Source organism: Rhizobiaceae bacterium (assembly GCA_023953845.1).
Lineage (GTDB): Bacteria > Pseudomonadota > Alphaproteobacteria > Rhizobiales > Rhizobiaceae > Arvimicrobium.
On record JAMLJC010000002.1, the window covers coordinates 803,350 to 857,103 of the forward strand.

68 protein-coding genes and 2 tRNA genes (2 of these 70 cut by a window edge) are annotated in these 53,754 nt (G+C 63.6%); 40 read left to right on the forward strand and 30 right to left on the reverse strand.

All coding sequences use genetic code 11. The features are described from left to right. Nucleotides 1-743: the 5' portion of an alpha/beta hydrolase gene (locus tag M9955_25880; protein MCO5085078.1), read on the reverse strand. It extends 421 nt beyond the left edge of the window; 743 of the gene's 1,164 nt are visible here — the first part of the coding sequence; its start codon is at nt 741-743; its stop codon lies beyond the left edge, outside the window. Nucleotides 744-829: 86 nt separating this feature from the next. Further along, nucleotides 830-2,287 carry a TrkH family potassium uptake protein gene (locus M9955_25885; protein MCO5085079.1) on the reverse strand — a complete coding sequence of 486 codons (1,458 nt, stop codon included), beginning with the start codon at nt 2,285-2,287 and terminating at the stop codon, nt 830-832. A gap of 114 nt (nt 2,288-2,401) precedes the next feature. Between M9955_25885 and ilvA the strand changes: the two genes are divergently transcribed. From ilvA to M9955_25915, 6 genes are all read left to right on the forward strand, one after another. Continuing rightward, the gene (gene ilvA / locus M9955_25890) at nt 2,402-3,658 is read left to right on the forward strand and encodes a threonine ammonia-lyase IlvA (GenBank protein MCO5085080.1); all 1,257 of its coding nucleotides are present in this window, start codon (nt 2,402-2,404) and stop codon (nt 3,656-3,658) included. Beyond that, nucleotides 3,655-4,197 (forward strand): DUF1697 domain-containing protein, encoded by a 543-nt coding sequence (locus tag M9955_25895; GenBank protein MCO5085081.1) that lies wholly within the window; start codon nt 3,655-3,657, stop codon nt 4,195-4,197. The genes ilvA and M9955_25895 overlap by 4 nt, the downstream gene beginning before the upstream one ends. Before the next feature lie 49 nt (nt 4,198-4,246). Continuing rightward, complete coding sequence (locus M9955_25900; protein ID MCO5085082.1) at nt 4,247-4,492, forward strand: type II toxin-antitoxin system ParD family antitoxin; 246 nt, start codon at nt 4,247-4,249, stop codon at nt 4,490-4,492. A gap of 2 nt (nt 4,493-4,494) precedes the next feature. Beyond that, nucleotides 4,495-4,797: a type II toxin-antitoxin system RelE/ParE family toxin gene (locus M9955_25905; GenBank protein MCO5085083.1), complete on the forward strand. Its 303-nt coding sequence runs from the start codon at nt 4,495-4,497 to the stop codon at nt 4,795-4,797. Between the two features lie 239 nt (nt 4,798-5,036). Further along, entirely contained in the window at nt 5,037-6,566 is a 1,530-nt protein-coding gene (locus M9955_25910) for a DEAD/DEAH box helicase (protein MCO5085084.1), read from the forward strand. A 113-nt stretch (nt 6,567-6,679) separates the two neighbouring features. Next, on the forward strand, nt 6,680-7,876 hold the full coding sequence (locus M9955_25915) for an MFS transporter (protein ID MCO5085085.1): 1,197 nt from the start codon (nt 6,680-6,682) through the stop codon (nt 7,874-7,876). On the opposite strand, the gene M9955_25920 is transcribed toward M9955_25915, so the two are convergent. Further along, the gene (locus tag M9955_25920) at nt 7,834-8,832 is read right to left on the reverse strand and encodes a lysophospholipase (protein ID MCO5085086.1); all 999 of its coding nucleotides are present in this window, start codon (nt 8,830-8,832) and stop codon (nt 7,834-7,836) included. The genes M9955_25915 and M9955_25920 overlap by 43 nt on opposite strands. A gap of 194 nt (nt 8,833-9,026) precedes the next feature. On the opposite strand from M9955_25920, the gene M9955_25925 reads away from it, so the two are divergent. From M9955_25925 to M9955_25940, 4 genes are read left to right on the forward strand one after another with little or no spacing between them, the layout of a single operon-like run. Then, nucleotides 9,027-10,061 carry a cysteine synthase A gene (locus M9955_25925; GenBank protein ID MCO5085087.1) on the forward strand — a complete coding sequence of 345 codons (1,035 nt, stop codon included), beginning with the start codon at nt 9,027-9,029 and terminating at the stop codon, nt 10,059-10,061. Next, complete coding sequence (locus tag M9955_25930) at nt 10,058-10,801, forward strand: alanyl-tRNA editing protein (GenBank protein MCO5085088.1); 744 nt, start codon at nt 10,058-10,060, stop codon at nt 10,799-10,801. The genes M9955_25925 and M9955_25930 overlap by 4 nt, the downstream gene beginning before the upstream one ends. 9 nt (nt 10,802-10,810) lie before the next feature. Further along, a complete protein-coding gene (gene sseA, locus M9955_25935; protein MCO5085089.1) occupies nt 10,811-11,662 on the forward strand; it encodes a 3-mercaptopyruvate sulfurtransferase in 852 nt (283 codons plus the stop codon). Between the two features lie 2 nt (nt 11,663-11,664). After that, nucleotides 11,665-12,228 carry a GNAT family N-acetyltransferase gene (locus M9955_25940; GenBank protein ID MCO5085090.1) on the forward strand — a complete coding sequence of 188 codons (564 nt, stop codon included), beginning with the start codon at nt 11,665-11,667 and terminating at the stop codon, nt 12,226-12,228. 9 nt (nt 12,229-12,237) lie between these two features. Here M9955_25940 and M9955_25945 read toward each other — a convergent pair whose 3' ends face one another. Both M9955_25945 and M9955_25950 read right to left on the reverse strand, forming a co-directional pair. Next, the gene (locus M9955_25945; protein MCO5085091.1) at nt 12,238-12,855 is read right to left on the reverse strand and encodes a PilZ domain-containing protein; all 618 of its coding nucleotides are present in this window, start codon (nt 12,853-12,855) and stop codon (nt 12,238-12,240) included. A gap of 109 nt (nt 12,856-12,964) precedes the next feature. Next, nucleotides 12,965-13,600 carry a PAS domain-containing protein gene (locus M9955_25950; GenBank protein MCO5085092.1) on the reverse strand — a complete coding sequence of 212 codons (636 nt, stop codon included), beginning with the start codon at nt 13,598-13,600 and terminating at the stop codon, nt 12,965-12,967. A gap of 355 nt (nt 13,601-13,955) precedes the next feature. Here M9955_25950 and M9955_25955 point away from each other — a divergent pair, with 355 nt between their 5' ends. From M9955_25955 to M9955_25965, 3 genes are all read left to right on the forward strand, one after another. Next, nucleotides 13,956-14,741, forward strand: a complete 786-nt coding sequence (locus M9955_25955; GenBank protein ID MCO5085093.1) for a rhomboid family intramembrane serine protease — start codon at nt 13,956-13,958, stop codon at nt 14,739-14,741. A gap of 86 nt (nt 14,742-14,827) precedes the next feature. After that, a complete protein-coding gene (locus M9955_25960) occupies nt 14,828-15,259 on the forward strand; it encodes a CBS domain-containing protein (protein ID MCO5085094.1) in 432 nt (143 codons plus the stop codon). 209 nt (nt 15,260-15,468) lie between these two features. Further along, entirely contained in the window at nt 15,469-16,434 is a 966-nt protein-coding gene (locus M9955_25965) for a Gfo/Idh/MocA family oxidoreductase (GenBank protein ID MCO5085095.1), read from the forward strand. A 59-nt stretch (nt 16,435-16,493) separates the two neighbouring features. Here the strand turns inward: M9955_25965 and mnmA are convergent, their stop codons facing one another. After that, nucleotides 16,494-17,684, reverse strand: a complete 1,191-nt coding sequence (gene mnmA / locus M9955_25970; GenBank protein ID MCO5085096.1) for a tRNA 2-thiouridine(34) synthase MnmA — start codon at nt 17,682-17,684, stop codon at nt 16,494-16,496. A 185-nt stretch (nt 17,685-17,869) separates the two neighbouring features. Here mnmA and M9955_25975 point away from each other — a divergent pair, with 185 nt between their 5' ends. Then, nucleotides 17,870-18,145: a DUF1153 domain-containing protein gene (locus M9955_25975; GenBank protein MCO5085097.1), complete on the forward strand. Its 276-nt coding sequence runs from the start codon at nt 17,870-17,872 to the stop codon at nt 18,143-18,145. Here M9955_25975 and M9955_25980 read toward each other — a convergent pair. Beyond that, the gene (locus M9955_25980) at nt 18,142-18,600 is read right to left on the reverse strand and encodes a paraquat-inducible protein A (GenBank protein MCO5085098.1); all 459 of its coding nucleotides are present in this window, start codon (nt 18,598-18,600) and stop codon (nt 18,142-18,144) included. The genes M9955_25975 and M9955_25980 overlap by 4 nt on opposite strands. A 32-nt stretch (nt 18,601-18,632) precedes the next feature. Then, nucleotides 18,633-19,487, reverse strand: a complete 855-nt coding sequence (locus M9955_25985; GenBank protein MCO5085099.1) for an RNA methyltransferase — start codon at nt 19,485-19,487, stop codon at nt 18,633-18,635. Between the two features lie 268 nt (nt 19,488-19,755). Between M9955_25985 and M9955_25990 the strand changes: the two genes are divergently transcribed. Both M9955_25990 and M9955_25995 read left to right on the forward strand, forming a co-directional pair. Beyond that, nucleotides 19,756-19,840 (forward strand) — tRNA-Tyr (locus M9955_25990). A gap of 75 nt (nt 19,841-19,915) precedes the next feature. Beyond that, nucleotides 19,916-19,989, forward strand: a tRNA-Gly gene (locus M9955_25995). 74 nt (nt 19,990-20,063) lie between these two features. Here the strand turns inward: M9955_25995 and M9955_26000 are convergent. From M9955_26000 to M9955_26090, 19 genes are all read right to left on the reverse strand, one after another. After that, nucleotides 20,064-21,275, reverse strand: a complete 1,212-nt coding sequence (locus M9955_26000; protein ID MCO5085100.1) for a hypothetical protein — start codon at nt 21,273-21,275, stop codon at nt 20,064-20,066. After that, entirely contained in the window at nt 21,235-21,453 is a 219-nt protein-coding gene (locus tag M9955_26005; protein MCO5085101.1) for a hypothetical protein, read from the reverse strand. The genes M9955_26000 and M9955_26005 overlap by 41 nt, the downstream gene beginning before the upstream one ends. Nucleotides 21,454-21,505: 52 nt before the next feature. Then, nucleotides 21,506-22,021: a hypothetical protein gene (locus M9955_26010; GenBank protein ID MCO5085102.1), complete on the reverse strand. Its 516-nt coding sequence runs from the start codon at nt 22,019-22,021 to the stop codon at nt 21,506-21,508. Nucleotides 22,022-22,226: 205 nt separating this feature from the next. Continuing rightward, a complete protein-coding gene (locus M9955_26015; protein ID MCO5085103.1) occupies nt 22,227-22,556 on the reverse strand; it encodes a hypothetical protein in 330 nt (109 codons plus the stop codon). Next, nucleotides 22,549-22,929, reverse strand: a complete 381-nt coding sequence (locus M9955_26020) for a hypothetical protein (GenBank protein ID MCO5085104.1) — start codon at nt 22,927-22,929, stop codon at nt 22,549-22,551. Before M9955_26020 ends, M9955_26015 begins: the two co-directional genes overlap by 8 nt. Further along, nucleotides 22,929-23,471 carry a J domain-containing protein gene (locus M9955_26025; protein ID MCO5085105.1) on the reverse strand — a complete coding sequence of 181 codons (543 nt, stop codon included), beginning with the start codon at nt 23,469-23,471 and terminating at the stop codon, nt 22,929-22,931. Before M9955_26025 ends, M9955_26020 begins: the two co-directional genes overlap by 1 nt. 38 nt (nt 23,472-23,509) lie before the next feature. Further along, a complete protein-coding gene (locus M9955_26030; GenBank protein ID MCO5085106.1) occupies nt 23,510-24,109 on the reverse strand; it encodes a hypothetical protein in 600 nt (199 codons plus the stop codon). Beyond that, nucleotides 24,099-24,296, reverse strand: coding sequence for a helix-turn-helix domain-containing protein (locus M9955_26035; protein ID MCO5085107.1), 198 nt, complete (start codon nt 24,294-24,296; stop codon nt 24,099-24,101). The genes M9955_26030 and M9955_26035 overlap by 11 nt, the downstream gene beginning before the upstream one ends. A 23-nt stretch (nt 24,297-24,319) precedes the next feature. Continuing rightward, complete coding sequence (locus M9955_26040) at nt 24,320-25,024, reverse strand: hypothetical protein (GenBank protein MCO5085108.1); 705 nt, start codon at nt 25,022-25,024, stop codon at nt 24,320-24,322. Then, nucleotides 25,024-25,389 carry a hypothetical protein gene (locus M9955_26045; GenBank protein MCO5085109.1) on the reverse strand — a complete coding sequence of 122 codons (366 nt, stop codon included), beginning with the start codon at nt 25,387-25,389 and terminating at the stop codon, nt 25,024-25,026. The genes M9955_26040 and M9955_26045 overlap by 1 nt, the downstream gene beginning before the upstream one ends. Then, the gene (locus M9955_26050; GenBank protein ID MCO5085110.1) at nt 25,389-26,066 is read right to left on the reverse strand and encodes a 3'-5' exonuclease; all 678 of its coding nucleotides are present in this window, start codon (nt 26,064-26,066) and stop codon (nt 25,389-25,391) included. The genes M9955_26045 and M9955_26050 overlap by 1 nt, the downstream gene beginning before the upstream one ends. 1 nt (nt 26,067) lies before the next feature. Beyond that, on the reverse strand, nt 26,068-26,208 hold the full coding sequence (locus M9955_26055) for a hypothetical protein (GenBank protein MCO5085111.1): 141 nt from the start codon (nt 26,206-26,208) through the stop codon (nt 26,068-26,070). Next, entirely contained in the window at nt 26,205-26,534 is a 330-nt protein-coding gene (locus M9955_26060; GenBank protein MCO5085112.1) for a hypothetical protein, read from the reverse strand. Before M9955_26060 ends, M9955_26055 begins: the two co-directional genes overlap by 4 nt. 3 nt (nt 26,535-26,537) lie before the next feature. Continuing rightward, the gene (locus tag M9955_26065; protein ID MCO5085113.1) at nt 26,538-27,641 is read right to left on the reverse strand and encodes a recombinase RecT; all 1,104 of its coding nucleotides are present in this window, start codon (nt 27,639-27,641) and stop codon (nt 26,538-26,540) included. A gap of 25 nt (nt 27,642-27,666) precedes the next feature. After that, nucleotides 27,667-28,476 carry a hypothetical protein gene (locus M9955_26070; protein ID MCO5085114.1) on the reverse strand — a complete coding sequence of 270 codons (810 nt, stop codon included), beginning with the start codon at nt 28,474-28,476 and terminating at the stop codon, nt 27,667-27,669. Then, nucleotides 28,463-29,416 carry a YqaJ viral recombinase family protein gene (locus tag M9955_26075; GenBank protein MCO5085115.1) on the reverse strand — a complete coding sequence of 318 codons (954 nt, stop codon included), beginning with the start codon at nt 29,414-29,416 and terminating at the stop codon, nt 28,463-28,465. Before M9955_26075 ends, M9955_26070 begins: the two co-directional genes overlap by 14 nt. Continuing rightward, complete coding sequence (locus tag M9955_26080) at nt 29,413-30,750, reverse strand: hypothetical protein (GenBank protein MCO5085116.1); 1,338 nt, start codon at nt 30,748-30,750, stop codon at nt 29,413-29,415. Before M9955_26080 ends, M9955_26075 begins: the two co-directional genes overlap by 4 nt. Before the next feature lie 35 nt (nt 30,751-30,785). Further along, a complete protein-coding gene (locus M9955_26085; GenBank protein ID MCO5085117.1) occupies nt 30,786-31,124 on the reverse strand; it encodes a hypothetical protein in 339 nt (112 codons plus the stop codon). A 367-nt stretch (nt 31,125-31,491) separates the two neighbouring features. Further along, on the reverse strand, nt 31,492-32,217 hold the full coding sequence (locus M9955_26090) for a helix-turn-helix domain-containing protein (protein MCO5085118.1): 726 nt from the start codon (nt 32,215-32,217) through the stop codon (nt 31,492-31,494). 146 nt (nt 32,218-32,363) lie between these two features. Here M9955_26090 and M9955_26095 point away from each other — a divergent pair, with 146 nt between their 5' ends. Further along, complete coding sequence (locus tag M9955_26095) at nt 32,364-32,486, forward strand: helix-turn-helix domain-containing protein (protein ID MCO5085119.1); 123 nt, start codon at nt 32,364-32,366, stop codon at nt 32,484-32,486. 5 nt (nt 32,487-32,491) lie between these two features. Here M9955_26095 and M9955_26100 read toward each other — a convergent pair whose 3' ends face one another. Continuing rightward, the gene (locus M9955_26100; GenBank protein MCO5085120.1) at nt 32,492-32,860 is read right to left on the reverse strand and encodes a hypothetical protein; all 369 of its coding nucleotides are present in this window, start codon (nt 32,858-32,860) and stop codon (nt 32,492-32,494) included. A 195-nt stretch (nt 32,861-33,055) separates the two neighbouring features. On the opposite strand from M9955_26100, the gene M9955_26105 reads away from it, so the two are divergent. From M9955_26105 to M9955_26185, 17 genes are all read left to right on the forward strand, one after another. After that, a complete protein-coding gene (locus tag M9955_26105; protein ID MCO5085121.1) occupies nt 33,056-33,526 on the forward strand; it encodes a hypothetical protein in 471 nt (156 codons plus the stop codon). Between the two features lie 293 nt (nt 33,527-33,819). Beyond that, the gene (locus M9955_26110) at nt 33,820-34,140 is read left to right on the forward strand and encodes a hypothetical protein (GenBank protein ID MCO5085122.1); all 321 of its coding nucleotides are present in this window, start codon (nt 33,820-33,822) and stop codon (nt 34,138-34,140) included. Next, nucleotides 34,124-34,627, forward strand: a complete 504-nt coding sequence (locus tag M9955_26115; protein MCO5085123.1) for a hypothetical protein — start codon at nt 34,124-34,126, stop codon at nt 34,625-34,627. Before M9955_26110 ends, M9955_26115 begins: the two co-directional genes overlap by 17 nt. Before the next feature lie 181 nt (nt 34,628-34,808). Continuing rightward, nucleotides 34,809-35,414 (forward strand): hypothetical protein, encoded by a 606-nt coding sequence (locus tag M9955_26120; GenBank protein ID MCO5085124.1) that lies wholly within the window; start codon nt 34,809-34,811, stop codon nt 35,412-35,414. 121 nt (nt 35,415-35,535) lie between these two features. After that, the gene (locus M9955_26125; GenBank protein ID MCO5085125.1) at nt 35,536-36,237 is read left to right on the forward strand and encodes a response regulator transcription factor; all 702 of its coding nucleotides are present in this window, start codon (nt 35,536-35,538) and stop codon (nt 36,235-36,237) included. After that, a complete protein-coding gene (locus tag M9955_26130) occupies nt 36,234-36,710 on the forward strand; it encodes a hypothetical protein (protein MCO5085126.1) in 477 nt (158 codons plus the stop codon). Before M9955_26125 ends, M9955_26130 begins: the two co-directional genes overlap by 4 nt. After that, the gene (locus tag M9955_26135) at nt 36,707-36,898 is read left to right on the forward strand and encodes a hypothetical protein (GenBank protein ID MCO5085127.1); all 192 of its coding nucleotides are present in this window, start codon (nt 36,707-36,709) and stop codon (nt 36,896-36,898) included. Before M9955_26130 ends, M9955_26135 begins: the two co-directional genes overlap by 4 nt. Continuing rightward, nucleotides 36,885-38,987 carry a DNA cytosine methyltransferase gene (locus M9955_26140; protein MCO5085128.1) on the forward strand — a complete coding sequence of 701 codons (2,103 nt, stop codon included), beginning with the start codon at nt 36,885-36,887 and terminating at the stop codon, nt 38,985-38,987. Before M9955_26135 ends, M9955_26140 begins: the two co-directional genes overlap by 14 nt. Further along, a complete protein-coding gene (locus tag M9955_26145) occupies nt 38,984-39,184 on the forward strand; it encodes a hypothetical protein (protein ID MCO5085129.1) in 201 nt (66 codons plus the stop codon). Before M9955_26140 ends, M9955_26145 begins: the two co-directional genes overlap by 4 nt. Continuing rightward, the gene (locus M9955_26150) at nt 39,181-41,748 is read left to right on the forward strand and encodes a DNA methylase N-4 (protein MCO5085130.1); all 2,568 of its coding nucleotides are present in this window, start codon (nt 39,181-39,183) and stop codon (nt 41,746-41,748) included. Before M9955_26145 ends, M9955_26150 begins: the two co-directional genes overlap by 4 nt. Beyond that, on the forward strand, nt 41,745-42,230 hold the full coding sequence (locus M9955_26155; GenBank protein ID MCO5085131.1) for a hypothetical protein: 486 nt from the start codon (nt 41,745-41,747) through the stop codon (nt 42,228-42,230). The genes M9955_26150 and M9955_26155 overlap by 4 nt, the downstream gene beginning before the upstream one ends. 8 nt (nt 42,231-42,238) lie before the next feature. After that, nucleotides 42,239-42,427 (forward strand): hypothetical protein, encoded by a 189-nt coding sequence (locus tag M9955_26160; GenBank protein MCO5085132.1) that lies wholly within the window; start codon nt 42,239-42,241, stop codon nt 42,425-42,427. Continuing rightward, nucleotides 42,424-42,714: a hypothetical protein gene (locus M9955_26165; GenBank protein ID MCO5085133.1), complete on the forward strand. Its 291-nt coding sequence runs from the start codon at nt 42,424-42,426 to the stop codon at nt 42,712-42,714. The genes M9955_26160 and M9955_26165 overlap by 4 nt, the downstream gene beginning before the upstream one ends. 5 nt (nt 42,715-42,719) lie before the next feature. Further along, nucleotides 42,720-43,235 (forward strand): hypothetical protein, encoded by a 516-nt coding sequence (locus tag M9955_26170; GenBank protein ID MCO5085134.1) that lies wholly within the window; start codon nt 42,720-42,722, stop codon nt 43,233-43,235. Then, a complete protein-coding gene (locus M9955_26175; protein MCO5085135.1) occupies nt 43,232-45,463 on the forward strand; it encodes an AAA family ATPase in 2,232 nt (743 codons plus the stop codon). Before M9955_26170 ends, M9955_26175 begins: the two co-directional genes overlap by 4 nt. Beyond that, nucleotides 45,460-45,909 (forward strand): hypothetical protein, encoded by a 450-nt coding sequence (locus tag M9955_26180; protein ID MCO5085136.1) that lies wholly within the window; start codon nt 45,460-45,462, stop codon nt 45,907-45,909. The genes M9955_26175 and M9955_26180 overlap by 4 nt, the downstream gene beginning before the upstream one ends. Beyond that, nucleotides 45,906-46,715, forward strand: coding sequence for a hypothetical protein (locus M9955_26185; protein MCO5085137.1), 810 nt, complete (start codon nt 45,906-45,908; stop codon nt 46,713-46,715). Before M9955_26180 ends, M9955_26185 begins: the two co-directional genes overlap by 4 nt. A gap of 122 nt (nt 46,716-46,837) precedes the next feature. Here M9955_26185 and M9955_26190 read toward each other — a convergent pair whose 3' ends face one another. After that, the gene (locus tag M9955_26190; GenBank protein MCO5085138.1) at nt 46,838-47,311 is read right to left on the reverse strand and encodes a thermonuclease family protein; all 474 of its coding nucleotides are present in this window, start codon (nt 47,309-47,311) and stop codon (nt 46,838-46,840) included. Between the two features lie 147 nt (nt 47,312-47,458). On the opposite strand from M9955_26190, the gene M9955_26195 reads away from it, so the two are divergent. From M9955_26195 to M9955_26210, 4 genes are all read left to right on the forward strand, one after another. Then, on the forward strand, nt 47,459-47,893 hold the full coding sequence (locus tag M9955_26195; GenBank protein ID MCO5085139.1) for a hypothetical protein: 435 nt from the start codon (nt 47,459-47,461) through the stop codon (nt 47,891-47,893). Further along, the gene (locus M9955_26200) at nt 47,826-49,178 is read left to right on the forward strand and encodes a terminase family protein (GenBank protein ID MCO5085140.1); all 1,353 of its coding nucleotides are present in this window, start codon (nt 47,826-47,828) and stop codon (nt 49,176-49,178) included. The genes M9955_26195 and M9955_26200 overlap by 68 nt, the downstream gene beginning before the upstream one ends. A 131-nt stretch (nt 49,179-49,309) precedes the next feature. Further along, complete coding sequence (locus tag M9955_26205; protein MCO5085141.1) at nt 49,310-50,584, forward strand: DUF1073 domain-containing protein; 1,275 nt, start codon at nt 49,310-49,312, stop codon at nt 50,582-50,584. Beyond that, entirely contained in the window at nt 50,581-51,378 is a 798-nt protein-coding gene (locus M9955_26210; GenBank protein MCO5085142.1) for a minor capsid protein, read from the forward strand. Before M9955_26205 ends, M9955_26210 begins: the two co-directional genes overlap by 4 nt. Here the strand turns inward: M9955_26210 and M9955_26215 are convergent. Continuing rightward, complete coding sequence (locus M9955_26215; GenBank protein ID MCO5085143.1) at nt 51,369-51,590, reverse strand: hypothetical protein; 222 nt, start codon at nt 51,588-51,590, stop codon at nt 51,369-51,371. The two genes, M9955_26210 and M9955_26215, sit on opposite strands and share 10 nt — an antisense overlap. On the opposite strand from M9955_26215, the gene M9955_26220 reads away from it, so the two are divergent. Together M9955_26220 and M9955_26225 are read left to right on the forward strand one after the other, a co-directional pair. Beyond that, entirely contained in the window at nt 51,589-52,752 is a 1,164-nt protein-coding gene (locus M9955_26220) for a class I SAM-dependent methyltransferase (GenBank protein ID MCO5085144.1), read from the forward strand. The genes M9955_26215 and M9955_26220 overlap by 2 nt on opposite strands. Nucleotides 52,753-52,760: 8 nt before the next feature. Next, nucleotides 52,761-53,754: the 5' portion of a DUF2213 domain-containing protein gene (locus M9955_26225; protein MCO5085145.1), read on the forward strand. The gene runs 143 nt beyond the window's last position; 994 of the gene's 1,137 nt are visible here — the first part of the coding sequence; it begins with the start codon at nt 52,761-52,763; the stop codon falls past the right edge of the window.

Consider the following 53,754-nt stretch of genomic DNA (forward strand, 5'->3'; position numbering starts at 1 on the left):
ATGTCAGGCGAGGCCAGCAGCACGTCGCCCAGCCTTCCGTCGAGATCACGGTCGTCGGTGATGGCAAGCTGGCGCAAAGCCTCCATCGTCACCCAGTTGCCCATGGAATGGGCGATGATGTCGACGCGCTTCGCGCCCGCGCGGACCAGCATCCGCAGCGTGGCCTCAAGCCGGTCGCGCGCGGCATGCGCGCTGTTGTTGTCGTAGACGTAGTCGGTCACGCGGCCGGCGGAGGCCCAGCTGAAAAGCACCGGAGTGCCGGGATACTGCGCATCCTGCACGAGCTGCGTCATGCGGTAGACGGCGTCGTCGAAACGCGTGTTGAAGCCATGGATGAACACCAGCGCACGGCCGCCGTGCCGCGCCATGTCGGCCCGCAATGCCTGCTCGAAATTCTTCTCATCATAGGCCGTGACGGCGGTCGCGGTGAAATATCGCGACGGATCGTATTTGCCGCGACGCGGCCGTTCGAGCGCGCCGATCTTGTGGGCGCGGGGCACGGTGACGTCCACCTTGACGAGGCTGAGATCGGGCGAACGGTCGCCATCGAACACTTCCGCCTTGTTGGCGGCTGCGGCGCGGGTCGTCGCGACGAAGATGGAGTGGCGGCCGGAAACCTGCGAATCCGCGATCGGCCCGGCGGCTTCGTTGAGCAGGATGTGCGCCTTCTGTCCGCCGCCGCACGCGGTCAGCGCAAGCGGCATCAGGGCGAACAGAATCCAGACAAGAACGCGACCTGCCACCCGACGACCTGTTGTTTCGCCCCTACGCCTGCCGTTTCTAGCCTGCAACGGGCCGCTGCGTCCACAACGGGCAGACAAAATGGCTTTCAGCGTCCCCAGAAACCCGGCGTGAAGATCACCAGCACGGCCAGGATTTCCAGGCGGCCGAGCAGCATGGCGGCCGTGCAGATCCATTTGGCTGCGTCCGGCAGGCTGGAAAAATTGCCGACCGGGCCGATGACCGGGCCGAGGCCGGGACCGACATTGGTGAGCGACGTCAGCGCGCCGGTGAGCGCGGTGACGAAATCGAGACCGGTGGCGGAAAGGAGCACCGTGAAGATCGCCCAGAGGATGAAGAAGGAGGCGATGAAGAGCACAACGGCCCGTTGCATGTCGTCGTCGACCGTACGTTCACCGTAGCGCACGGGCAGCACCATGTGCGGATAGATCAGGCGTCTCAGGCCGTTCGCCATCAGTTCGAAGAGGATGAGGAAGCGATACGCCTTGATGCCGCCCGTGGTCGAGCCCGAACAGCCGCCGAGGAAGGTCGCGACGAAGATGCAGCCGACCGCGAAGGGTCCCCAGAGCGTGTAATCGTCGCTGGCGAACCCCGCCGTCGTAATGACCGACAGGAAGTTGAATGTGGAATGCGTCAGCGCCACGCCGAACGGCATGTCCATCCTGACGGTCAGATAGATCGCGACAGCCACCGAAAGCACGATCGAATAGCCGGCGAAGACCCGGATCTGCGGGTCCCTCACCACGTCGAAGCGTCCGCGAACCGCGAAGAGGATCATCATGGAAAAGGGCAGCGCGCCGATGAACATGAAGACCGAGCCGATCCAGAGGATCGCCGGATTGTCCGCGTAGCGCAGGAACGACGTGTCGTGCGTGGAAAAGCCGCCGGTCGCCACCGTCGACATGGCATGGTTGAGCGCGTGGAAACCTTCCATGCCGGCCGCCACATAGGAGACGGCGCAGGCGGAGACGAGCGCCGTGTAGATGCCGATGAGGCTGATCGTGAATGTCTGGAAACGGGCGAAGGGCCGGTCCTCGATGTCGGAGGATTCGATCTTGAAGTAGCTGACGCCGCCGATGTTCAGGAAAGGCAGCAGGAACAGTCCGAGCGCGATGACGCCGAGGCCGCCCATGAAGGACAGGAGCGACCGCCAGAGCAGGATGCCGGGCGGGGCGGCGTCGAGGCCGTTGATGACGGTCGAGCCGGTGGTGGTGACGCCTGACACCGATTCGAAGATCGCATCCGTGAAGCTCATGTCCAGCGAGGAGGCGGCGAACGGCACCGCCCCGGCGAACGCCATGGTGAACCACAGCATATTGACCAGCAGGAAGCCGAACCGCGTGGAGGCCTGCGGGGGACGGCCCTGCGTCGCCAGCGCAATCGCCATGGCGATGCCGCCGACGAACAGCGCGGAGAAGGCGAAGGCCTGCCAGTCCGAATTGCCGTAGTAGAGATCGACTGCTGCCGGGATCAGCATCGACGCCGCGAGATAGAGCGCAAAAATGGCGGCGACGTGGGTCGCGGCCCGCATGGCTGATCTGTTCACGGACTGATCGATCCCGTCCTGGCAGCGGGGCTGCCCGCCAGTGGCTTCATACAGGCGAATGTGCGATAGCGCTAGGATTCACCCTGCTGCCGATCGACCATTGCGGATACCTCGATGACCACGTTTTCCGACCGTGTCTCCGGCGCGGCGGAGGCCCTCAGAAGCCTCTTCCCGCCAACGCCCCTGCAGGAAAACGACTATCTGTCGAAGAAGACCGGCGCGCGGGTCCTGCTGAAGCGCGAGGATCTGACGCCGGTGCGCTCCTACAAGATTCGTGGCGCCTTCACCTTCTTCAGCCGGGCGCTGGCGCGCGCCGGAGAGACGGCGACGTTCGTCTGCGCCTCGGCCGGCAACCATGCGCAGGGGTTCGCTTTCGTCTGCCGTCATTTCGGTCGCAGGGGCGTGGTGTTCATGCCGGTGACGACGCCGCAGCAGAAGATCGACAAGACGCGCCTTTTCGGCGGGGAGTTCGTGGAGATCCGGCTGGTCGGCGACTTCTTCGACGATTGCTACCGCGCCGCGCTGGGCTTTGCCGAGCAGACCAAAGGGCATATGGTGCCGCCCTTCGATCACAAGGACATCATCGAGGGTCAGGCCACCGTCGCCTGCGAGATCGCGGAGCAGATGCCGGACGGCCGCGCTCCGGACATCGTCATCGTGCCGGTCGGGGGAGGCGGGCTTTCCGCCGGCGTCGTGCAGTATTTCCGGGAGCGGGACCGGGCGCCGCGCTTCGTCTTCTGCGAGCCGAGCGGCGCGCCCAGCCTCCATGACAGCCTCGCCGCCGGCCGGCGGCTGAAGCTGGAGAAGGTCGACAATTTCGTCGACGGGGCGGCCGTCGCCGAAATCGGCCGCGAGCCCTTCCGGACCCTGAAGGATTTCGCGGCCTCCGACGTGCGGCTGATCCCGGAAAACCGGCTCTGCGCCACCATGATCGAAATGCTCAACGTCGAGGGCGTGGTGCTCGAACCTGCCGGCGCGCTGGCGATCGACGCGCTCAAGGATTTCTCGAAGAAGGAGATACGCGGCAAGAGCGTCGTCGCCATCGTCTCGGGCGGCAATTTCGACTTCGAGCGCCTGCCGGACGTCAAGGAGCGCGCGCTGCGCTTCGAGGGGCTGAAGAAGTATTTCATCCTGCGCTTTCCCCAGCGTCCGGGCGCCCTGCGCGATTTCCTGACCCTGCTCGGGCCTGACGACGACATCACGCGCTTCGAATACCTCAAGAAGTCGGCGCGCAATTTCGGCTCTGTGCTGATCGGCATCGAGACCAAGGACCGGCGCAATTTCGATACGCTGGTGAAACGTTTCCACGAAGCCGGCTGGGCCTATCAGGACATCACCGACAACGAAACCATCGCCGGACTGGTGATATGAGCGCGACCGTCTATCTCCTCTTGTTCCGCGGCGTCGGCGGCGCCACGCAACTGCCGACGAAGCCGCTGCGCGAGGCGCTGACGGAAGCCGGATTCGAGAATGCCGGCACCTATATCAACAGCGGGAACGCCTATCTGAAGACCACTATGGCCCGCGACGACATGCTGAAGGCGGTGGCCGAAATCTGCCGTGAGAAATTCGGCTTCGCCAAGGATATCTATGCGCCGTCGCTCGCCGAATGGCGCAAGCTGGTGAAGCAGAATCCCTTTGCCGGAAAATTCGAGGAAGGCCGCTTCCTGCATGCGGCGTGGCTGGCGGAAAAGCCGGCAGAGGACGTGATCGGAAAGCTGCGTGCGCTCGCCGCGGCGGACGAGTGGATCGAGGTGGTCGGCAAGGTCGCCTATCTCCACACGCCCGGCGGGCTGAGCCAGTCCGTCCTCGGCACGAAGTTCGACAAGGGGCTCGGCGTGCCGAACACGGCGCGCAACTGGAACACGGTGCTGAAGCTGCTCGAGCTGGCCGAGAAGGCGGCGGAATAATTGCGATAACAGAAATGATGCATTATCTGTTATCGCAAAGGAGATGGCCATGAACGTATCTCTGGGAGAACGTTGGGAAAGCTTCGTCGCGGATATGGTTCGGCACGGTCGCTACGGGTCGGCCAGTGAGGTCGTGCGCGAGGGGTTGAGGCTGGTCGAAGAACGCGAAGCGAAGCTTGTTGCGCTGAGAAGCATGCTGGATATGTCGATTGCCGCTGGCGGCGACGTCACGGAGGATGATCTCGACAAGGCTTTGCGGGCGAGGTCCGACGAACTGGCGCGCGAAGGCTTCTAGGTTTGCGCCGTCTGCGCATTCTGCAATCGGCTGCCGACGATCTGGTCGAAACCTTGGATTTCGTCAGCCGACAGAGCGGAAGCCTGGCGACCGGCCGGCGGTTCGTGCAGGCGCTACGCATGCGCTGTGTCGAACTGGCGGGACTACCCGGCACGATGGGACGTCCGCGTCCCGAACTGCGCCCTGACATCAGAAGCGTGGCTTTCAAAGGCTATGTGATCTTCTTTCGCTATAGCGACGGCGCGTTCGAGGTCGTGAACATCATCCATGGGCACAGGGACGTAGAACACCTCTTCGACGTCTGATGGATTCCGCACTGCAACATATTCGCCTTGCAAATGACGCCGAACTCCTCCATATGCGCGCCATAGGCGCTTGGGCCGACATGCTCGGCTCTCCCGCGGATGGGACTGGTTGCGTCTGTTTCTGCTTCCCCGAATAGTTCGGCGATCGCGGAAAAGACCCGTGGCATGCGGCTGCGGGCACGACAGCGCAATCGAGCAGGCGCATTCCCGCGCCGTTCGCCTTGTCGTTTCAAGAACCGATGATTTCGCGGCAGGTTGCGCCTTGCCGCTTCCTTGTGCTGCGGCGCGCCGCGCCGCCTGAAAGAGATAAGTTGACGAACGAGAACACCAATTCCGCCACGGGCTTCGAGGCTCTTGGCATTTCCGGCCAATTGCTCAAGGCGACGCTCGCCGCCGGCTTCGAGGACCCGAAGCCGATCCAGCAGCAGGCCATTCCTGCACAGCTCGAAGGCCGTGACATTCTGGGCGTCGCCCAGACCGGCTCCGGCAAGACGGCAGCCTTCGCGCTTCCCATCCTGTCGAAGATCATGGCGCTTGGCAGCAAGCGTCGCCCGAAAACGGCGCGGGCGCTCGTGCTGGTGCCCACCCGTGAACTGGCCGTGCAGATCGAGGAGACCTTCCGCCTGCTCGCCAAGGGCGCGCATGTCTCTACTGCCCTCGTGCTCGGCGGCGTTTCCCGCTTCAGCCAGGTGAAGAAGATCCTGCCGGGCGTCGACGTGCTGATCGCCACGCCGGGCCGCCTGATGGATCTGGTCAAGGCGCGCGACGTGCACCTTGCCGACACGACATGGCTCGTGCTCGACGAGGCCGACCGCATGCTCGACATGGGCTTCATCAACGATGTCAGGCGCATAGCCAAGGAAACGCACGCCGCCCGGCAGACCGCGCTTTTTTCCGCCACGATGCCGCCGGAGATCGAGCAGCTTGCGCAGAGCCTGCTGCGCGCGCCGGTCCGCGTCGAGGTGGCACCGCAGGGAACGGCTGCGGCCGAGATCGTGCAGAGTGTCGTCTTGGCCCGCACCAAGCAGAAGCGCAAGGTTCTGGCGGACATGCTCGGAGATGCAGCCATGTCCTCGGTCATCGTCTTCTCGCGCACGAAGCACGGCGCCGACCGCATCACCCGCGATCTCGAGCGCGACGGCTTCGAAGCGGCGGTCATCCACGGCAACAAGTCGCAGAATGCCCGCCAGAAGGCGCTCAACGGTTTTCGCGACGGCTCGGTGCGCATTCTGGTGGCGACCGACATCGCGGCGCGCGGCATCGACGTGCCAGGCATCAGCCATGTCGTCAATTTCGACCTGCCGGACGAGGCGGAGAGCTACGTCCATCGTATCGGCCGTACGGGCCGCAACGGCGCGTCAGGCATTGCGGTGACCATGGTCGATCCGTCGGAGAACGCCAAGCTGCGGGCCGTCGAGCGGATCATCCGCATGAAGCTGCCTGTCGGGGCGGACCATCTCGGCGAGCCTGACCCGCAGCGCGAGGCGCATCGCGCCGAGGCTTCCCCGGAAGCGCGCGAGCAGGATATGGAGCGGAGGCCGCATCGCGGTCGCGGACAGCACGCGCCGCAGCAACGCTCCGGCGAACGCAGCGGGGCCGGCAAGCCGCACGGGCATCGCCCGAACGCCGGCCGGCCGGCACATGCCGGCAACAAGGGACGCCATGAGGCGCCGCGCGCCCATGCCGCCAAGCCGGCGGGCGATCAGCCCGCACGCCGGCCTTTCCGCCGCAAGCGTCGCGGTCCGGCCGCCAAGCACGCGGCCGCGTAAAAATCGACCATGTTGGGCCGATAAACGGCTCGACTGGTCCATTGTCCGGGATTTCCCGGCAGGTTAGGGCGGGCGAAGCGTGCTTCGGCCGCTCTTTTTATACAGGGTCGGTCATGGCTGGAATTGCCGCGCTCGCGGTCGCTTATATTCTCTCTCAATTCTTCCGGTCGTTCCTCGCGGTGCTCACGCCCGTGCTGTCGTCGGAACTCGGCATGACGAAGGGCGACCTGTCCCTTGCCTCGGGCGCTTTTTTCATCGTCTTCGCGCTGGCGCAGTTCGGCGTCGGCGTCTCTCTCGACCGGTTCGGCCCGCGCCGCACCTCGGCCCTGCTGCTCGGCATCGTGGGCGGGGGCGGCGCGTTCCTGTTCGCAGCCGCCTCGACGCCCTGGATGGTGATCGTCGCCATGGGGCTGATAGGCCTTGGCTGCTCGTCGGTATTGATGGCCGCGCTCTTCATCTTCGCCAAGACCTATCCGCCCGCGCGTTTTGCCGTGCTGGCCTCCTGGATGGTGGCGTTCGGCACGGCGGGCAACGTCATCGGCGCTGCGCCCCTGGCCTATGCCGAACAGCTTTTCGGCTGGCGGCATGTGATGGTCGGCCTCGGCATCTTCACCGTCCTCATCGCCATCGTCACGCTGGCGATCGTCCGCGATCCGGAGCGGGAGGACCATGCGCACAACGATATGGGGCTTTCCGGATATATCGAACTTTTCAGAATGCCGGTGTTGTGGGGGATCATTCCGCTGATGGCGCTGAGCTATGCGCCGGCGCTGGGCATAAGGGGGCTTTGGGCCGGGCCGTACCTCACCGACGTCTACGGCGCGGACGCGTTGCTGATTGGTCGCGTCACGCTGTTCATGGCGCTCGGCATGGTTGCCGGCGCCTTCGCCTACGGGCCGCTCGACACGCTTTTCGGCACGCGCAAATGGGTCGGCGTGGCCGGCAACGTCATCAGCCTGATCGCGCTGGCTTTCTTCGCGATCCAGCCGATGCCGGAGCTGCTGGTTACCGAGATCGTGCTGGTGGTCATCGGCGTCACCGGCGTGTCCTACGGCCTGCTGATGGCACATGCGCGTGCCTTCCTGCCAAAACATCTCGTCGGGCGCGGCGTGACGTTGATGAACTTCTTCTCCATCGGCGGCATCGGCGTGATGCAGTTCGCGACGGGCGCGGTGGTGACCCGCAACTTCACGCCCGGCGATCCGGCCGCGGCCTATCAGGCCCTGTTCGCCTTCTATGCCGCGCTGATCGCGGTCGCTGTTCTGATCTACCTTTTCTCGCGCGACGCCCGGCCCGAAAGGGCAGGCTGAGTGACGGTCGCGCTGATCCAGGCAACGATCCGGTCCGCGATCTTTCCGGTGGTCGACGGCGACAGGGCGTCGCCTGCGATGACGTGATGCGCGGGATCGTCGCTGTCGTTCACCACAACGGTCTCGTGCGAAGCGCCCCATCGCGCGGCGATGGCGCGCGTCAGATCCGGCCGCACGACCTGATCCCTGTCCGAAAAGACGAAAAGCGCCGGGACCCTGATCGTCTCGACCGGACTCCTGCGGGCGGCCTTTGAAAGAGCCGCCATCGGCAGAAGGGCGGCCGTCGGATAATGCGTGGTCCAGAGCCGCGCATGTTGCTCGCTCCGGGGCTCGAACGTGTAATCCCGGCCGACGACGAGGGCGGCGAGCTGGCCGCCCCAAGGTTGCGTGAGCAGCCACGCCCCGCCCGCCCGTACGCCATAATTCGGCGAGACAAGCACGAGACCGGCGATGTTGGCGGACGAGGCCGGATCGGCGGCGGCGACCGTCGCCAGCGCGCCTCCGGTGGAGGTCGCCATCACGACCACGCGCTCGCCGATCCTGCTGCCGATGGCGACAGCCTCGGCGAAATCGTTGATCCAGTCCTTCACCGCCGCCCTGGCGAGCGCGGTCCCGTCCTGCGCATGCCCGGTCAGGCGCGCGAAGAAGAGATTCGCGCCCAGAGAGGCTGCAACCCTGTCCGGCAGAGGGCGAAGCTCGCCCTTGGACGCCGAAAAGCCATGGACACAGACGATGGCGAGCGGCGTGCGCGCCTTGGTGCCGGGGTCAGCCCAGACGATCTCCTTCTGAAGCCCGCCCCGTACGTTCCCAACCTTCTCCTCTGCCTGTTTCAGATAGGCTTCGACATCCGCGCCGATCGATTGCGCATCGAATGCCGGCCGCAGGTCGGCGCGAACGCGCGGGCCGAGAAACACGACGACGGCGAGTCCAAGAATGGCAATCGCGAACCAGAGCAAGCGCGCCTCATCTTATGGAAAGCCGTGAGCCGAAATCCCATTGCGGAAGATCAGCCGGCGACAGCAGCATCGTTGCCATTTCCGCTCCGATGTCGCAACAGAAGCTCGTGTTCGGGCGGTTCGGGAAAATTTCAGACCTTGCAACCGCTTATCGCCATTTCTACGGTTCCGGAAGAGTTCACAGGAAGACATCCATGCATCGCTCGGTGATCGACGCCATCGGCAATACGCCGCTCATCCGCCTGCGCAGGGCTTCGGAAGCGACAGGCTGCGAGATCCTCGGCAAGGCCGAATTCATGAATCCCGGGCAGTCGGTGAAGGACCGCGCGGGGCTTTTCATCATCCGCGACGCCGAGAAGAAGTGCCTGCTGAGACCGGGCGGGGTCATCGTCGAAGGTACCGCCGGCAATACGGGTATCGGCCTCACCGTGGTCGCCAAGGCGCTCGGCTACCGCACGGTCATCGTCATCCCCGACACGCAGAGCCAGGAAAAGAAGGACGCGCTGCGCCTGCTCGGCGCGGAACTGCTGGAAGTGCCGGCCGTGCCTTACAAGAATCCGAACAACTACGTGAAAGTGTCCGGCCGGCTGGCCGAGCAGCTTGCCGCGAGCGATCCCAACGGCGCGATCTGGGCGAACCAGTTCGACAATGTCGCGAATCGCGATGGCCACGTCGTCACCACGGCGGAGGAAATCTGGCGCGACACAGGCGGCAAGGTCGACGGCTTCGTCTCGGCAGTCGGCACGGGCGGAACGCTTGCCGGCGTAGCGGCGGGCCTCAAGGGCAGGAACAAAGACGTCAGGATCGCGCTGGCCGATCCGCTCGGCGCGGCGCTCTACAGCTATTATACCGACGGCGTGCTGAAGGCCGAGGGCAGCTCGATCACCGAAGGCATCGGGCAGGGGCGCGTCACCGCCAATCTCGAAGGCTTCACGCCCGATTTCTCGTACCAGATTCCCGACGAGGAGGCGCTGCCGATCATCTTCGATCTGGTGCAGGCGGAGGGGCTGTGCCTCGGCGGCTCGACCGGCATCAACATCGCCGGCGCGATCCGGTTGGCGAGGGATCTCGGTCCCGGCCACACCATCGTGACGATCCTCTGCGACTACGGCACGCGCTACCAGTCCAAGCTCTTCAACCCGGCCTTTCTGCGTACGAAGAACCTGCCTGTCCCGGACTGGATGGACCGCGAGCCGGACATCGCAATCCCGTTCGAGGCGGTTGCGTGACCATGCGGACCGAAGCGCTTTTCCGCGAAGACGCCTACCTCAAGGAGGCCAAAGCCGAGGTTACGGGCATCGACGACCGTGGCGGCATCATCCTCGACCGGACGATCTTCTACGCGACCTCGGGCGGTCAGCCGGGCGATACGGGCCGGCTGACGCGTCCGGACGGAACGGCGGTCACGATAGCGGCGACCGTGACCGGGGAGACGAAGGACGAGATTATCCATGTGCCCGCTCCGGATCAGCCTTCGCTCGCGCCCGGCGACCGCGTGTCGCTGGCGATCGACTGGGAGCGCCGCCATCGCCTGATGCGGATGCACACCGCCTGCCATCTGCTGACCGTCGTCTGTCCGTTCCCCATCACCGGAGCGGCGGTTTCGGAGGACGATTCGCGTGTCGATTTCGACATTCCCGATGCGGCTTACACGAAGGAGGAGGTGACGGCGCGGCTGATGGAACTCGTCGCGGCGGACCATCCCGTGTTTACGCGCTGGATCACCGACGAGGAGCTGGCGGCCAATCCGGGGCTGGTGAAGTCCAAGAACGTTCGCCCGCCGTCCGGCACCGGCCGCATCCGGCTCGTCTGCATCGGCGATTCCGGCTCGATAGACAGCCAGCCCTGCGGCGGCACGCATGTTGCGCGCACCGGCGAAGTCGGCGACATTCACGTCGGCAAGATTGAGAAGAAGGGCAGGGAGAATCGCCGCTTTCGGCTGCGTTTCGGCCCGTTGCCCACTGCCTGAGGATCGGCAATGAGCGAACGTAGCCCTTTCGTGGTCGATGCCGACTGGTTGCAGGGATGGCTGGGAAAACCCGGCCTCTCCATCGTCGACGCCTCGTGGTATCTGCCGGCGCAGAAGCGTGACGCGCGCGCCGAGTACGATCAGGCGCACATACCGGGCGCGGTCTTCTTCGATCAGGATCTGGTCGTCGACAACACGTCGGAACTTCCGCACACGCTGCCGAAGCCCGAGCAGTTCGCGCCCTTTGCCGGCACCATGGGCATTTCCGTCGACGACACGATCGTCGTCTATGATGGAGCCGGCATGTTCAGCGCTCCGCGCGTGTGGTGGATGTTCCGCGTGATGGGCGCCAAGGAGGTCTTTGTCCTCGACGGCGGCTTCGACCGCTGGAAGGCGGAAGGCCGGCCGGTGACGGCGGAGCCGACCAAGGTCGCGCCCTGCATATTCATGACGGATTTCGATGCTTCGCGCGTCGCCTCGCTGGCCGACATGCGCGAGATCGTCGGCGGCGGCGAGCGGCAGATCGCGGATGCGCGCTCCGCCGGGCGATTTGCCGGCACCGATCCAGAGCCGCGCGCCGGCGTGCGGGGCGGCCACATGCCCGGCGCGAAAAACGTGCCGGCAACCTCGCTTTCCGAGAATGGCCGTCTTCTGCCGCTGGACGAGTTGCGCGCGCGGCTCGAAGGCGCCGGCCTCGACCTCGACAGGCCGATCGTCACCTCCTGCGGCTCCGGCGTCACGGCGGCGGTGATCACGCTGGCGCTGGAATCGGTCGGCCATCACGGCAGCAAGCTCTATGACGGCTCCTGGACCGAATGGGGAAGCCGCACGGATACGCCGGTGGCGACGGGCAAGGAGTGAGCATGGAAGCCGAAAAGCCGGTCGACGTCATTCCGGTCACCGTCACCTTTCTGGAGATGACCGCGCCGCCGGCGCATTATCCGCCTCTGCCGCACAACCGGCAGATCGCGCTGCTCAGGGCGCGCAACATCCCGGTCCATTTCTACAAATATCTGGCCGACCGCGTCGGGCGCAAATGGCACTGGGTGAACATCCTTCGTACCCCTGACGCCGAACTCGAGGCGGCGCTGTCGAAGCCGGACCGTGACATCCGCGTACTCTATCTGGACGGGTCGCCGGCGGGCTTCTTCGATATCAAGCCGATGCTGCCCGGAGCGGCGGACCTCGCCTATTTCGGCCTGATGGAACACGCCGTCGGCCAAGGTCTCGGCCGCTGGTTTCTTGGCGCTGCGATCGAGGCGGCGTGGTCGCACGGGCCGCGCCTGGTGACCGTACAGACATGCACGCTCGATCATCCGGCCGCGCTGCCGCTCTATCAGCGCCTAGGCTTCTCGCCTGTCGGCCAGCAGCAGGAAATGGTCAAGGTGATGACCATGGCCGAGCGTTCGGAGAGTGTGATGCGGTGACGCTGACGATCAGCCTTGCGACTGATTGAATTCGGCGTCCAGCATTTCCGGACGCTGGATGACGGCGAACTCGATGGCGACGCCTTCCTCGAAATGGCGCACCACCTGGCCGCGCATCGTTCCCAGCACGACCTGAACGCCGAGCGCCGGCTTGACGTCGATCTCGACGGCGGCGCCCGACAGCGACAGGTCGATAATCCGGCACTGGTACTGGCGTCCGTCGAGGAGTTGCAGGATGCTCATCGGGTTGCGTGGCGCGACGCGCTCGTGGCGGCGGTCTTCCGGCAGGTCGAGTTCGTGCTTGTTGGCGAGCCAGGTGAGCTGGGCCGCCAGCTTGTCCTTCTTGCGTTCCGAGGCGATGACCGTCATGGCGAAACCGTCATCGAGACGACGCGTGATCACGCCCTCGACGCGGCCGATATGGTCGATATAGGCGATGACCTTCTCGCCGGCCTCGCCGATATGATCGCAGCGCATCGAAACATTGCCCGGCGACATGTCGATCACCTGGCACGGATGTTCGGAGCGGTCCTCGAGCATGTAGCGCCCGTAAATCTTCACGCGGACCCGTTGAAAGGTCCGCCGCTCCGCCTTCAACGGCGCGCTCTGGATCGCCGCAGCCCTCATCATTGCCTCTGCCTGCCAGCCATGTGGCGGAAAGCCACGCGATGGACCTTACCACCACATAGGTTAACAATGCGGAAAGCGTGCCGCGGCGGCTTCCGCGGCTTCGGCGCTATTCAGGCCCGCGCCCGCCGTCGAGCACGAGGAGATGGCGAATCCGGCGGGCGTTGTTCAGCAGGAAGTCGGCCTTCGGCGCATGGCCCCGGGCCATCGGCGGCACCGGGACGGCCGGGCGATTCTTGAGGAACATCGGGTCGCGGTCGGGATCGATGACCCGGACCGAGCCCAGCTTCGCGTCCGCGATCGGATGCGAACCCAGCCAGAAGGGCTTGTGCGCCGCCGACAGGGCGCCGAGGCAACGCGGATTTTCCTGACCTCCGTCGAGCGGCAGAAGCACGAACTCGAAGGAGACGCTGCGATCGTCGCGGCCGAATCCGTAGAAGTCGAAGCAGACGACGGATTTGGACTGGAACACGCTCGCGACCAGACGGGCGACCACGCGGCGCTCCGTTTCCCGCCAGAGCGAGGTGAAGGCGAAGCCCTTCAGCTCGCGGCCGTAGATGGCGCACAGGCGCGTTCCCGCCAGCCGGAAGATGGCCTCGCCGCGCATGTCGCGTTCAAGGATGAAGGTGTCGCCCAGCAGTGACTTGATGTCGGCCGGCTCGATATCCGTCCGCTTCGGGGCAGGGCGATCGCCGCGCAGGCGGTTCCAATAATGGAACAGCGCCAGGGAGCCCTCCTGTTTCATTCCATGCCACTCCGAATTTGCGCCGGGCGAATCTGTTCCGGCGGCGGACGTTGGTGCGCCCTTTAGGCCACTTTCAGTGGGAGAGAGGCAGGGCGCGTGCCAATCGGAGAGAAGTTGTTAACCGTTCGGGGACATTAAGGTTAACAAAGGGTTTCGATTGCGAGCGCGGCCTCGCCGTGCGAGCTTCGCATCACTCCAGTACAGCACCGCCGGGCTCCGTCCGGCGGCACTTCAGTCAAAAGATCTCGGGGGAGAGCAGGGGGCTCGCCGGCCGTTCAGAGTGAAACCTCTGGACGGCCGTTCTCTTTTTGGCGCAGTGGTTTTCTTCGTCCCGGCAGTGGGTTATGCGTCTTTGATGACACGCGAAGTTGAGCCGCCTCCCCAGAGCGGCGAGCCGGAAGAGAAAGCCGCATCCGAGGCCCCGGCCGAGACACCCGGCGCATCCGCGCGTCGCCGCGAACCGGTCTTCAACATACCCGCCGTCGTGGCCGCGCTCACCGCCCTCTGCGTCGGTGTGCATCTCGCCAGGGTCTATGTGTTAACGCCGGAGCAGGATTTCGAACTTTTGGTCCGCGCGGCCTTCATTCCCATCCGCTATTCCGGCGCGTTCGACATCGATGTCTGGGCGTTCACCAGCCCCGTCACCTATGCGTTCCTGCACGGCGGCTTCGCGCATCTGCTTCTCAACATGGTTTGGTTCGTGGCCTTCGGCTCGCCGCTCGCGAATCGCATCGGCATGCTTCGCTTCGTCCTGTTCTGGATCGCCACCAGCCTCGGCGCGGTGGCGCTGCATTATGTCGTCTATCCGGACGGGCAGGCGCCGCTGGTCGGCGCGTCCGGCGCGATCTCCGGCATGATGGGTGCCGCCGCCCGCTACGGCTTCTTCATCGATCGCTCGACGCGCAGCGGCGTGTTCGCGGGACCGCTCCTGCCGATTGGGACGGCCCTCACGCTGCGACCGGTCATAACGTTCCTCGCCGTGTGGTTCGCGATCAATATCGTGACGGGACTGGCCGGCTTCGTGCCGGACATGGAGGACGCCTCGATCGCATGGGAGGCGCATATAGGCGGTTTCCTGACCGGGTTCTTCGGCATCGGCCTCTTCGACCGCAAACCGCTGCCACCCGGCGCAATCGCCTGATCCACGACGATCTCCATACTTGAAATGCGTCCGTATGAAGCGCACCATATCCAAGGGGGAGGAGTGTCGAGCGCGAGGAGGAAGCTATGACGGTCAAAGCCATCCTTGAGGCGAAGGGCCATGATGTCTTCACGTTAGGCCCCAACGAGAAGCTGTCGGAGGCGGTGCGGGTGCTGGCGGAAAACCGCATCGGTGCGCTTGTCGTCACCAATGGCGACAGAAAGATCGTCGGCATCCTTTCCGAACGCGACATCGTTCGCGCCATTTCACGCAACGGGCCGCAGGTGCTCGACGACACCGTGCGCTCCGCCATGACTCCGAAAGTCAGCATCTGCAACGAGAACCACACGGTCAACGAAGTTATGGAGATCATGACGCGTGGCCGTTTCCGCCATCTGCCGGTCGAGAAGAACGGGCTGCTCGACGGGATCGTGTCCATCGGCGACGTCGTGAAACGGCGCATCGAGGATGTCGAGCGCGAGGCGGAGGAGATCAAGCACTACATCGCCACCGCCTGACGTTACGCGCGCAGACCGGCGGTAGTGGTACCGTCACTGCGCCGGAGCGGCTGACCGCAAGAACAATAGGCGAGGTTCCTTGGCCGGCAAACGGACAGGCCGATCGACGTACTTCCCTGAAGGTCTGGTTCATCGCCTCTTAGCGCGGGGTTGAGTTCGCGCCGTCCCGCCGCTATGTCTCGCGCCAAGCTCGTTTTCAGGCCTTTTGTATGAAGCCTCGCATTGCCGTCCTGGGTTGTGGATACTGGGGCTCGAACCACATCCGCACCCTGAAGGGGCTCGGCGCCCTCCGCGCCGTTTCCGATGCCAATGCGGCCCGGGCGGAAGGATTCGCGTCAGATCATGAGTGCCTGGCGATCCCGCCCGACGAGCTTTTCACGCGCGGCGACATAGACGCCATCGTCATGGCGCTGCCGCCTCAATATCATGCCGAGAGCGCCATTCGGGCCGTCGAGAACGGCAAGGACGTGCTGGTCGAGAAGCCGATTGCGCTCACCGTGCCCGACGCGGAGCGCGCCGTCGCGGCCGCCGCCGCCAACGGCCGCGTCTTCATGGTCGGCCATGTGCTGCGCTTCCACCCGGCCTTCGAACGGCTCAAGGCACTGATCGATGCCGGCGAACTCGGAGAAGTCCGCTACATCCATTCGCATCGGCTCGGGCTCGGAAAATTTCACACCGAGAACGATGCTCTGTGGGATCTCGCGCCGCACGACCTGTCGATGATCCTGGCGATCACCGGCACGGCGCCGGTCGAAGTGCGCGGTGAGGGGGCGGCGCTGCTCGATCACCTCAGCGACTTCGCGCACTTGCACATGCGCTTTCCGAACGGCCTGCGCAGCCATCTGTTCACCTCCCGCCTCAATCCGTATCGGGAGCGGCGGCTGACCGTCGTCGGCAACAAGGCGATGGCCGTTTTCGACGATGTCGAGCCGTGGGAACGCAAGCTTGCCGTCTATCGCCACGCGGTGTGGATGGACAGCGGCCAGTGGGCGTTCACGACCAACGAGCCGACCTATATCCCGATCGAACAGGGCATGCCGCTGACGCGGGAGTTGCAGCACTTCATCCAGTGCATCGAGACACGCGCCAGACCCCGCACCGATGGCGAGGAGGCGATCCGCGTCCTGCAGATCCTGACGGCCGGCACAGTGACGCATGACGGCGCGTTCGGATAAACTGAAGACACTCGCTCCAAAAGCCTGAAAAGTCGCCGTTTTCGACTGTCGCCCGTGCGTCAGGCGGCCGACGAGTGGGCAGGCATCGCAGCCAGCCGTGACAGCAGGCGCTCCGCCTCCGCCCCGCGCTCGGAGCGTTCGATGAAGCCGCCGCCCAGCACGCGCGCATCGTTGCCGTCGTCCGTGTAGAGGACGCAGGCCTGTCCGGGCGCGACGCCGGTCTCGCCGTCGGCAAGCTCGACGGTCACCTGCCCGCCTGCGCGGCGCAGCACGGCCTGACGGGGAGGGCGGGTCGAGCGCACCTTGGCATAGACCTCGACACCCTCCGCCGGGATGGCGGACAGCGGCCCGTCGCCCAGCCAGTTGACGTCTCGAAGGAAGATCCTGTGCGTCTCCAGCGCTTCGCGCGGGCCGACGACGACGCGCGCCCGCTCCGCATCGAGATGCACGACATAGAGCGGCTCGCCGGAAGCGATGCCTATGCCGCGGCGCTGGCCGATGGTGTAGCGCAGGATGCCTTCGTGCCGGCCAAGCACCCGGCCGTCGATATGGACGATGTCGCCGGGAGTGGCCGCCGCCGGCCTCAGCTTGGCGATGATGTCGCTGTACTTACCCTGCGGCACGAAGCAGATGTCCTGGCTGTCGGCCTTCGCCGCCACGACCAGCCCCATCTCCTCGGCGATGGCGCGCACCTCGGGCTTGGACAGTCCGCCCAGCGGGAAGCGCAGATAGTCGATCTGCTCCTGCGTGGTGGCGAACAGGAAATAGCTCTGGTCGCGGTCGGCGTCGACCGGGCGATAAAGCGCGCGATGCGCGCCGTTTGCGCGGCTGCGGATATAGTGGCCGGTCGCCAGCGCATCCGCGCCCAGCTCGCGCGCCGTCGCCAGAAGATCCGCGAACTTGACCGTCTGGTTGCAGGAAACGCAGGGAATCGGGGTTTCGCCGGCAACATAGCTCTCGGCGAACGGATCGATCACGGCCTTGCGGAACCGCTCTTCATAATCGAGCACATAATGCGGAATGCCAAGGGTTTCCGACACGCGGCGGGCGTCGGCGATGTCCTGGCCGGCGCAGCACGAGCCGGTGCGATGCACAGCCGCGCCATGGTCGTAGAGCTGGAGCGTGACGCCCACCACATCGTAGCCTTCGCGCTTCATCAGGCCGGCGACGACGGAAGAATCCACGCCGCCCGACATGGCGACGACGACGCGGGTATTTTCGGGCCTGCCCGGCAGATCAAGGCTATTCATCGAACGATTCCAATATTTAAGGCACTTTGCCTCAAGTTGTGCCCTGATTGGGTGGCGCGAATGGCGCATGCCTTGTCAGGTAGCTATCACAACAATCACTTCAAAGCACTGTATGAGGTTCATCCATTTTTAAAGCTGTCGCGATAAATTGGCCGTGATTAGGTCTTGGGTTTGTAGAGAGTACGATGACCGATCTGGTTAGACCTCGCGTCAAATACGTCATTGGGCCGGATGGAAGCCCTCTGACGATTGCGGATCTTCCGCCATCGAATACCCGCCGCTGGGTCATACGCCGAAAGGCCGAAGTGGTGGCCGCCGTTCGCGGCGGACTGCTCAGCCTCGACGAGGCATGTCAGCGCTACAAGCTTACCACGGAGGAGTTCCTCTCGTGGCAGGCGTCGATTGACGAATACGGCCTTGCCGGGCTGCGTACCACACGCATCCAGCAATATCGCCACTAGGCTCCTTCCCGTTTCTCGCTTCTCTTGAGCAGGTAGGACGCCGCGACGGTCAGCACAACCGAAGCGGCGAAAAACCACAGGCCGGGCTTGGTGAAGGCCGTGGCGAAGCCGCTCGTTTTGGCGGCGAAGATGACCAGCGCGACCAGAACGACATCCAGCATCGACCAGTTGGACAACGCCCTGAACCAGGACGGTATGCGGTCGTGCGCGCGCTGCCCGGCATAGGCCCAGACGTTGAGCAGAGCCAGCTTGGCTGCCGGGAAGACGACGGAAAACAGCGCCACGAGCAGGGAGAGCGCCACGTCGCCGCCATTCCATAGGCTGGCGATGATGCCGGCGAGCGACGGCTCGTCGCTGAAGAAATAGAGCCGGTCGACGCGCAACAGCGGCAGCACGATGCCGAGGCCGAAGCACAGCGTCGCGGAAAACAGAAGGAGCGGCAGGGCTGGGCGCATCGACGTCGTTTGTGATGACGATGATGGCGAAATCATGCGCCGCCCAGCAGATGCCGCCGCGCCGCGTAAAGCGCCACGGCCGCTGCATTGGAGACGTTGAGCGAGCGGATCGCGCCCGGCATGTCGAGGCGGGCAAGCGCGTTGACCGTCATGCGCGTCTTCTGGCGCAGCCCCTTGCCCTCGGCGCCGAGCACCAGCGCGATCCTGTCCCCCCTGAAGGTTTCTTCCAGTGCCGCCGGTCCCTCTGAATCGAGGCCGACCGTCTGGAAGCCGGCCGCGTGCAACTCGTCCAGCGCCTCCGCCAGATTGCGGACCTCTATATGGTCGATATGTTCCAGCGCACCCGAGGCGGCTTTTGCGAGCACGCCGCTTTCGGCCGGACTGTGGCGTTCGGTCGTGATCAGCGCGCCGGCGTCGAAGGCCACTGCGGAGCGCAGGATCGCGCCGACATTGTGCGGGTCGGTGACCTGATCGAGCACGACGACGAGCGACACGTCGCCGAGCGCGTCGAGCCGCTTCGCCGGCAGGGGATCGACCTCGATCACGACGCCCTGATGCACGGCATCCGAGCCGGTGATGCGGTCTATGTCGCGCGGCTCGACCATCTCGACCGGGAACGGCAGGCCGGCCGGATCGGCGATGCCCAGACGCTCCAGCGCGTTGCGCGTCGCCATCATCCTGCGGATTCTGCGTCTTGGATTGTCGATGGCGGCGCGCACCGTGTGCAGGCCGTAGAGGCGTACGGCATCGCCTGCGGGCGGCGCACCGGCCGGCACGGCGGGACGCGGCCTGTGCTTCGGCGCTCCGCCGGCCTTCTGGTCGCGATGCGCGCGCCGCAATTTCGCATAGTGCGTGTCTTTCGGCGTGCCGGTCTTGCGGTCGGTCATCTGTCGCTCCGCGAACGCGTTGCCCGTGATTACACGGCTCGCGCATCAGATGTCCCGCCGGCCGGCAAAAGTAAACCTCGCCGATATCGGCAAGCGCGGACCTTCGGATTGCGCCGGGATTCGTTGCGCGCCGGCTTCGTCATAAATCGCGTCCGGGCGTCGCGATGCGGTTGACAGGGTAGGGGCTAGTCGCCATAAGGCGCTTCGCGTGTTTTGGGGCCTGCCCCGAAACGCCAACGCCTCGCAGCAAGACTTCCGGCGTCAGTACGGAGGGGTGCCCGAGTGGTTAAAGGGGACGGACTGTAAATCCGTTGGCTCAGCCTACGTTGGTTCGAATCCAACCCCCTCCACCACTGCCACGGAAGTTTGCCTGCGCGTCCGTCGAGCGGTCTCGCGTTTCGGCGCGGACCATGCGATGGTCGGCCGGCGCGGGTGTAGCTCAATGGTAGAGCAGCAGCCTTCCAAGCTGAATACGAGGGTTCGATTCCCTTCACCCGCTCCAACTCTAGGCCTTGATTTTTCTGCTGTTCAACGATTGAGCGCATTTCGCCGTTTCACTGCCGTTTCAGGGCTGTTTCACTTCCTCAGTTTCGACCGCGCCTTGGCGACCTTGCGGTTGTTGTCAAGATCGTCATTCCGGACGTACCCGAGTGTGGTCCGTGCGTTCGTGTGGCCAGCCATTTTGCGCGCCAGTTCGATGCTTCCCGTTGCCTCTTCGGCTTCCGAGATGGCGCCAGCTCGAGCGTCCATCGACCAGACGGTCTCAGGAACGCCGGCGGCCTTGGCGATCTCTCTCCAATCCGTGGCATAGTAGTTTTCACGGTACGGGAGGCCAGTCTCTTCCGAGACGATAAGCGGGCCGAATTTCGGGAAAGCGATCTTCTTCAGCACCAATTGCACGAGCGGGCAGGCCTTCAGGTCATGCCTGGTCGCCGCCTTGTTCTTGCTGGTCGAAGGCACAGTCAGGATCATGCCCGCGGTGATATCGGCCGCCGTCAGGCCCCGCCATTTTGTCTTGCCGCGCACGATGCCGCCGACGTCGCCGTCCTCGACCGGCAACCATTCTCCGATGATATGGATGCGGCGCAACGCCGTGTCCCACTGGATCGCCTGCGTCAGGGCAATGGACGGGCGCTTCTTCTTGATCGCCTGATTGCAGATAGCCAGCGCATGCTCGTATTCCATCTTGATCTTTCGCGTCGCGGGCGCGTCGAAGCGTATCAACGACAGGATCTCCCGCGCGGCAGAGCATCCCGGCAGCTTCTGCTCGACGCCAAACGAGCATATCGCCCGCACCTTGCGAATCGCGCCGTGCGCGCGCCGCGTTCGACCTTTTGACCCCCATTCTCTATACCAGCGGCGGAAATCCTCACCCTTCAGCTGCGAGACCTGGCGTTTCCCGACAGTCTTGTCGATCAACCGGAGCGACGGCTCGTAGTCACGTATGCGCGTCGTGTGCTTCAGCGCTTTGAACGGTGATTCGTCGTGGGTCCGGTAGATGCGAATCAGCGACGATACCGTCCCGTCGAATACGTCGCGCTGATTGATATTCTCAAGATCGGCAAGAAGTTCATCCGTCCAAAGGCGGCAAAGGCGGACGATCTCTCCGTCCTCGGCGCCGTCGGGTAGCAGACGCAGCGGAAGGCCGTCTGGCGCGCGTTTGCATGCGCGCTTCGGGTTCCAATAGTGCGCGACTGTGCCGTCGCCTCGTTTCCTGCCCTGGTAACCGGGCCGGTCCTTTCTGAGCTTAGTCATCGAAGTTTTCTTCTCCATCGATACCGCCGGCAAAGGCGCCGGCCACGACAGGAGAATGGATGCCCGCGCGCCGGTCAAAGAATGCCTCGACGGCTCGCCGGTCTGTCTTGTTGATAAGTTCGTCCCGCTGTGGAAAACGGCGCGTCGCCCGGAGGCGGTTCAGCGCGCGCTCGGACAGCCCAAAGTGCGATCGCAACTGCTCATCGGTCATGAACCGAGGCGGGATTACCGGCACAAGCGGCGGCGCATCGATCGTCGGTCGGCTATATCTCGACATCGTGGCCCTCAAGCCAAAGCCGGTATTTTCCGTCGATGTCCTGCCAGACGGCAGCGGCACGCTCGTCGTGGTCGAGCATCTTGCGCGTCGTGATTCCGCAGCGCCGGCAGACGTTTGCCTTTGCGTCTTCCGCACTGGAGACGCCAAGGAAGGTCCAGAAGCCGCGTTCAGAGCAGGCGATAGCCGCGCGACGCGCGAGAGGACCGCCTTTCATCTCTGGCTCTTCCGGTTCCGCTGCGGGTAGCGTGGGCGCTGCGGGTGCGTCTGGTATCTCTGGGCCTACCGCGTCCAACGCCTCTTCAGCGCCTCCTGTGGGCGAAAGAGAGGCTATGTCTTCTAGCGTGGGCGTGATGCCGGGTGCCGGTGCCAAGACGTCGATCACGACCTCGTCGCCCTCGACGCGGATGCGCCAGCCGTCGCAGTCGCCGACGGCGTCACCCAGCAGGGTTTCGATGGCCTCGCGAATCGGGAGGGCGTAGCGGTGGACAAGGGTAGGGGTCATTGGCCTACCTCCGGATGTAGCGCAGGAATTTCCGCCAATTCCTCATGCGTGAGCAGGCGATAGTTTGGGTATGTTCCCCCGCAGTCGCACCCGCTCTGAAAGCATGCCGCTGCCATTTCTGGATGGACTTCGTACCCGACCGGTGAGCCACAGCCGCCACAATGATGGTGCACGACAAAGCCGGCCCGGTATAGTTCTTCGAAGGTCATAGCCCGACCTCCTCTAGAAAAGCGTCGAGCCCTTCGGGCTTCTCGGGCGTCACGAACGGCGCTTTGATCTCGGCATCCCAATGCCGGTTCAGCCGGTCCGAAAGCCGCTCTCTGATGCGGTGCATGGTTGGCAGTTTGAGAGCGTCCGAGGTGCGGGCGACACGGCGATCCCATTTCCGGATCTCGCGCCAGTACGTGCGATGCTCCTTGCGGGTGGCTTCCGGCAGCATGCGAAAGCACTTGCCGCAGATGGTTTCGCTGCTGCCGTCGTCGGCCTTGAACGTGCGGCGGCATCGCGGGTTGATGCAGGGGCGGCGGTCAGACATTGAGCGCGCCCCACTGGATCAGCACGCCCTCGAAGCGATCCACGCCGGGATGGTTGTCCATCCAGAACGTCGCCATATCGCTCCAATCCTCGAAACCGTCGAGCCGAGCGAAGTGATCGAGGCCGACCTCGACGGGACGGCCGTCAAGCATGATAGAGGGTTGGCGGCCTGCCGGCATGTCAATGACGATACGCAACACCGCGATACAGGTCGTGCGTGCGACCAACCTGCAGTGCTTCGTCCGCATCCCGGTATAGAGTTGCAGGCGCTCACCAGGCCGCGCGTGCCGTCGGCGATCTGCCCGGATCGTCTGACGCTTTCGGCCCGATAAGATGGGCTCGGCGAACTGCTTCTTGAAGGAATAGGCCACCATTAGCCGATCTCCTTCAGAGCTTCAGCCTTGGCGGCGTTGAGTTCGGCCATAGCCTCGGCGCTGCCGCCGGCATCCGGGTGGCGTTCCTTCGCCAACTCGCGATAGCGCTTCTCGACCATGTCGCGGTTCGGGCGGAGCATGCCCGGGCCGAACAGAAGCACTTCGCGCCACGATTTCTTCGCACCCGGCGCGGGAAGAGCCGCAAAGCCGGTGAAGGTAGCCCTGACGATGTGCAGGCCGCCGTGCCGGAGTTCCGTCCGGCGCGCCTCGATGACGTGATGGATCGCCTGCAGGTTATCCTCGACCTTCGGATACCGGTCGACGGCGATGCAAACGGAAAGCCCATCCCACGAAAACCAGACTGCTACACCCGGATCCTGCGGCTTCTGTTCTCCGAGCGTCACGTTGGATGAGATGACCAGACCTTCGATCTTCTTCTCGCTATCGCGCGAAAAGGCGAACAGGCTGTCTCGCACATTCGACAGCGCGCCATTGAGCGAAGTCCGGAATTGCGACTTCACGGGCGTTTTGGTGCGCGGCATCGTCGCCGGCCAGGTTAGGGGAAAGGCGGTCGGCAGCATCACATCACCACCGTGATTTTCTCGGCCACGGCCTCATTGGCGCGACGCGTAATCCAAGGATTTCTGCGGTTGCTCGACTGTTCGGAACCTGTAGCCCATCGGCAATTGCCGGGTTCGTAGTTGCCGTCGTTGTCGATGCGATCGAGCGTCATGCATTCTGGTCGTTCGCCCATGTCGGAGAGAAACGCCTTGAAAGACCGCCGCCAGCGCGCGCACATCGTAATGCCGCGACCGCCATACCGATCGTAGTGATCGTCGTTCGGGTTGAAACACCGCTGTTTTGCGCTGTCCCACGACTTATAGGTCGGCGTTCCTACCCAGCCATGGATGAAGTTTTGGCGATGGCCGGCTGCAAGGTTGGCGTCGCCCACTTCCCGCTGAAGGCATCCACACGATGACGTGTGGCCAGACCTCAGCCGAAAGCCCGGAACCTCGACCGCCGTTCCGCAATCGCAAGTGCAGCGCCAGACCGACTTGCGATTGCTGTTGGTGAACGCGAAGGCCATCACGACGAGTCGGCCGAAACGCTGGCCGGAAAGATCGAGGCGGTTGTGTGCTGCCTCCTGCTGCGGCGACCAGGTGCGGACGTCAGCCGACATGGCGCACCTCCCGAACCTTCAACAGGTAGCCAACGCCGGCTTCACCATGGATCGGCTGACCTTCCCGTTTGAGACGCTTGATGTCCCGGTAGACTGTGCGGGTCGACACACGGAGGTGCTTTGCCAGCTCTTCCGCTGTGATTAGCCCGGTTCGCAACAGGCGGAGCGTCCGGAGCTTTCTGCCCATCTGGCGGTCGCAATGGACGCACATCACCGTGCCTCCCGCAAAGCCACTTCTGACGAGAACTTCACGTCCTCGTTGAACTCCGACTTGTCGATGACCCAGCGCAGATAGGACGGGTCAATGCGGGCGATCTCCGAGAAGAATTTGCCGCGATGCTTGTTGCCGCCCGGGAACTTGAGGAGCCTGATCGGATTGGCGCTGATGTCGAGCAGCTGCTCGACGGTGTGTGTCTCCAAGAGCTTGAGCAGGATATGAGCCGTGACCCACGTATCCGGCCCAGCGCGGTGGCTGGGCTGCGCGCGCTCGTCGTCGTGCGGCACAAGCCCGAGCTCGTATCGGATCGAGCCGTTGGAATGGCCCTGCAGGTCGGGCCAGATCACCCGCGCCGACTTCAACGTGCAAATGAAGGGTAGGCGGGTTTTCAGGAAGCGGCTATCGAACTGCCAGTTGTGCGCGCAGAATATGTCGGCGCCGGCCGCGACCTCTGCCCGGACCTCGTCAGGGTCCGCGCCGAAGCGGACGTGATCATCGGTCAGGTGATGGACGGCCATCGCCGGGAAGCCGATCGGCATGCCCGGATTGACGATGACCGATTCCGGCCCGCGCTCGATCTGCCAGCCGTCGGGGAACAGGCGCACATCCGTCCACCCGATCTCGACCATCTCGGCGGGATCGTCGATGCCCGTCGTTTCGGTATCAACGACGCGGATGAGGGTGAATGGTTCGGCCATCAGAACTCGACCTCCTGCGTCTCGGGAAGGTGCTCGATCGCCGGTAGCGAGGCGGGAGGCTCAATGGGAGGCGCCGGGACAACGAAGCTCACCTCGGTAGCAGGCCACGTCCAACGCTCGCCTTTGTCGGATTTCACCCACAGGAAGCCGTCGGCGGCAGCGATTACCTGGGCCACGACCCCATTCGTCCAGCGGACGCGATCTCCGGGATCGAGGCGAGGGTAGACGAGCGTGACCTCTTCGGCCCCCACAGAGACCGGGCTGTAGTAACCATCGATATCGAGGAACACCTGCGCATCGCCGCGCTGATCGTGACGAACGGTACCCATGACCGATACGCGGTCGCCTTTGCGGAACGTGCCCATCAGAATCGCTCCGGCATCGCGTTGGCGGGAAGCGGATCGACCGCTGCCGGCGCGAGCGGCGGCGTCTTGGCGAGGTGCACCTTGGCGTCAGGCAGCGCGCCGACGGCGTGCAGGTGGCGGAACAGTGCCAGCGTGGCACGCGTATCTCCCTTCGCCGAATGTGCCTCCGGTATGAAGAAGCCCAGATGCGCGGAGCAATCGGTCAGCTTCGGGTAGCCACGGCCGCCCCCTGACTTCTTGACGCCCAGCGCCATAGCCGCGCGCATGACGCAGATGTTCGGCGTTTCGTGAAACAGATCGGGATGGCCCGCGCGCCGCAACTCGCCGCGCATCATCTTGCAGTCGAACTGCGCATTGAAGGCGACCATGACGTATCCGGCGCCGACCAGCCTGACATAGGTTTCGAGCACGGCCGCGATCGGCGTCCCGTTCTCGGCCAGGAACTTCGTCGTCAGACCGTTCACCGCGCCGGCCTCGGCTGGCATTTCCCATCCGTCTGGCTTCACGTAGAGGTCTATCTCGTCCTCTTCATCGAGATCGTCATTGAGCAGGATCGCGCTGAAGTGCGCCAGCCGGGGTTGCCGCGGATCATCGGCCGGGATCGGCTCGCCGGTCTCAGGATCCTTGAACAGGAACAAGCCGGTCGTCTCGGTGTCGAAGATGCAGAATTTCGGCATTTCAGGCTCCTTTCAGGACCTTGACCTTCGACACGATCCCGCCGCCCTTGCGCGCGCGGGCAATGTCTCTGGCCTGTGTGGGATTGGCGGCAATGACGTCGATCGTCTCGCCGGATGTGAAGTGCACCCGAAAGGTCGTCATGATCGGGCGTTCTTCTGCTTCATGGTGATGACGGACTTGCCCGGCGCGGCAGAAGGCTGTTCCACCTCAGCGAAGTCGGGATCGCCGGCGATCAGGATTTTGTCGGCAGCCTCGAAAGCCTCGATAGCGACGCGCGTCTGACGAAGCCGCTCTGTCCGATCCTCGATATCCGCGACGAGCGCCCGTTCATCCGCGCGGAACCGGTCCAGCATGCCGCTGACGGACGCTCTGCCACGGTCGAGAAGCGACGCTGGTGCAGCGTCTGGCTGGATTTCTTCCGGCTGCAGGTCGACCACGTCGCGGGTGAGGGGAGAAAACCAGGCCATGACCTATTCCTCCTCGTCCGCACCGGGTTCGCGGTCTTCCGCTTCTCCCGTGTCGAAGCCGTCCAGATAGGCGGACATCAGGCGTTCGTCGGAGCGGTACTCCTTCGGCAGAGCCTTACGGCTCATACCTTTTTCGCGGGCTTCCGCTCCGCGCCGTCGCGCTTCGGAAATGGGGTCGCCGCCGTCCGGGCTGGAGGAGATATCCGACGGCGGCTTGCCAGCGGCGGAATCTTCTGAGGAAGACCTGCCGCGGTCGGAGCCGCTGGGGGCGGACGGCTCCGATTCATGTTCGATGACCTCGCCGGTGTCCGGATCGGCGTCCGTTTCGTCGGCGATCTGGTCCAGTCTGTCGGCGAGAGATTTCGGGCGTCTTTCCTGGGCCTCGTCCTTCGCGCCCTTCATGTCGTAGAGTTCGTCGTCGCGGCGGATAAGGTCATCGAGGTCAGTCGACATCGGCAGCACCTTGGAATGCCGCTTGGCCACCGTCTTGCGCGCCATCTCGGCCCAATCGGTCGACCATGGCGTGGACTTGACGTACCCGCCTTTGAACGCTTTCCAGCCGTCCGACCGGTCGCGGATCGCGTTGATCTCGCTGGTCGACATGACCTCGTAGGATTTCGAGCCGTCTTTCAGCACGCAGACGGAATAGGCGCCGACGGGCTCGCCGCGATCCTGCTTTAGATCGTAGGTGTGATTGATCTGCGGCGCGTCTCCCAGCTGGAACTGAAAGAAGTCGTTGGCGTAGACCACGTGGGCGTCCCATGTGGATATCTCGCCACTGTTGCGCGCCTTCTTGCGCACGCCGGCGATCATCGGCTGCCAGGTTATCGAGAAGCTGTTCTTCGACTTGCGCAGCACGAGCGCGCCCTCGCGGCCGTCCGGCAGCAAGCCATCCTGCGCCGCCTTCATCGAGGCGTTGAAAAGCTCCTTCCGAGGCGCTTGCAAAAGCTGAGGATTGTTCTGGATCGCGGTCATGACGACGCGCGCGAAGCGCTCGACGGGGATATGGGCAGGCAGGACGGCCTTGAACTGGTCGCCCATCTGATCGAACTGGTGACGGACCACATCGATCTCGCGTGGACCTTTGGCTTCAACGACTGCATTCATGGCGTGTTTCTCCTGTTGCCGCCGTTCACCGCAGCTGGGCTTTGCTGGATTGGAAGATTTCGACGCCGGTCAGCGGTACCGTGTTCCGGTTCGCGCGGATGTGCGCGCGGATCGCCTTCTCGATGACGTCGATGCCAATGTGAGCGCGCAGCGGGCCATTCAGGTCGACCTTGGCGATGTCGACGATGCGGAAGTCCCACTGCTTGCGTTCGCTGATCGTGCCGGCGTCGGTGCGCACCGGCCCCGTCGCCGCGCCGAGAGCTTGAGCCTCGAGGTGCTTGGCCTTGTGTTCGGCCTTTTCGGCCTCCTGAAGCGCGACGTCGGCAATTACGCCTTCGGCCGACGCAGCAGCCTCGTCGAGTTTGCGCTGGGCTTCCTCGCGCGCCTTGGCGGCGGCCTCGGCGGCGGCCTTCTGCGCGGCGGCGCGTTGCGCGTCGGCATAGGCGCCAGCAAGACTTTCCGCCGCGTTTTTGATCCTCAGGCAGCGGGCATGAAGGCTCTCCGGGTGCGGATTGACGTTGACGCCGAACAGCCGGTTCCAATCGTTGAGTTCTTCGCGGATCGGCCCAACGATCTCGTCGCGCTTGTCGCAGACCTGCTTTGCAACCTTCTTCGCGGCGAGCCCGAGCGCCACCCAGGTATCCCGCTCGTTGTCGTTGGCGATCCTGCCGGCGACAAGGCCATCCTTCGCCGTGTTGGCGCGGCCGGCCAGTGCTTCGACCTCAGTGATCAGGTCCTTGTGTTCATCGACGAACAGCACTGATACCGGCGGCTTGTTGTGACCCAGGCCGGCGTCGGCGGGGCCGACGATCGAGGGGGCATCAGAAACGCGCATCGGGATTCTCCTTCGGGGTGATGCGAAGCGAGCGCGACTTCACGGCTTGACCGTTCGGGCCAGTCCGCACCGACGTGCGCGCTACAATGTTCCAGTTCGTGGTGAAGCCGGTTTCAGCCGCGCCGAGTGCATGCAGGATCCGGGGGCGCAATTGCTCGATGGCCTTTCCGGACACAGCGTGTGCCTCGCGGGCATCCACAAACCTGCCGGATATTTCGTCCAGCCCTTCGACGGCCGTCAGGTCCTTCCGATCAGGCATGCTGTCGCGGTAGACCTCCGCCACCGAAGCGCCGTCCCGGTTCCAGTCGATTGGAGGCTCCTCGCCGACCTCGACCTTGCGCCAGAACTCGCGGACGTCACGCCGAAGGCGGTTCATGACGCGCGCGCCGGCGTCGAGCGGAATATCGACGATCTGCAGATCAATGCCCCGGCCGATGACCATGACGGCCACGCAAGCCCATGTCGCGCCCGTCAGCGTGGCCTCGACGATCGCCTGAACCGCTATCCAGAGCGGGAGCACGACGTCGCCCGTTTCCGCATCGATCCATTCGCGCCGGAATTTATCCTCAGCGACGGTCTTCACCTGCACGATGCCCTGGCCGAAAATGTCGGGACGGGTCGCGAAGGCGTCCGGTGTAGCGCCGATGCGGGCTTCCGTGTCGCGCCAGTAGGCGTTGTCGCGCCTGTATTCGACCGTCCACTCCGGCCGATCTTCGCGCAGCATCTCGATGACGACCGGTTCCAGCAGGCGCCCGCGGCGCAAGACAGGATTGTCGGCATCGTCGCTCGCCACCCGGCCGGACTTCTCCGCCCAAAGGCCATAGGGCGTCTGGTAGGGGTGAACGCCGAGAAGGGCCCCCGCGACCGATGCCGTCACATCCTGCTTGCGGGCGTCGAGCCAGGTAGCGCGGTCGGCCGGGTGGATGATCTGGACGGTCATGACGACGCCTCGACACCGAGGGCGTCTGCCGCTTCTGCCAACTGGCTATCTGTCAGGGAGGTCTGCCAGTCATCCGCAACGCCGGCCATCATGCCGTATCCAACGGCGTCGAGCCCTACAATTAAGGCAGATCGTCCGGCGCCAATATCGTCGTCGCCATCCGCCATCACGACCTGCAGATCGGCATAAGCCTCACGGCCACGATCGAGCACCGGCTTCAGGTCGGGCAGGGCATCCCAGCCCTGCATTTCGGCGGCTTCGACTAGGTCGCGGATCGCGTCTAGAACTTCACGCGGGCTCATATCGGCATCCCCGCATACGCGGACGCGGCCCAGCTCATGCCAACGATGAGAGCAGCTGTGATCCGATGATGCTCGACAAGCCAATTGCACGCGGCGTTGAGAGCGGCGTCCATCAGGCGGCCTCCGGCGTTTCGACTTCGATGAAGTCTCCGGAGATCGACAGACGGTAGGTTTTGCCGGCCTCAATACCGTCATGCCCGACCATGGCGGCCCGCACGGCGACGAGATTGCCGGCGTCATCATAGGCGCCGAGGCTGATTGCACTCCCCTCGACGGCAGTGGCCGTGCCGTTCGGCCCAGCCGCATGCGCAATTGAATTTTTCCCTTTGACAGAGGCGTGGCCGCGATACCCGGCGGCAGAGGCGTGGCCGCGATACCCGGCGGCAGAGGCGTGGCCGCCAGACCCGGCGGCAGAGGCGTGGCCGCCAGACCCGGCGGCAGAGGCGTGGCCGTAATCCCCGGCGGCAGAGGCGTGGCCGCCAGACCCGGCGGCAGAGGCGTGGCCGTAATCCCCGGCGGCAGAGGCGTGGCCGTAATCCCCGGCGGAGAGGCGTGGCCGCGATACCCGGCGGCAGAGGCGTGGCCGTAATCCCCGGCGGCAGAGGCGTGGCCGCGATACCCGGCGGCAAACTGCCCATTTCCCTGCTTTCGCGCCATTTCCGCAACCCAGGCGACGGCGCGACGGGTCAGGTCGCCGATCGATATGTCGACCTTGATCGACAGAATGCTCGACGCACCCTTGGTGTCACTGTTTTCCTCGCGGGCTATCTCACCTGAAGGCTCGACGATGGCGTAACGACCGGTGGCCGGGCCGTAATACGTGAAGGCATCGAGCGGCATCTCCACCCAATGGAACGCACCATCGCCACACCGGACGACGGGACCGCCGCCGTTGTCGTAGGTCTTGCCGATCTCGTACTGGAAGGATCGCCCTTCCGGCGTGCAGGTCAAGTCGCGGTTGAAGCCCTTGTACGCAACCAATGGCTCAGCTGGAACCTTGGACTTCGAGGTCGTTTTCGCCTTTGCGGCCATGTCGATTGATCCTTCAGTCGGATGGGGAAACAGTTTCAGGCAGCAGCTCGCGCGATGTCCCATCCGGTCAGATTGCCAGCGAGAACCGCATCGAGGTCGGCGAGGAAAGCCGTGCAGCGGGCGACCTTCATGTCGGTCCAGCCCAAGCGATCGGCCTTGGCGACCCACTGACGCATGGCCCAAGCCGCGCCGGAAATCGTCGCGTTCAGTCCGGACCCGAACTCGCGGCAGGTCAGTTTGAACTGCTCGACGTCGGCATCGCCGCGGTTGCGCTTCATGCGCAGGAGGTCGCGGAGGAACACCGGCTTCGTCTGCGGCAGCAGGCTTGGTGTGAGGGCTGAGATCAGGCCGTCGCGGGTAAGGTCGTGGGGCATCGGATGTCTCCTTTGCCTAAAAACTTAAGTGACACTGAAAATTCCGTCAATCCAAAAAATCAGTGCTGCTGAAATTTTCTCAGACGGCGGCAAGCCGAGCCTCGCGCGCGAAGCGCCAGTTCGGAGAGGTTTAAGATTGTGATCAACGTTGAAGACGGCATGAGCCGTAGCGCTAGCTACGGCGCACATGCCGCGCGACATAAACGCTGAAGATTTGAGCTCTACGTTTGAACGTAGAGTGTACCTTTCAACGTAGAGCTATGATGTTTGAAAGTTTATATCTCTGATCCGCGCGAACGCACGACTGCGAGAGCGCGCGCGGGTAAAGCCCGCGCGCTCGGCCGTCAACTGGCCGATGGCAGGAGGGTCAGGCTGTTTTGAGCCTCAGTTGACCTTGAACGCCACCCTGACGAATTGCTTTCTTCATCGCTGCGGGCGGTAGAACTGCGAATATCTCACCAATCCATTCGAGGCGGACATTCTCGATCGGCGCGGCGTTCCAAGAGGTGAGCGTGACGCTGTCTCCGTCGCCTCTCATAATCGTCTTGATGAAGCGCCGGCCGTTGCTTGTCCGGACTGCCGCCTCTTCGCCGTAAAAGGTCGTTAGCGGGCGTTTCTGTTCGCGAAAGACGACAATCGTTGCTCCGTCACGATAAAACGGCAGCATCGAATCGCCGCGAACCTTGAATGCAATTAGGTCGTCATCGAGATCGAAGGGAAGGGAGACCTGGTCCAGGCCCTCGGGCGGAACCTGCTCGAAGTCGGGCTCAACTTCCGCCCCCGCCCCAAGATATCCCATCAAGGGGACCTCGGTTCCAGCAGGTGCGCCGGACACAGCAGGCGGGCCGCTGAGGAGGTCTCCAGCTGTCACGTGAAGAGCTTCTGCAATGGCGTAAAGCGAGGTGTCGGTAAAACCCTGTTTCCCGGTCTCGATCTGGGAAATGGTCGCGGTTGCCACGCCAACGGCTTCCGCTAGTTGTTCCTGCGTCAACCCGCGATGTTTGCGCCATTGGCGAATGTAGTTTTCGCGCCGCGCCGGCTTGGCATTCGTGACCATCCACATTTTCTGCCGCAACGCGCGTGTCAGTACCATTCGCTCTCACTGAAAAATCAGCTTGACTGAAATTCAGTGTGAATGAAGTATGGGGTATGGAAAAGCTCCTCGAATATCTCAACGCTGAACGTGGGCGTCGGCTCGCATTGTCAGCCGCCCTCAACTGTTCGCCGTCTGCCATCTCTATGTGGAAGCAGGTTCCGGCAGAGCGTGTAGGAGAAGTCTCGCGGGCGACCGGCATTCCGCCTCACGATCTGAGGCCCGACATTTTTTCATCGACGCCCATCACGACGGGAGACGCGGCATGAGTGCGTCAGTCTCGGGCCAAGCCGCCCTGCGGGTTCTTCAGCATCGCATAGAGGTTGCGCAGAAGCTTCGCGACCTCAGCCTTCTCGTCTTCCATGGCCGCCAGCATTTCGGAATCAAGCCCGTGCTCTCGGATGATTTCGTCGCTCGCAAGGTCGGCTATCAAACCCGCGTTCTGGGTAGCGACGAATTCCATGGCGTCAAACCATTCAGAGGCGCGCTCGGGCTCACCGGGTCGAAAGCTGTCGATCAGGGCGCAAAGCATGGTTTGCACGGCGCGCGCAGTGCATCGCTCCTGCCAGATCAGGCGGTAAGCGACCGCCAGTTCAGTTTCGAGCGCGCCAACGCGCGCCTCGATGCTCTCCAGATCAGCCATGACGTTTCCCTCCGATTCTTCCGTTCGCACCGGGAGATTATCACGAGGGCCGCATCATGAGCTTTTCGGCGCGCCAGCTGTTCCCGCGCGCCCGCCGGCTGACCACCGGCATGGTGGCCCACGTGCATGTCGTGGGCCACCTCCTTTCATCCGTCTGCGCATCGCGTCTCTCCAGTTCCGTCGCTGGAATGGAGAATGGCGATGTTCGGTTCGGAAATCTCGGAATCGCGTTCGGAGAACTCCGAATTTTGTTCGGAGGCTTCGGAGCGGGGCGGGCGCATCATGTCTAGCGTAGCGCTCGCCCAACAACACAGCCGCGAGTTGGGCAAGATGCTCGCGCCGCACCAGGGATGGAAGGGGCAGGTGTCGGCCATCCACCGTGCAATCACGAGCCCGGAGTTTGAGTGGCGGCTCGAAACCTTGACGTGGAACCGTGTGAAGTCTTGGCTGTTCGCCGAAGCGCGGCGCGTCGATTACGAGGAAATGCGCGCGCTCAAAGAGTTGCGCGCGGGACAGGAGGCACGACGTGCCAGGCTTAAACTCGCCGCCACGGCCAACCTTCTGGCAGCGCATCTTGCCGCGGAAGGCGCGCCGCTGGATAGCCACCAAGTGCGTGCTCTCAGCCGCATCGCTGGCACTCTGGGTGTATCCGGAGTTGCCGAATGACCCGCTGGAAGGATCTGAGCCCAACGGAGAAGCGCTCCGCCGTCAAGGACGGGATTCTCGCCGGTAAGAGTTTTGGCGAAATAGCCTCTGAGCTCGGAGCGATATCGCGCTCCGCAATCGCCGGTGTCGTCAAGAAATTGCGGGACGAAGGCGAGCTTCCACCGCCGGCGCCAAGAGAAAAGACCGGGGCGGCCGGCGGCGCGATATCGCGCAAGAGCCGCGCAAAGTTGAGGGCGGGCGCTCGGTCCGCCGCCGCGCCCACAACGTCAAAGGTCAGACGGACGCGGCCTGAGATGATCGTCCTGCCGGCCAACGCGCCGCGGACAGCAATAGCCGCCATGGTCGACGCCTATATCGCCGTCAACGGCGTCCGGCGCTTCGAAAGAGGCGTCGCCGACGATCTCGAATATCTGCGCGGATACCTCGCCCGGCACGGCTTCGAGGTCTCCTACATCCAGCGCGGCAGATATCCCTATCTGGTTCGTGGCCGCAGCGGACGGCCTCAATCCTTCGATCGCCCCGGCCTGTTCGCCTTCGTGGACGAGCTTCGCCTGGCAGAAGGTCGTGAACCCTTCCTCCCAAGAAAGGACAACGCCGATGGCGCGCGTGCTTGAAGGCAGAAACCGTGCGACCGCCGACGAGGCGGCCAGCTTCGTCGATGAGTTCGACCGACTGGAACAGGAGCGGGAGCGCAAGCTCGACGAGCTCGACGCCGAGTTCAAGGCCAAGAAGCGGGACGTCAACGCCAAGATCAATGCCGATCAGAAGTCCATTCTGACGGATGCCAAGAAGGTCGGGGTGAAGAAGGGCGTCATCCGGGCGCTCGCCGATCCGCAGAAGCGCCGGCGCAAGGCGATGGAGCAGCTGGAGCGGGCCAACGAGCGCGCCGATGACGCGATCGAAGCGCTCGAGACCGAGGATCAGGACTTCGCGAGAGACATCCGGCAGGCCCTCGGCGAGGACTTCGCCGGTCTTCCGCTCGGGCAGGCGGCCGTGGAGCGAGAGGAGAAGCCGGAGAGCGGAATCGATCCGGTGGCAGCAGCTGCAGAGAAAGCATGGAAGGACGCCGAGCCGAAGAAGGGCAAGGCGGCCAAACACTGAAATTCCAGGCGAAAACCTCCGAGGACAACGGTGCGACTGCGCCGGGCACGAAACTCAAAGGCCCGGCCGACTGCATGGCGGGAGAGGTGAGTAGGGTTGTCGCTGACCGATGCAGCGACTGCAACGTCTGAGCAATGGACGCGACAGCTCGGAGAGACGGCACCTCAACGAGGATACTGAGATGCTCATCCTTGGACTTGATATCGCGACCAGCACGGGCGTGTGCTGGATGGACACCGCATTGCTACCATCGAAATGGCGCTGCCTCGCCATCGATGCCGAAGGCGAGTTTCAGGAAGACAAGACCGGCGACCTCGCGCTTTACCTGAAAACCGAGTTCGCGGGCATGCGACCCGACTTCGTCGCCATAGAAATGCCCCGCCGCGACGTGGCGGCCTATCCGAAGAACATCTTCGACCCGAAAACCGGCAAGACGAAACAGATATGGACGGTGAATCCCGATCAGCTGCTTCTTCCCGCGCTGGTGGCTGGCGCGACCGCGGCTTGCGATCTGGCTGGTATTCCATGGGGCCTGATCTCGTCGCGGACATGGCGCGCGGCCTACTATGGAAAGGGTTACAAGCCGTCGGGTGACGATTGGAAGGCCGCCGCCGTCGATGCCGCGACCTTTCAGGGCATCGTTCTGCCTCTCGAAAAGAAGGCCCAGCGGGACGCGGCGGAGGCGGTCGGGATCGCCTCATGCTGGATGAAGTGCACGCAGATCGCTGAACGCCATCAGAAGGTCTTCACGACACTGCGCCTCGGCGTCGGGAGGGTTGCCGCATGACTCCCCGGCCATCGAACGGCCGGATGCGGCCAAATCACTCTCTCGGCGCGGCGTTCTTCATCGGCGTGGTCATATCGGCCTTTGCCGTCATCGTCTTCATCACGCTCGGCGGCGCCCAGCCATGAACCTGATCGTCCATTCGCCTTCGGCCCGGGTAGCGATGCAGATCGGCATCGCGGCGACGATCTCGGGAGCCAATGTCGAACTTCAACCGACTGCGGCCGATCTCACATCCCGGCTTTACCGTGATGGCGACGCCATCGGTCTCTATTTCAGGGAAGGCTGGACCGATTCGGTGGAAACCGCGCGCGGGATGCGTGAAGCCGGCGTTCTCAACCTGCTGTTCTGTGTCGTTGATCAGCACGAGCGGGATGAAAGCGCTAAGGCGATGGCGCGCGCGCGCATTCTCAATGCCGGAGCGGACGACGTTCAGACCTGGCCGGTCGACCCGAAGGAGATCGCCAGCCGCCTCCACGCACTGAAGCGCAGGACGCGGGTGCCGGCGGATCACATGTTCATTCCCCCGGCCGCCATGTTCGATCCGGTCAACCAGAAGGTGATGGGGAACGGCCATGTCGTTCACCTGACGGCCAAGGAAAGTGCGCTGCTGGAAATCCTGGCATCCCGCTCGGGCGCCTGCCTCAGCAAGGCCGTGTGCATGTCCGCCATCTACGGTGGACGAGACGAGCCGGAACTGAAGATCATCGACGTTTTCCTCTGCAAGCTCCGCAAGAAGCTCAAGCCCGTTTGCGGCGAGCATGACCTGATTGAAACGGTCTGGGGACAGGGGCTGCGCTTCAGGGAATGGAGCGACGTCGCATGAGCGAGGATCGACCATTTCGCTGCGTGCTCGCCCAGTGCATCCGCGATGCCCGTCTCGGCAAGACGAGCTTCACGTGGAGCGCCATGGGGCCAGAGGGGCAAGAGGAGCTTCGTCGCGAAGCCGACAGGGCGATCCGGCTGCTTGAAATGCATGGTGTTCGTCTTGCCCGTGTCGGTGAGCCTGAGCCGGGTCAGCCGGTCCCGTCCGCACCGGTGATTTATCAGGACAAGATCGTCGGCCGGAACGCCGAGCGCCAGTTGCGGCGCGGTGCCGACGACAAGTGGGAGGTGACGAAGGTCGAAGTTGGCCAGACGACCGTGCAACTGACCTTCTCCCTGATGCAGGCCTACGAAATGGCCGGCCGGGCATTGCAGGGCGACCGCGCGGTCGCGAGCGCGCCCGGCATCCTCACGACACTCGCCGCCGCGCTCGAAATCCACCGCTGCCATGCGGTGGCGATGGAGCCGGCATGACCGGCCCGCTCGCAACCTTCGGGCAAGACTGGTCCGATCTCGTCGATGATCTGGCAGATCAGCAGGTCGCCTTGTTGCGACGCGTCGCCCGCGAACTTGATCACGACACTGCAGCCATGCGCGCTGTCGAAGGCGCGCGCGACTGGCGCGATCTCCAGAACACAGGTGACAGATATGCAGATCGCTAGCGCGGAAATCGAATTCCGCCATTTTCATTTCTTCTGCGGCCTCGGTGGCGGCAAGAAGGGCTTCAACAAGGGCTCCGCGCGCGTTGGCAACCTGCGCGCCCGCTTCCGGTGTATCGGCGGGATCGACAACGATCCGGCGGCGATCCGTGACTTCGATCGCGCCGGCCCTGGCAAGGGCACGGTGCTTGATCTCTTCAGTCGCGAGCAGTTCATCGCCTTTCACGGTCACGAGCCGCCAGCCGGATGGCGGCTGGCCGGCGTGGACGACGTTCGGCGCGCCGCGAACGGCGAGCGACCACACATCATCTTCCTGTCCGCGCCCTGCAAGGGGTTCTCCGGGCTTCTTCCAGAGAAGTCGAGCGCGTCGGCGAAATACCAGGCGCTTAATGGCCTGACGGTGCGCGGCGTCATGCTGATGCTCGAAGCATGGAGCGACGATCCGCCCGAACTGATCATCTTCGAAAACGTGCCGCGCATCATGAACCGTGGCCGTCATCTGCTGGACCAAATCGTCGCCTTGCTGCGCGCCGCCGGCTATGCGGTAGCCGAGACCACGCACGATTGCGGAGAGATCGGCGGGCTGGGGCAATCGCGCAAGCGCTTCCTGCTGGTTGCACGGCATGAGGCGAAGGTCCCGCCCTTCCTGTATGAGCCGGAGAAGCGCCGGTTGCGCGGCGTCGGAGAAATCCTTGAGCGGCTTCCCCTGCCGGGCGACGTGCGCGCTGGCCCGATGCATCGCATGCCGGCGCTGCAGTGGAAGACGTGGGTGCGTCTAGCATTCGTCGAAGCCGGATCGGACTGGCGCTCGCTGAACAAGCTTGCCATCGAGGATGGCGTGCTTCGGGATTTCGGCATCCTGCCGGAGGTGGAATGGCAGGGTGGCGTCTTGGGCGTCCGGCCATGGGATCAGCCCAGCGGCGTGGTGACCGGTCGCGGCTCGCCAACCACAGGTACCTTCGCCGTTGCCGACCCTCGCTTTGCTGCCGGTGGCAACGAATATTCGCAATACGGCGTGCGGCGCTGGTCCGAGCCGATGGGCGCCGTCATCAATGTGAAATCGCCCGGGCAGGGGACGTTCGCTGTCGCCGACCCGACCATTCCCGGCAAGCCGCGCTTCAACAACGTCTTCCGGATCGTGCCTTGGGGCGATGCTGCGCCGGCGGTGGCAGGTCCTGGCGGCCCCGCCGGCGGCCTAGCGGTCGCTGATCCGCGCCCAGCGCCTCGCGACGACTACAAGCAGACGAAGTACCGCGTTACCGGCTTCGCTGAAGCAGCGGGTACCGTGATTGCGGCGTCGACCACCGGAAACGGCGCTTTTGCAGTCGCAGACCCGAGGCCGGGCAAGCCCACCGAGGACCTGCAGGGCAACTGGCACATCACGCCTTTCGACGAACCCGCCCATGCTGTCGTGGGGAACCGGAAATCCGGCGCGAGCGCGGTCGCCGATCCTCGCCCGGTCAACGATCTGCGCAACGGTGCGCACGGCGTCCGTGCGTGGGATGAAACGAGCGGAACGGTTGCTGGCGAGAGCCTTCCGCCGAATGGTGCATTCTCTGTTGCGGACCCGCGTCCGGAAGCCTTTAAGGAAGGCCGCAAGCACTACGAAGGCGGTGGCCACTACGGTGTGCTGCCATGGGGTTCCCCGAGTAAAACGGTATACGCGTCGGGCAATCTCGACAATGGATACATGTCTGTTGCGGACCCGCGCGAGACCTCCGAGGAGCCGCTTTTCGAACTGCCGGCGCCGAATGACCGTCTCGTTGCCGTCATCCGCGCGCTCGACGGGACCTGGCACCGGCCCTTCACCACGCTCGAACTTGCCGCGCTGCAAAGCCTCGTCGATCCCGAAGACATCGCCGCAGGCTTTGCGCTCGACGGTCAATCCGATTCAGCGTGGCGCGAGCGTATCGGCAACGCGGTTCCGCCGGACGCGGCCGCCGCTATAGCCGACGTCATGGGAACAACCCTCCTGCTCGCCATGACCGGAGAGACGTTCATGCTCTCCACGCAGCCGATCTGGGTACAGCCCATCGCGATGGCGCTCGCGGTCGACCAGCGCGGGAACATCCCCTGGGAGGCGGCAGAATGATCACTCTTTCCGCAGCGAATGAAGCCGTGCGCAAGCTGGCGGCAGAGCTAGAGGCCGAAGAGCGTGCGATCGCCGAGGCGATTTCCGCGAAGGCGATCGGCGACGGAACGGGATACTGGAAGCGGGCGCACGCCCTGAGGGAGCGCCTCCGCGTAGCCGTGGCCTTGCGTGACGCGATCGAGGAGATGGCCGAGTGACCACCTATCTCGACTTCCTCCGCGCCAAGATGAAGGTCGCGCCAGCCACCGGCTTCGATGTCGACGACGCGGACATCAACCCCGACCTCGCTCCCCACTGCCGCGCCATCGTGAAATGGGCATTGCAGGGCGGCCGGCGCGGCATCTTCGCCGCCTTCGGACTGCACAAAACCTCGATCCAGCTCGAGCTTATGCGCCTGATCGGTAAGTTCATCGGTGGCCGTCGTCTGATCGTCCTGCCGCTGGGCGTCCGACATGAATTCTTCGATGAAGCGAAGGAGCGGTTCCGTGGCGATTTCGCAATCGAGCTACGGTTCGTCCGCCGCGACGACGAGGTGACCGACGACGATGTGATCCACATCGCCAACTATGAGAGCGTGCGAGACGGCAAGATCGATCCTCGCCAGTTCGTGGCGGCATCGCTCGATGAGGCTGCCATCCTTCGGGGCTATGGGACCAAGACCTATCAGACGTTCCTGCCGCTGTTCGAAGGCGTCCGCTTCAAGTTCGTGGCGACCGCCACGCCTTCGCCAAACCGGACCAAGGAACTGATCCACTATGCGGGCTTCCTCCAGGTCATGGACACCGGGCAGGCGCTGACGCGGTTCTTCCAGCGCAACAGCGAAAAGGCGAACGAGCTCACACTCTACGCTCACAAAGAGGACGAGTTCTGGCTGTGGGTGAACAGTTGGGCGGTCTTCCTTCAGTCTCCGGCCGACCTCGGCTTTTCAGATGACGGCTACGTCCTGCCGAAGATGACCGTGAACTGGCATGAGGTTCCGACCGATCATGGCGCGGCCGGCGTGGACCGGGATGGGCAGGGGCTGCTGATCAACGATCCCGGTGCCAGCGTCATTCACGCGGCGCGCGAGAAGCGGGTGAGCATGGACGCCCGCCTCCAATCCATGTCGGCCATCATCGCAGATTTCCACGCGCCCGGCCGCCAGGCGGTCGTCTGGTGTCACCTCAATGATGAACAGGATGCGTCAGAGACCGCGCTATCGCGCCTCGGCATCTCCTTCTCTTCCGTTCAGGGCAACCAGACGATCGAACAGCAGGACAAGCTCATTGATGCATGGAAGGCGAAGACGACCGATGCGTTCATCGCGAAGCCGGTCATGTTCGGCGCGGGCGTCAACCTGCAGCAGTGCCACAAGATGGTATTTCTCGGCATTGACGCCAAGTTCCACGACTTCATCCAGGCTGTGCACCGGATCGTGAGGTTCGGGCAGAAGCATGAATGCACGATCGATATCATCTATTCCGAAGCCGAGCGCGGCACTCGGCGCATCCTTGAAGAGAAGTGGGCCGAACACGACCGGATGATGGAGCGGATGACGGAGATCATCCGCAAATATGGTCTGGGCAGGCTGCCGCTGGAATCGGTGCTGAAGCGCTCGATCGGCGTGGAGCGCGAGGTCGAGCAGGGTGAATATTTCCGGATCGCGCATAATGATTGCGTCGATGAGGCGGGCAGGACCGAGACGAACAGCGTCGGACTGATCATCACCTCGATCCCCTTCTCGAACCACTACGAGTATACGGCCAGCTACAACGATTTCGGCCATACCGACGACAACGATCATTTCTGGCAGCAGATGGACTTTCTGACGCCGGAACTCTTCCGGGTCCTGAAGCCGGGCCGCATCTATGCCTGCCACGTCAAGGACCGCATCCTGTTCGGGAATGTCACGGGCGCCGGCCTGCCGACGGTCTCGCCCTTCCATGCCGAGACGATCTTCCACGGCATGAAACACGGCTTCGACTACTGCGGCATGATCACGATCGACACCGACGTGGTGACCGAGAACAACGGCAACTACCGGCTGGGCTACACGGAGATGCTGAAGGACGGCACGAAGATGGGCGTCGGATCGCCCGAATACGTGCTTCTCTTCCACAAGCCGCAGAGCGACCGGACAAAAGGCTACGCCGACGAGCGTGTGAGCAAGAACCGAGATGACTACAGCCTCGCGCGCTGGCAGCTTGACGCCCATGCGCACTGGCGCTCCAGCGGCAACAGGCTTCTGACCCGCGAAGAATGGTTGCAGATACCGCCGCGCGCCGTGCCGAAGGCCTTCCGCGCCTATAGCGACGCGACCGTCTACGATCATGAGGACGTTGTGGCGATCGGCGAGGCCCTTCAGTCGAAGGACCGGCTGCCGACCGAATACATGGCGCTGGCTCCGGTCTCGCACTCGCCATGGATATGGTCGGACGTGGTGCGGATGCTCACGCTCAATGGCAGCCAGTCTAGCCGGAACGTCGAGAAGCACATCTGCCCGCTGCAGTTCGACATCGTCGATCGGCTGATCGACCGATACTCAAATGAAGGAGATGTCGTTTACGACCCGTTCGGCGGGCTGATGACCGTCCCGTATCGAGCCATCATGAAAGGTCGCTACGGCATGGCGTCCGAGCTCAACGAAGTGTCGTTCAAAGATGGTGCGCACTATTGCCGCGAAGCCGAGGCCGGTCGCGACGTGCCGAGCTTCTTTGATCTACTGGCGGCACCATCGATCGAGCCGAGCATCGAGGATATCACTTCGGAGGCGGCGCAATGATGTCCAGTATCGCGTCCTACCTGATTTCGATCGCTGACCGTCGCCAGCCTGATATCTGCATTGGCGGCGAAGCTGATCCCTATATGCGACGCTGGTGGCTGATCCCGCGCAACCGTTGGTTCAACATCTACCTGCACCACTTCATGCGCTCTGACGATGATCGAGCCCTGCACGATCATCCATGGTGGAACGTCTCGATCCTGCTGGAAGGCAGCTACACCAAGCACACCATAGAGGCCGGCGGCGTCAACCGCCGCACGATCCGCACGGCCGGAGACTGGAAACCACGCACCGCCGCCAGCGCCCACCGCATAGAGCTGCATGCCGGCCCATGCTGGACGCTGTTCATCACCGGGCCGCGCATCCGGGAGTGGGGTTTTCATTGCCCGCAGGGCTGGCGGCATTGGCGCATCTTCACCGCCGGTCCGAATGGCGAAACAGTCGGTCGCGGCTGCGGCGAGAATGACGAGGTTCCGCGATGATCCTCGACATGAGCAAGCAACTGGCCGCCGTGAAGAAGGCAATCGAGACCGGCGACGACATGGGAGCGGCCATGGAACTGGCGGCGATCCATTCAGCCGGCATGGCGATGGAGCGCCGTCGCTGCCTCGACATCGTTGCCCGTAAGGCTCTGAACGCCGCCGCGGTGCGGGCCGAGATCGAGAGGCCAGTACGATGAATGAGGTCGATGCCCGTGCCGTTCCCGTTTATGGCGGCTACCATGGTGAGTTTCGGAAGGTGCACCGGGCCGGCTATGAGCAGGTCGCGGTCAACGGCGTTCCGCAGGTCTACCAGACGGAGGCCGAAGCCGAGATTGCCGCGTGGCGCGCCCTGAGATCTCATCTTTGCGGAGATATCGTTCGAAGCGGCGAGAAGATGAGCGCCGAAAGATCAAAGGCCGAGGCACTGTTTGGAAAGGTCTTCCCCGGCAAGGGACGCCGGCCGGTTGAGGTGGTGCGGCGGTGAGCGCAATGATCGACCTCCATGATCAACGGTTTGGCCGCCTCGTAGTTATTGCTCGGTCCCCGCGCCGGGCGAAAAGCAATGTGCTCTGGCTATGCCAATGTGACTGCGGGAACACGCATATCGTTGCCAGCCAACTCTTACGGCTGGGGAAAACCACCAGTTGCGGATGCCTGCGGGCGGAAGGCGTCGCCGAATATGCCACCCGTCACGGCATGAATAAGGCTCCGGAGCATCGAAGCTGGGTGGCGATGCGGCAACGGTGCCTGAATCCGAAGGATACAAGCTACTCCTACTATGGTGGCCGGGGTGTCACGATCTGCTCTCGCTGGCTGTATGGCGAAGATGGCCAACACCCATTTACCTGTTTCTTCGAAGACATGGGGCCAAAACCGTTCCCGGAAGCCACGCTTGACCGGGAAGACCCGGATGGGAACTACGAGCCATCGAACTGCCGATGGGCTAGCCGGCAAGAGCAGTCTGTCAATCAACGTCGCTTTCAGGAGGCTTCCGCCTCAGCATGAGCGACGATTTTCACGTCAGCATTGAGCCGGTTGCGCTCAAGGTATTGCCCGAGTTCCTTGGCGAGCCGAACAAGGCTCTGTCGTCGCCCGGGCGCGAATGGCGATGGGGGAAGAACGGCAGCATCGCCGTCGATTGCCAAAAGAACGTTTGGGCGGATCATGAGGATCAGACGGGCGGCGGCGTTCTCGACCTGCTCACCTCCTTTCGCGGCTACACCAAACACGAGGCCGTCGAGTGGTTGCAGGATGAGGGTTTCCTCGAGCGAAAGGAGCGCCCCAACGGAGCCGCCAACGGATCCTCGCCGCAGGGCAAGTTCGCTGGTTTCATGGACGATTGGCCCGTCGCCACCTTCGAATACTTCGATGATCATGGCCGCCTTGCCTACGAGGTCCTGAAGTTCGCCAAGACCGCGCCTCGCCGCTACATGCAGCGCCGCAAGCATCCGGCCGGGAAAGGCTGGGTATGGGGATTGCAGGGCGGCACCTACGGGCAGGTCAAGTCGGGCGACTGGTTCAAGGCGAAGGATGGCAAGCACTATCAGGCCGAAGAGACGTTCGATGACGCCGTGCGCTGGCTCTATCACCGCGACGAGGTCTTGAAGGCCAAGACCGACGGCGTCACCGTCTTCCTCTGCGAGGGCGAAAAGGACGTCGAGACGCTGCGCGGTTGGGGCTTCATCGCCACCACAAATGCAGGCGGCGCGAAATACTGGTCCGACGCCTTCGATGACGATCTCGCCGGCGCGGACGTTGTCATCCTTCCCGACAACGATGAACCCGGCCGATCCCGCGCGCAACTGCGCGGCGCCGGCCTGTTCGGGAGGGCGAGGTCGGTTCGCGTTCTCGACATCGCCGCTCATTGGGGCGATGCGCCAGAGAAGGCCGATATTACCGATTGGAAGGAGGCGACCGGCGCCGACGGCGAGAAGTTCCGCGATCTCGCCGGCAAGGCCAAGCCATGGCATCCTGAGCGAACGCGGGCCTTCGGCGCCTACTATCATGATGAGATCGACGGGCCAGGTCTCCAACTCGACTACGTCATCGACGGTTGGCTTTCGTCACGCGGCCGCTCCGTCATGGGCGGGCCATCAGGATCCGGCAAATCCTTCCTCGCGCTCCACGCGGCCTACTGCATCGCCCGCGGCGTCGATTTCTTCGGTTATCACGTCGAGCAGGGTGGCGTGATCTATCAGGCGGGCGAAGGCGGGCTTGGCATGAAGAAGCGGCAACGTGCCTATGTAAAGCACTTCGGCGTCGATGATGCGGCTTCCCTGCCTCTCGTCGTCTTGCCGGCCAAGGTCGACCTGTTCAGCCGGGACGGTGACATCGACAGGTTGATCGACGCCATCAAGCAGGCACGGCTGACCATGGCGGTGCCTCTGCGCGTCGTTTTCATCGACACGCTGGCAACCGCCACGATCGGCGCTGACGAAAACTCCGGCAAGGATATGGGCTTTGTGCTCGCCAACATCGCGCGCATCGAGGAAGAGTGCGGCGTCCACGTCTGTCTCGTCCATCACATGAACGCCGATGGCAAGAAGCTGCGGGGCCATACCTCGATCCATGCGAACGTCGACACGGTGATTCAGGTCACCGTCGATGATGCCACCAAGATAAGGACGGCGGTGCTGCGCAAGCAGAAGGATGACGAGGATGGTCTTGAGGTGCGCTTCTCGCTCGCATCTGTCGCCGTGGGGCTGAATGAGAAGACGGGCAAGGAAATCACATCGTGCATCGTGCTCACGGTCGACCAGAAGAAGCAACTCCAGGCGGAAAAGGAGAAGTACGGGTTTGACGTCCGGCCATCGGAGGTCAAATTCCTCGTGCCCCTTTTCAAGGCGATCGAAAAATACGGTGTCTTCGTGGCCACGGATAAGGACGGCCCGAAGGAAGCCGTGGGCAGGAGCGTCGTGAGGCTCGAATACTTTTTCGATGCCGCGGTCGAAATGGATGCGACAGAGGAAGACAAGCCCAAGGCCCGCGAACGCATCCGGAAGCACTTCGAGAACAACAACAAGTTCCTGCTGAAGGCTGGCATCATCGCCGTATCGCGGCCTTACGTGTGGTGGACCGGCCGTCCCATTCGCGGCTTCCCGGAGACCTTCCCGGAAGAGATGCGAAATCGGAAAAATCCCGGAAATTTCCCGGAAGAATCCCGGAAAAACCCGGAAGAGCCCATTTCGCCCGGCATGGCCGAAGTCCTCGCGGGCGAGGATTTGTTGCTGTGACCGACGTCCCCGAACACGTCCGCCGGATGTGCGAGGAATTCGGCGTCCGCGTCATCCCGAAGCATCGCTATCCGGGGCCAGGCGAGACCCGCGCTGTCGCCACGATCGATCGCATCTGGCGCAAGCACGGCGAGGATCATCTGCGTCTCGTGCTCACCACGTTGGTGGAAACGGCGAACAACAAGATCCTGCTGGACGAGGTGGGGCTCTGGATGGCCTCCGACATGGTGCGTAAGTGCCAGCCGATAATCAACGAACGGGCTGGCGAGTGGCTCGATCTCTGGGATGCGATGCCGGCCGGCGAACTGCAGTTCGTGTGCCAGGATCTGCGCGGCATAGTTTCGCAGCGAGCCGCGCTCGGTGGTATGATCTATGAACGCATTTACCGGCGCTTCGGCCCTTTCGCAGATCAGATGGAACTCTTCGATGACAGGAGGCGATCATGAACATCGGTGACATCGCCCTGCGGTTCATCCGCGCCGCCGAGGTCGAGAGAGCGAGCCGCGAACACGTCGGGCCTTCCCCGCTGCGCGCCCAGCAGTTGCCCTACGTCCACTCCTTCGCGGATAAGGCCGGGTGGCGGAAGGAGCCGGGCGACAAGCTTGAGCGCGGCGCCGACCCTCTTGCCGAGGAGCGCAAGGCGTTCTGGGAGCGCATGGGGATGATGCCGACGGCGGAAGAGCTCCGCGATCTCGACGGCCTTTATGACCTGCTGATGATGGTTGACAGGGACGAGGAGCGCCGGGCGCTTCTTGCATGGGCGAGGTCAAAGGTCGGCGGCAAGGCGTTTCGGCGGTGGTGTTTTCAGGTCGAGGGCATCCATCCGGAGACTGGTCGAAGGCGAAAAGATCGCGCTCTTACGCGAATTTCTGCACATCTCAACGGCAACACTGTGCAGAATTGCGCAAGCGATCCTGCAGCCATGTTGCAGTGCGGCCCTGTTTCCGGCGATGTTTCTGGCACGCTGGACGAAGACGCGGGCAGTCGAACCGGCCTCAATTCATGGATGGCAGACGGCGCCCTCGCGAGCGTGGTATCCGAAGCCGTCGATTTTTCATGGGCGCAGAAGCGGTGGCAGATGCGTCGCCGGCGGGAGGCTGAAAAGGCCAAAAAACAGGCCGCTGCGGAAACCTGTCAAGCAAAAAATTCCGGACAAAACCCGGAAATTTCCCGGACAAATGCCGGAAAAATGGCGACGGGGCCGATTCCTTCAAAAAGTCGTGCTACACGGAATCGACCCTCACGCGCGTAGACACTGACCTTGATCTGCTGAGCCACCCGGCCGGCGGGCCAAGAGCCCGCCCGGCCAAGCAGCGCGCGGCATCTCAAGGTAGAGCACTACATCAGCAAGAATCGAAGGCTCGCGCGATTCTGCTATCTCTTCCGCGATCTCGCGATCCACGGCGGCGTGAAGGAACCAGACCATAGACCGCGCCGATGTTCTCTCGCGTCGGTCTGTTCTCTTGCGTACCGGCCTCTGGAGTATTTCCGCCAGTCGAGCGCGAGGCCGGCCGTCACCATCATCGAATTGATTTCTCGTCCGTCGGCGCGCCAGCAGGTCGCGACCGGGCGCTGATATCGATCGTAGCTCGATATCGTGCATCGCGTCGGACGAGACGCAGAAAGGATTTCGTCCAGGGCTTTCGCTGCGACGGCACCACATCGGTACCTCGCCCCGGACTTGTCGTGACACACCTGCCAGCTCTCCGGTGCGTCGATCCCGTGAAGCCTGATACGCCGTCCGCCGATCTCGATCGTGTCGCCGTCAACGACAGACGCCCTGCCGGCGATCTCGTCGCCGAAAGCGGGCGATGTGAGCAGTAACAGGGCGGCGAGAGCAAATCGCATGGGAGCAAATTACCATGGCCTGTAGCGGATGCCAGAAGCGCCGAGAGGCCATCGTCAAGGTGGTGAAGAGTGTCGGCGCCGTCATGATCGGCAGAAAGATCGTTGACGGAAAGGTCGTCAGCGCGAAGTGAGTTTCTTGACCAGCACATGAAAAGCGCACCTGCAAGGAAGAAGACCGGCCGCCCGCCGGCGCTCGTCGCCGACCCCAAAACCCTCAAGACGATCGAAGGTCTCGGGAAGATTCAGGCGACCACGCGGGAGTGCGCCGCGGTCCTCTCCGTTTCGCACCAGACGTTCATCGCCTTCATGAACGCCCATCCGGCGGTCGGAGAGGCCTTGGAAAAGGGCAAGGAAGGCGGCAAGACCTCGCTGCGGCGCACGCAATTCGCACTTGCGAAGAAGAATGCGGCGATGGCGATCTTCCTCGGCAAGAATTACCTCGATCAGACCGACCGGCAGGATATCAGCCAGTCCGTCACGGTCGACGTGACGGTGACGGATGCAAGGTCGAAGCTTGAACGTCTCCTCCTTCGCCAGCATGGCGCCGGAGCAGATCAGGTCGGCGCTGGCAAGCCTCACTGACGACGAGTGCGAAAGCCTTCTGCGCGATTGGCGCTTCTTCGCCCGGCCGGAGCAGATCGCGCCTGAGGGTGACTGGCTCAACTGGCTGATCCTAGCCGGTCGTGGTTTCGGCAAGACCCGGACAGGCGCGGAGTGGACGCGGGAGCAGGTCAAGGCCGGGGCTTCCCGCATCGCCCTGATCGCGCCGACGGCGTCGGATGCCCGTGACGTCATGGTGGAAGGCGAGAGCGGTCTTCTGGCTGTCTGCTGGGCCGGCGACAAGGCCTATTCGGGCGATCCGATCGGGCGGCCGTCCTATGAGCCGTCGAAGCGCCGATTGACCTGGGCCAACGGAGCAGTCGCGACGCTCTTCTCTGCCGAAGAGCCGGAGCGTCTGCGCGGACCTCAGCATGAGGTAATGTGGTGCGACGAGCTCGCCGCATGGAAATACCTGCGCGAGACGTGGGACATGGCGCAATTCGGTCTCAGGCTGGGCAACCAGCCGAGGACCTGCATTACGACGACGCCGAAGCCGCTGCCGCTGGTGAAGGAGATCGCGAAGGACCCGCGCACGGTCATCACCCGGGGCTCGACCTTTGACAACGCGTCGAACCTGGCGCCGACCTTTCTCAAGACGATCAGGGAGAAATACGAAGGCACCCGCCTCGGTCGGCAGGAACTGAACGCCGAGATCCTTGACGATCTGCCGGGGGCGCTGTGGTCGCGCGACGCGATCGACAAGACCAGGCTGAGGCAGGTGCCTGATTTGCAGCGTATCGTGGTGGCGGTCGATCCGTCAGGCACGAAGGGTGAAAGCGACGATGGTGACGAGATTGGCATTGTCGTGGCAGGCAAGGGCGTTGACGGGCGCGGCTACATTCTCGCTGACCAGACTTGCAAGCTATCTCCCGACGGATGGGGGCGTCGAGCTGTCGCTGCATATCATGGAGGTTGGTCGCAGACGCCAGAGCGGTTTCGGGCCGACCGGCTTATCGCGGAGCGCAATTTCGGCGGGGCCATGGTCCAGCATGTCATCAAGACCATCGATCCGAAGGTCGCCTACAAGGAAGTCACAGCCAGTCGGGGCAAGGTAGCCCGGGCCGAGCCTGTGGCCGCCCTCTACGAACAGGGCAGGGTGAGCCATGTCGGTTCATTCCCCGAGCTTGAGGATCAGATGTGCCAAATCGATGCGTCTGGCTACATCGGTGAAGGCTCGCCAGACCGCGCCGATGCGCTGGTCTGGGCTTTGACCGAACTGCTGGTCGATGGGTCGAGCTATACGCTCGCGAACGTGGATAGGCTATGAGATTCTGGAGCAAAATATTTGGAGAGGGAGCCGCAAAGCCCCAAACCTTTATCCCAGATAACATCCACAGCTTAGCAGGGCTTGGCGACCCCCTACGGGACAAGGCTGCAGGCGTCTACTATGCCGCCCCGGTGCTGACCGATCTCGATCTGCTCAATGCCTATCGCGGCTCATGGCTGCCGCGAAAGATCGTGGACATTCCGGCGCTGGATTCGACACGGAAGTGGCGCGACTGGCAGGCCGAAGCCGATCAGATCGAGAAGATCGAGGAGGAGGAGAAGCGCCTTGGACTGAAGGCTAAGGTCTATGAGGCTCGGGTGAAGGCCCGTCTGTTCGGCGGCGCGGCGATCTACATCGCGACCGGCGACCGTGATCCGTCACAGGAATTGAAAGCGGAGCGCATCAAGACGGGCGGCATCAAGTTCCTGACGGTTCTGGCTCGACGCGGCCTCAATCCTGGCGAGATCGAAACTGATCCCGAATCGCCGCATTACGGCCAGCCGAAGGTTTACGTGCTGTCATCCGACACTCGGCAGGTCGACATTCATCCGTCGCGTCTTGTCCGCTTTGTCGGCGCGCCGTTCCCGGATGACGAAGTTCCGGACGCCCTGATGAATCGCGGATGGGGTGATAGCGTCCTGGCCTCTACTCTTGGGGCAATCAAGAACGCGGACGGCACGGCCGCCAACGTCGCGAGTCTCGTTTTTGAAGCTAAGATCGACGTCGTGAAGGTCCCGCAACTCATGGCGAGTCTGTCGAGCCCAGAGTATCGATCGCGGCTGTTTGATCGTTTCGCCCATGCGGCTTTCCGCAAAGGGAATCTCGGCACGCTGATCCTCGATATGGAGGAAGAGTATCAGCAGAAGTCGGCGACGTTCCAGACGTTGCCCGACGTCATGGACCGTTTCCTGCAGATCGTGGCCGGCGCGGCGGATATCCCGCTGACGCGGCTGCTGGGTACGTCTCCCGGCGGGCTGAACAGCACGGGTGAGGCCGATACCCGCAACTATTACGACAGGATCGCCTCGATGCAGTCCATCGAGATGACGCCCGCCATGCAGTTACTGGACGAGTGCCTGATCCGCTCCGCGCTTGGCTCCCGGCCGCCCGAGGTGCACTACATCTGGTCTTCGCTCTGGCAGATCAGCGACAAGGAGCGCTCCGAAATCGGTAAGGCCATCGCCGAGACGATCTCGACGCTCACGAACACCGGGCTGTATCCGCAGGAGGCGCTTGCGACGGCCGGCGCAACGGCGCTGACGGAGCAGTCGATCCTCCCGGGATTGGAAGGCGCGATCGAGGATGCTGGCGGTCTGCCGGATTATGATCTTGAGGCGGAGAAGGAAGCTGAGGCCGAAATGGCGCGGATCGAGGCGGCTGGGAAGAACAAGCCGGTCAAGCCGTGATCCGCTACGATCTCGCCACCATGGTGGAGCGCAGGAAAGGCACGACGGCGCTTCTCCCGCCCATCGAGGACAGCGTAGGCGCCAAGGCCAGCTACCTGAAGGCGCTGCGGGCCATGCTGAGGGCCGCCAACGCCTATGTTCGGGAGATCATGCTCCCGGAGATCGAGCGGGAGATGGCCGCGACGCTGATGCGGGATATCGGTGATGACGTCTTCGTCCGGTTCGCCGGGTTTGTCGCCAACCTCGCCTCTGCCGCCGAGCAGATGGTCGACCGCGTCCTTGGGTTGGAGGCGAAGCGGCACACCGAGACGTTCAAAGCCACGGCCAAGAAGGCGCTCGGCATCGATCTCAAGGCTGTTGTGAGGGAGGAAGACCTCGCCGGCTATCTGGAGACGGCAGCAACCCGGAATGTCGGGCTGATCCGGGGCCTTTCCGCCGATCTGGTCAAGCGCATTCAGGAGCGGGTCACAACGGCCCTGATCCAGGGCGAGACGGCGAAGGCTCTGCGCAAGACGCTGACCGAGGAGTTCGGTATTGCCGATCGGCGCGCGCAGCTGATCGCGCAAGACCAGATCGCGAAGCTGAACAGTGACATGAACAGGATCCGGCACGAACAGGCCGGCGTGACGTCCTACAAGTGGCTGACGAGCCGGGACGAAAGGGTCAGGCCGCGCCACAGGGAGCTTGAGGGCAAGGTCTACAAATACGGGGAGCCGACTGGCGCCGAGGGCGGTTTGCCGCCCGGCCAGCCGATCCGCTGCCGCTGCGTTGCTCGCGGTATTGTTCAGTTCTGATCTGGCAGGAAGCGCCTGAGATCGTCGGGTACGTCGATCTCGACGCTGTCGACCTTCGCCTTGTACGAGGCTGGCGCGCACCACTCGTAGATCAGGCCGAAGCGGTGCTCGGAAAGCTCGTCCTGCCGTTTCAGGTGGAGCTCGATGGCCTCGACCCTGATGGCGAGGTTGAGGATCAACTGCCGAAGCTCGCGAAACTGGTCATCGGTCATGGGTGATTTTTCGGTCCCGCTCGGCGCATGGAAGGGTCAGGCAGCATTCATCATCGGCGGTGGTCCGTCAATTGCCGCATTCGATTGCGGTCGATTGCAGGGCCGGGGCAGGGTGATCGCGGTCAACGATGCGGGCCTCTACAAGGCGCCATGGGCCGATATCCTGTTCTGGGCCGATCGGCGATGGCTGGACTGGAACGTCGACAAGCTCGGCCTGCACACCGGCCAATTGAAGATCACGCGGAAGAAGCCGCACATACCGACCGGCCATGACGTGAAGACGCTGGATTTCCTGCCGCGCAAGCTGTCGCACTGGCCCGAGGCGGTCGGTGGATGGTGCGGCGGATCGTCGGCGATCAACCTGGCGTATCTGCTCGGGGCAAACCCGATCATCCTTCTCGGCTTCGATATGCGGCCAGGGAACTGGCACGACAACCACAAGCTGCCGTGCCTGTCAAACCAGCACCGGGACAAGTTCATCCCGACGCTGGAGGCGATGGCACCCCAACTGGAAGAGCAGGGCGTGGCGGTGCTGAACACGAACGAGCGGTCGGCCCTTCGGTGCTTTCCGTTCGCCGATATCGAGGACCTTCTGAGCATGGACGATATCGCCCTTGTCGAGCGGGAGAAGTATCTCGCGATCTGGCAGCGGCCGGAATACCGCAGGGTGTCGCCGGGCATGCTGGAATGCGAGCGGGCGTTTGCCGTCTGCGATATGAAGCCGGTTCGCAGCCTGATCGATTTTGGCTCGGGGCCGTGCCGCGCAACCAAGTGGTTTGAGGAAAAGGGCCTCGACGTCCTCGCCATCGACTTCGCGCCGAACGCGCGGGAAACCGACGTTCCGTTCGTGGAAGCCTGTCTGTGGGATTTGCCCGCAGGAATCCCGCGCGCCGACTATGCCTTCTGTGCCGACGTGATGGAACATATCCCGCTGGCGAAGGTGCTGGACGTGCTGGCGAACATCGAAAGCCTGACGCGCAGGTCTGCCTATTTCCGCATCGCGACCCGTCCGGACAAGATGGGGCCGCGCTTTCTGAAACAGCCGCTGCACATGACCGTGAAGGACGCGGATTGGTGGCGCCGGCAGGTCGAGGCGCATTTCCCGCTGGTCGACGTGATCGAAAACACCGGTCGCGACGTGATCCTGTTGGCGAGGTCGTAGAGACAATCATGAAATTCACCGATGCAGTGAGCATCGCTGGCACCCGCCGGCGCGATGACGGCTACCTTGTCGCCGATGCGCGCGTGGCCCGTACCGGCGTCCAGCTTTATGCAGGCTATGAGGTCGGTAAGCCCGAAATGGCCGTGGTGCGCGTCTACCGGCCCGATGCCGAGGTGTTCAGCCGGGACACTCTGGCGAGCTTCGCGCATCGCCCGGTGACGAACGACCATCCGGCCGAGCCGGTGACGGCCGACAATTGGAAAGACCACGCCGTCGGCAACACGTCGGACGAAGTGGCCCGCGACGGTTCCATGATCCGCGTCCCGCTGATGGTGAGCGACGGAGCGACGATCAAGCTCATCGAGGATGGCAAGCGCGAACTGTCGGCCGGCTATACGTGCGATCTCGCCTTCGAGACCGGCCAGACGGCCTCCGGCGAGGCGTACGACGCCATTCAGAAGAACATCCGGGCGAATCACGTTGCCATCGTGCAGCGCGGCCGCGCCGGTTCCGAGGTCCGCATCGGCGACGATGCAGGCAAGTGGGGCGCGAGCCCTGTCACACCCCAGACAGCAGATGAAAGGACAAGCCAGATGGCTGATGCTCTGCGAAAAGTGCTGGTCGATGGGCTCCAGGTCGAGACGACCGACGCAGGCGCCCAGGCTATCGACAAGCTCCAGAAGGACTTGGCGTCATCCGCCGCCAAGATCGACACCCTGACCGCCGACCACGCCACGGCGCTCGCGGCCAAAGACGCCGAACTGGCGAAGGCGCACGCCGAACGCGATGCTGCCAACGCCAAGATTCTCGACGCCGCCGCGCTCGATAAGCTCGTGCAGGCTCGCGGCGACCTGATCGCCACCGCCAAGGCTATTGCGGCCGACGTGAAGACGGACGGCCTGTCCGACGCCGAAATCCGCAAGGCGGTCGTCGTCGCCAAGCTCGGCGATGCCGCTGTCAAGGACAAGGCGGAAGCCTACATCGACGCCCGCTTCGATATCC

Coding starts and splice junctions, on each gene's coding strand:
- ilvA (MCO5085080.1), top strand. CDS start 2,402: ATGACCACGTTTTCCGACCGTGTCTCCGGCGCGGCGGAGGCCCTCAGA.
- M9955_25895 (MCO5085081.1), top strand. CDS start 3,655: ATGAGCGCGACCGTCTATCTCCTCTTGTTCCGCGGCGTCGGCGGCGCC.
- M9955_25900 (MCO5085082.1), top strand. CDS start 4,247: ATGAACGTATCTCTGGGAGAACGTTGGGAAAGCTTCGTCGCGGATATG.
- M9955_25910 (MCO5085084.1), top strand. CDS start 5,037: ATGATTTCGCGGCAGGTTGCGCCTTGCCGCTTCCTTGTGCTGCGGCGC.
- M9955_25915 (MCO5085085.1), top strand. CDS start 6,680: ATGGCTGGAATTGCCGCGCTCGCGGTCGCTTATATTCTCTCTCAATTC.
- M9955_25925 (MCO5085087.1), top strand. CDS start 9,027: ATGCATCGCTCGGTGATCGACGCCATCGGCAATACGCCGCTCATCCGC.
- sseA (MCO5085089.1), top strand. CDS start 10,811: ATGAGCGAACGTAGCCCTTTCGTGGTCGATGCCGACTGGTTGCAGGGA.
- M9955_25940 (MCO5085090.1), top strand. CDS start 11,665: ATGGAAGCCGAAAAGCCGGTCGACGTCATTCCGGTCACCGTCACCTTT.
- M9955_25945 (MCO5085091.1), bottom strand. CDS start 12,855: ATGAGGGCTGCGGCGATCCAGAGCGCGCCGTTGAAGGCGGAGCGGCGG.
- M9955_25950 (MCO5085092.1), bottom strand. CDS start 13,600: ATGAAACAGGAGGGCTCCCTGGCGCTGTTCCATTATTGGAACCGCCTG.
- M9955_25955 (MCO5085093.1), top strand. CDS start 13,956: ATGACACGCGAAGTTGAGCCGCCTCCCCAGAGCGGCGAGCCGGAAGAG.
- M9955_25960 (MCO5085094.1), top strand. CDS start 14,828: ATGACGGTCAAAGCCATCCTTGAGGCGAAGGGCCATGATGTCTTCACG.
- M9955_25965 (MCO5085095.1), top strand. CDS start 15,469: ATGAAGCCTCGCATTGCCGTCCTGGGTTGTGGATACTGGGGCTCGAAC.
- mnmA (MCO5085096.1), bottom strand. CDS start 17,684: ATGAATAGCCTTGATCTGCCGGGCAGGCCCGAAAATACCCGCGTCGTC.
- M9955_25975 (MCO5085097.1), top strand. CDS start 17,870: ATGACCGATCTGGTTAGACCTCGCGTCAAATACGTCATTGGGCCGGAT.
- M9955_25980 (MCO5085098.1), bottom strand. CDS start 18,600: ATGCGCCCAGCCCTGCCGCTCCTTCTGTTTTCCGCGACGCTGTGCTTC.
- M9955_25985 (MCO5085099.1), bottom strand. CDS start 19,487: ATGACCGACCGCAAGACCGGCACGCCGAAAGACACGCACTATGCGAAA.
- M9955_26005 (MCO5085101.1), bottom strand. CDS start 21,453: ATGACCGATGAGCAGTTGCGATCGCACTTTGGGCTGTCCGAGCGCGCG.
- M9955_26010 (MCO5085102.1), bottom strand. CDS start 22,021: ATGACCCCTACCCTTGTCCACCGCTACGCCCTCCCGATTCGCGAGGCC.
- M9955_26015 (MCO5085103.1), bottom strand. CDS start 22,556: ATGTCTGACCGCCGCCCCTGCATCAACCCGCGATGCCGCCGCACGTTC.
- M9955_26020 (MCO5085104.1), bottom strand. CDS start 22,929: ATGGTGGCCTATTCCTTCAAGAAGCAGTTCGCCGAGCCCATCTTATCG.
- M9955_26025 (MCO5085105.1), bottom strand. CDS start 23,471: ATGCCGCGCACCAAAACGCCCGTGAAGTCGCAATTCCGGACTTCGCTC.
- M9955_26030 (MCO5085106.1), bottom strand. CDS start 24,109: ATGTCGGCTGACGTCCGCACCTGGTCGCCGCAGCAGGAGGCAGCACAC.
- M9955_26035 (MCO5085107.1), bottom strand. CDS start 24,296: ATGGGCAGAAAGCTCCGGACGCTCCGCCTGTTGCGAACCGGGCTAATC.
- M9955_26040 (MCO5085108.1), bottom strand. CDS start 25,024: ATGGCCGAACCATTCACCCTCATCCGCGTCGTTGATACCGAAACGACG.
- M9955_26045 (MCO5085109.1), bottom strand. CDS start 25,389: ATGGGCACGTTCCGCAAAGGCGACCGCGTATCGGTCATGGGTACCGTT.
- M9955_26050 (MCO5085110.1), bottom strand. CDS start 26,066: ATGCCGAAATTCTGCATCTTCGACACCGAGACGACCGGCTTGTTCCTG.
- M9955_26055 (MCO5085111.1), bottom strand. CDS start 26,208: ATGACGACCTTTCGGGTGCACTTCACATCCGGCGAGACGATCGACGTC.
- M9955_26060 (MCO5085112.1), bottom strand. CDS start 26,534: ATGGCCTGGTTTTCTCCCCTCACCCGCGACGTGGTCGACCTGCAGCCG.
- M9955_26065 (MCO5085113.1), bottom strand. CDS start 27,641: ATGAATGCAGTCGTTGAAGCCAAAGGTCCACGCGAGATCGATGTGGTC.
- M9955_26070 (MCO5085114.1), bottom strand. CDS start 28,476: ATGCGCGTTTCTGATGCCCCCTCGATCGTCGGCCCCGCCGACGCCGGC.
- M9955_26075 (MCO5085115.1), bottom strand. CDS start 29,416: ATGACCGTCCAGATCATCCACCCGGCCGACCGCGCTACCTGGCTCGAC.
- M9955_26080 (MCO5085116.1), bottom strand. CDS start 30,750: ATGGCCGCAAAGGCGAAAACGACCTCGAAGTCCAAGGTTCCAGCTGAG.
- M9955_26085 (MCO5085117.1), bottom strand. CDS start 31,124: ATGCCCCACGACCTTACCCGCGACGGCCTGATCTCAGCCCTCACACCA.
- M9955_26090 (MCO5085118.1), bottom strand. CDS start 32,217: ATGGTACTGACACGCGCGTTGCGGCAGAAAATGTGGATGGTCACGAAT.
- M9955_26095 (MCO5085119.1), top strand. CDS start 32,364: ATGTGGAAGCAGGTTCCGGCAGAGCGTGTAGGAGAAGTCTCGCGGGCG.
- M9955_26100 (MCO5085120.1), bottom strand. CDS start 32,860: ATGGCTGATCTGGAGAGCATCGAGGCGCGCGTTGGCGCGCTCGAAACT.
- M9955_26105 (MCO5085121.1), top strand. CDS start 33,056: ATGGCGATGTTCGGTTCGGAAATCTCGGAATCGCGTTCGGAGAACTCC.
- M9955_26110 (MCO5085122.1), top strand. CDS start 33,820: ATGATCGTCCTGCCGGCCAACGCGCCGCGGACAGCAATAGCCGCCATG.
- M9955_26115 (MCO5085123.1), top strand. CDS start 34,124: ATGGCGCGCGTGCTTGAAGGCAGAAACCGTGCGACCGCCGACGAGGCG.
- M9955_26120 (MCO5085124.1), top strand. CDS start 34,809: ATGCTCATCCTTGGACTTGATATCGCGACCAGCACGGGCGTGTGCTGG.
- M9955_26125 (MCO5085125.1), top strand. CDS start 35,536: ATGAACCTGATCGTCCATTCGCCTTCGGCCCGGGTAGCGATGCAGATC.
- M9955_26130 (MCO5085126.1), top strand. CDS start 36,234: ATGAGCGAGGATCGACCATTTCGCTGCGTGCTCGCCCAGTGCATCCGC.
- M9955_26135 (MCO5085127.1), top strand. CDS start 36,707: ATGACCGGCCCGCTCGCAACCTTCGGGCAAGACTGGTCCGATCTCGTC.
- M9955_26140 (MCO5085128.1), top strand. CDS start 36,885: ATGCAGATCGCTAGCGCGGAAATCGAATTCCGCCATTTTCATTTCTTC.
- M9955_26145 (MCO5085129.1), top strand. CDS start 38,984: ATGATCACTCTTTCCGCAGCGAATGAAGCCGTGCGCAAGCTGGCGGCA.
- M9955_26155 (MCO5085131.1), top strand. CDS start 41,745: ATGATGTCCAGTATCGCGTCCTACCTGATTTCGATCGCTGACCGTCGC.
- M9955_26160 (MCO5085132.1), top strand. CDS start 42,239: ATGAGCAAGCAACTGGCCGCCGTGAAGAAGGCAATCGAGACCGGCGAC.
- M9955_26165 (MCO5085133.1), top strand. CDS start 42,424: ATGAATGAGGTCGATGCCCGTGCCGTTCCCGTTTATGGCGGCTACCAT.
- M9955_26170 (MCO5085134.1), top strand. CDS start 42,720: ATGATCGACCTCCATGATCAACGGTTTGGCCGCCTCGTAGTTATTGCT.
- M9955_26175 (MCO5085135.1), top strand. CDS start 43,232: ATGAGCGACGATTTTCACGTCAGCATTGAGCCGGTTGCGCTCAAGGTA.
- M9955_26185 (MCO5085137.1), top strand. CDS start 45,906: ATGAACATCGGTGACATCGCCCTGCGGTTCATCCGCGCCGCCGAGGTC.
- M9955_26190 (MCO5085138.1), bottom strand. CDS start 47,311: ATGCGATTTGCTCTCGCCGCCCTGTTACTGCTCACATCGCCCGCTTTC.
- M9955_26195 (MCO5085139.1), top strand. CDS start 47,459: ATGAAAAGCGCACCTGCAAGGAAGAAGACCGGCCGCCCGCCGGCGCTC.
- M9955_26220 (MCO5085144.1), top strand. CDS start 51,589: ATGGGTGATTTTTCGGTCCCGCTCGGCGCATGGAAGGGTCAGGCAGCA.
- M9955_26215 (MCO5085143.1), bottom strand. CDS start 51,590: ATGACCGATGACCAGTTTCGCGAGCTTCGGCAGTTGATCCTCAACCTC.